Raw genomic sequence first — 44,382 nt, 5'->3', positions numbered from 1 at the left:
GACAAAGCTGCTTCAAGATCAATTTGACAAGCTTCGGGAATGAGGCTATCATAGAACATCATTTTTTATTTGTTAGAGGACAGAATACTGCATTCTGTCCCTTTTTTCCATCGCTTAACCTAACTTTCAACACTTCTGGTTTCCTACAAGGTATTGCGAGACGGTAATGGCAATGTCAAACTTGACTGCCCAATTCAGAAAAAACAATTCGCACCTGAGGCAATCTCCGCTGAAGTGCTGCGTAAACTGGTGAATGATGCCAGCAAGTATTTGGGTGAACCTGTCACCCAAGCGGTCATTACTGTTCCAGCGTACTTCAACGACTCGCAGCGACAAGCCACTAAAGATGCCGGACGAATTGCAGGTATTGAAGTTCTGCGAATTATCAATGAACCGACGGCGGCAGCACTGGCCTATGGGTTAGACAAGAAAAGCAATGAAACCATCCTAGTGTTTGACCTCGGTGGTGGTACCTTTGATGTCTCCATTTTGGAAGTCGGAGATGGGGTGTTCGAGGTCAAAGCCACGAGTGGGGATACCCACTTGGGAGGTGATGACTTTGATAAAAAGATTGTGGATTGGCTTGCGACTGAATTTCAGCGCAATGAAGGCATTGATTTACGCAAAGACAAGCAAGCCTTGCAACGGCTGACGGAGGCCGCAGAAAAAGCCAAGATTGAACTGTCGGCAGCGACGCAAACGCAGATTAATTTACCATTCATCACGGCTACGCAGGATGGCCCCAAGCACTTGGATGTGACCCTGACCAGAGGGCAGTTTGAGCAATTGTGTAGTGACCTGCTCGATCGCTGCCGTAAACCCGTTGAGCAAGCATTGCGTGATGCCAAACTCACGGCTAGCGATATTGATGAGGTGGTGCTGGTGGGGGGTTCGACTCGCATTCCAGCCGTGCAGCAATTAGTGCGGCAAATGACCGGGAAAGAACCCTGTCAGGGTGTGAACCCAGATGAAGTGGTTGCGATCGGTGCGGCCATCCAAGCAGGGGTATTGGCCGGGGATGTGAAAGACGTGTTGCTATTGGATGTCACGCCGCTGTCCCTGGGTGTGGAAACCTTAGGTGGCGTGATGACCAAAATTATTCCCCGCAACACCACGATCCCTGTGAAAAAATCGGAAGTCTTTTCCACCGCAGCGGATGGCCAAACCAACGTAGAAATCCATGTTCTACAAGGGGAGCGAGAAATGGCAGCGGACAACAAGAGTCTGGGCACCTTCCGACTCGATGGCATCCCTCCTGCCCCCCGTGGTATCCCTCAAATTGAAGTTACCTTTGATATTGATGCCAACGGCATTCTCTCTGTCTCTGCCCAAGACAAGGCCAGCGGCAAACAGCAATCCATTACGATCACCGGGGCTTCAACACTTGATAAATCCGAGGTCGATCGCATGGTGAAAGAAGCTGAGCGCAATGCTGAAGCCGATCGTCGCCGCCGCGAACAAATTGACACCAAAAACAATGCGGATTCGGTTGCGTATCAAGCCGAAAAGCAACTCAAAGACTTGGGCGATAAAGTCCCCACGGCAGACAAAACTCGCCTAGAAGGGATAATTCAAGACCTGCGCACCGCGATTCAACGAGAAAACTACGATCGTATGAAGTCCCTCACCAATGATATTCAGCAGGCGCTCATGCAAATTGGCAGTGCGGTCTACTCCCAAGCCAGTGGCAGCACCCCCAATGGCCGCACTACCACCAGCAGCACAAGCAGCGGTGGTGAAGATGTTATCGATGCTGATTTTGTCGAGCATTAATAACTCCAAGATCACAGAGGTATTAAAAAATTCTGTGTTCACTGTACCTCTGTGGTCTACTCTATTAATATCTAAATCAAGCAGGAGAGATAATCACATGACTTCAGCCTTTGCCAAAGCTCCAGAGAAGTGCGTTTCCGCTGCCTTTAAGGATGAAAAAAAATTACAGGATGCTGTTCAACGTTTGCTCGATCGCGGTGTCCCCAAAGAGCGTATCTCTATCGTTGGACGTAACTTCCAGTCAGAAGCTCGCATCACTGGTTTTTTGACTAAAAAGGATGTGATTTTAGATGGCTTTGCCAGCGGTGCGCTCTATGGCTCCCTATTTGGCTCCGTTTTAAGTCTACTGACGGGGGTTGGTGTGTTGTTTATTCCCTTTTTAGGTGCTGTTGTCGCAGCAGGGCCACTGGGTGCAGCGCTACTGGGAGCAACCAGCGGTGCCCTCTACGGCGCACTGGGGGCAGGGTTAGGATCTGCGCTCATCTCCTTGGGAATGCCCCAGGATAAGGCGGCAATTTATCAAACACGGGTACAAGCGGGTGAATTTTTGTTGGTCGTAGAAGTTCCCGAAGAGAAATCGGGTGAAACCTTCCTACTTTTGCAAAGTGCTGGCGGTGAGGAAGTTTCCATTACAGATATGCAATTGCCCCGTGAACCTGAAGGCGAATTGACAGGCAGCGATCAACTCTCACCTGAAATGAAGGCAGATTTGTCAGAAGAAGCACAGCAAACCTTTGTCGAAACCTACAATCAGTCCCTTAGCGAATCGCCAGAGACAACCAATGCACTGATGAAAGCCTGGGAGCGCATTAAACAATTGTTTGAGCGTGACGACAAGGGTATCTTCTCAAAACGCAAAGCCGATTGATTAATACCTGGTATTTTTAATACCTGTTATTTGCCCATACTGCTCGATATACCATTCGTTTTCCTTCCCTGGAGGTGCCGATGGCTGCCACTGATTTCAAAGACTATTACGAAATTCTGGGAGTGAGTAAAACCGCCACACCAGAAGAAATCAAAAAGGCTTACCGAAAACTGGCACGCAAATATCACCCTGATTTGAATCCCGGTGATCCAGCAGCAGAAGCTCGCTTCAAAGAGATCAATGAAGCCCACGAGGTACTGTCTGACCCAGAAAAGCGCCAGAAATATGACCAGTTTGGGCAATATTGGAAGCAAGCCGCTGCGGGGGCACCCCCGCCGGGTGGGGCTGGCTTTGAAGGGATGGACTTCGGGCAGTACAGTAGTTTTGATGACTTTATTAACGAACTGCTGGGACGCTTCGGGCGCAGCGGGGGGACTGGGCAACGGGTGTATACCTATCGAACCACCACGGGGCCAGAGGGATTCCGAGAATACGTGGACTTTGGGGATGATCCCTTCAGCCGTTTTGTGGACATGCCGGCCCAAGATACGGAAGCCGCGATCGCCCTCACCTTTTCGGAAGCCTTTCACGGCACCCAGAAACGGTTACAAATTGGGGATGAAACAGTTACCGTTCGGATTCCAGCCGGGGCAAAATCCGGCAGCCGCATTCGGGTCAAGGGCAAAGGGCAGATCAGTCCCTTTAGCCAGCAGCGGGGGGATTTATACCTCACCATCGAGTTACTGCCCCATTCTTTCTACAGGTTTGAAGGCAATAATTTAATTTGTGAAGTCCCCATTAGTCCGGCAGAAGCTGTACTCGGTGCCCAAATAAAAGTTCCGACACCTGACGGCAAGGTAACGATGAGCATTCCCCCTGGTGTCGATTCTGGACAAACCTTGAGATTACGTGGCAAAGGCTGGCGCGATCCTAAGGGCAATCGAACTGATTTATTGGTAAGGTTGAAAATTGTCACCCCGAAGGACCTAAGTATGCAGGAAAGAGAATGCTATGAGAAGTTGCAGCAGGTTAGCAGTTTTGATCCCCGTCAAGCGATCGCGGAGGTGCGTCTATGACCACTAGCATGGGACTTTCACGAGTGGTTTGGTCGAATGCAGGCGATCGCCTCTACAGCTTTGAACAAGCGGCTTATTTTACCCAAACTTCAGTACCCCTTATTGAGCAATTTGTGACGTTAGGTCTGGTGGAACCAACGGGCACGATGCTGCGCCGCCAGGATCTCGTCCGCGTGGTACAAATTCAACGCCTGCGCCGCGATTTAGGATTAAATTTAGTCGGTGCCGCGATGGTGCTCGACATGGCAGCCGAAATTGCTCAACTCAAGGCCCAACTGCGTGTTTACCAAACAGAGTTTAGAACCAGACATTAGTGGGCTGGTTGTTAACTATCAAAATCCTGACGCCAATCGATTCCTAGGTACAACTATGATTGCAGAAATTGGGAAAATACTCGTCGTTCTTGGTGCTGGCATCCTGTTGCTAGGAGGCTTGCTCTGGCTTAGTGGTGGAACCTTGAAGCACATCCCCCTTGGTCGTTTACCCGGCGATATTTTAGTGCAGAATGAGTATTTTACCTTCTACTTTCCCTTGACCACTGGTATTCTTCTCAGCCTTGGCTTAAGCGCTTGCCTCTGGTTAGGAAAATTGATGACCAGTCGTTAATTTTGCGTATTCTGCCATGACTATGAAGTATCTATCCTCGCCAAATCAACGCTGGAAATTATGGTTTGAAAGAGACACTATCGTGCAGCATCTGGAGTTTTTCCAGAATTTTATTGTGATATCTCTCTGTATTGGTTTGTTTTGCGTTATGTTGATTCGGTTAGGTGAAATGTTTTTATCCTTGTTGAAACCGATCAACTTTCAAGCCATTACGTCTGATATTTTGTTTGTTCTCATCCTGGTAGAAATCTTTCGCTTGTTAATTATCTACCTCCAAGAGCAGCAGATTTCGATTGGGGCAGCCGTAGAAGTTTCTCTAGTATCGGCATTGCGGGAAGTGATTTTACAAGGAGTCGTAGATATTCCCATCGATCGTCTATTGGGAGTTTGCGCTTTTTTAGTCGTTTTAGGTGGACTATTGTATTTACGAGTCTGGATATTTCAGCAATTTGAGGCAATTTCAAATACAAGAAATGAATTTCTCTCGCAAGTCAATCCTCAAGATCTATCAGACAATCAGCATTTTCGATTGCGCCGCCGTCCAGCCTCCATCGAGCAATATCCCTTTTAGTGAACCCAACTGCAATGATTTACCTTCCCGTTACCCTGTTACTGTTTTTACTTTTCTTACTTATTTTCCCCTTCATTTGGCTAGCGATCGCCATCGATGTCGTTGAAGTCGCTGTTGCCAAGCTGGGCTTTTCTCCTGGTTTTGCCCTACTTTTATTTGCTGCCGTGATTTTGGGCAGTACCATCAATATTCCTCTCTACGAGCGTGTCTCTCAGGTCTCAATCGTGCCAGATTTTACAGAGCTTTGGATCGCGCGGTTTTGGGGGATTCCCTTGCGGAAAATGGAACAAAAAACAATCGTTGCCCTCAACGTTGGCGGGGGACTCATTCCGACTTTACTGGCCCTTTACGAATTTACTCGTTCCAATCCTTTAATACTTCTAAGCGTAACTGCGATCGTCACCTTTGTGAGCTACTACTCAGCTCAAGTTGTCCCTGGTATTGGGATTCAGATGAACGCACTGGTTGCTCCCCTTACCGCAGCGATGGCATCCCTATTGCTAACGGGTGGCTATGGTGCAGCCCCGATCGCCTTTGCTGGAGGGGTCCTAGGCACTTTAATTGGCGCCGATCTCCTCCATCTCCGGGAAATCGAACGTATGACGCCGGGGGTGCTGAGTATTGGTGGTGCTGGAGTATTTGATGGCATTGCCCTGTGCGGATTATTTGCCCTATTGTTAACCTAATCATTAGCCTAATCATTAACCTAATCATGGATTTTAAGGAGGCATGAAAGATGTTTAACGTTATTCGTCGGAGTCAAATTGTTGGTTTAATGGCAATGGATAGTAGCACAGCTACCCGCTATGGCAGTGTCGAAGAAGTTTGGATCGATGATAGCGGTCGAGTTGTCTACTTTGCTAGCGATGCCGGTTATACGCCCTTAGAGCAAGTGTCCATAATCGGCCCTGATGCCTTACTGACTTACTCAGAATTAGCACTGACACCACCGCCATCTCTGCGCCGTCTCCATCAGATGGCGGTTCGCACGCCCTCGTTGAGTACTCCCCTGGGTTGGGTAGAAGATTTTCTCTTTGATTGGGAAACGGGCGATATTGCGGCTTACATTTTGGGCGGTGAGATCGCAGCCCCCTTTGGGGGTCGGGCCGTTTTATTTCCTGAAGATGTGGAAGCGATCGACGCCGAGGTTGTCATTATCAAGGGGGATGCTAAAGATCGGCTCAAGAGTGAATCCGAGGGGCTACAGGGGTTCCTGAGTGAAAAATCGCAACAGGTGAAGAATCTCGTGAAGCGCATGGGCGATCGCTTGGCAAAACTCCTGTCACCCCAGGATAAACCCGACGTTGTTCGTGTCAAAATCAAAGAAATACGGGATGAACTCGGCCAATCCGGACAACATGACAAAAATGCCTTAGAAGAAGCCAGTGAATTTTTGCAAGATAAGTGGGAAGACTTCCAACATAGCCTCAGCCATACTGGACAACGGATGAAACAAGCGATCGATTCAGCCTGGAAGCGATTAACCCATTCATCTTGAGGCAAGTATGATTCGCAGCAGGCTCACCTGAATGCAGAATCCAATCACTCAATCGCGCACCACTGCATTGCCCGCGAGTAATACGGGGACAGTGTTGTCCGTGCGGGGCAGTGTGGTGGATGCCCAGTTTTCACAACGCTTACCTGCTTACCTTAATCGACTGAATGCAGGTGAAGATGGCAACGTTATTGTGGAAGTCGTTGCCCATCTAAATGCGGAAGTCATTCGCGGCATTGCCCTGACCCCGACATCAGGTTTAGCGCGGGGAGTCCCTGTGGTTGATCTGGGACAGCCGCTGCAAGTCCCAGTAGGGCGATCGCTGCTGGGGCGCATGTTTAATGTATTTGGCACCCCCATCGATAAACGAGAACCTTTAACAGATGTGAGGTGGCGATCGATTCATCAACCTGCCATTCCATTGATGCAGCAGTCTACCCAATCGGAAATTCTGGAAACTGGGATCAAAGTCATTGATGTCTTAGCACCGATCGATCGGGGGGGCAAAGCCGGACTGTTTGGGGGGGCTGGTGTCGGTAAAACGGTGCTGATTACGGAAATGATCCACAACATGGTCAGTCAGCACCAGGGCATCAGCTTGTTTTGCGGTATTGGTGAACGCAATCGGGAAGCGGAAGAACTCTACCGCGAGATGCAGATGGCGGGTGTGTTAGACCAAACGATTATGGTGTTTGGACAGATGAATGAACCGCCCGGTGCTCGGTTTCGGGTTGGTCATGCGGCATTAACAATGGCGGAATATTTTCGAGACGATGCGCAGCAGGATGTCTTGCTGCTGATTGACAATATTTTTCGGTTTATCCAAGCGGGACAGGAAGTGTCAGGTTTGATGGGGGAATTACCGTCACGGGTGGGGTATCAGCCGACCTTGGCAACGGAATTGGCAGCCTTGCAAGAACGCATTACCAGCACCACCACTGGGGCGATTACCTCAGTGCAAGCGGTGTATGTCCCGGCGGATGACTTTACCGATCCAGCCGCAGTGCATACCTTTGGGCATCTGTCTGCCTCGATCGTCCTCTCCCGCAAACGGGCTAGCGAAGGCTTTTATCCCGCCGTCGATCCCCTGCGATCGAGTTCAAAAATGTTAATGCCCGCGATCGCCGGAACGCGCCATTATGAAATTGCCCTGGCGGTTCGACAAACCCTGGCCACCTACGAGGAGTTAAAGGACATGATTGCGATGCTAGGGATGGCAGAACTTTCAGCCAGCGATCGCCAGATTGTCTACCGCGCCCGTCGCTTGGAGCGATTCCTCACCCAACCGTTCTTTTCCACCGAGCAATTTACCAGCAAACCAGGACGATTGGTACGACTAGAGGACGCATTAGAAGGGTGCGATCGCATCCTCAACGATGAGTTTGCAGACTATCCCGAAAGCGCTCTGTACATGATTGGCGACATCAAGGAGGCAAAACCATGATGCACCTAAAAGTGATGCAGCCAACGGAAGTCCTGGTCAATCAGCGTGTTACCAAAGTCACTGCGGAAGGCGAAAATGGCTCCTTTTGTCTGTTACCTCAGCATGTGGATTGGATCGCGGCTTTGGTTCCTGGCATCCTCTCCTTTGAGTCAGAGACTGGGGAGGAGGTATTTTTAGCGATCGATGCAGGCATTTTGGTGAAACAGGGGGCAGTGGTGTGGATTTCAGTCAGAAATGCCTTGCGGGGAAACCGTCTTGAAACCTTGCAAGAAGCGGTGCAACAACAGTTTCGGGATCTGGATGAACGGGAACAACGCGCACGCAGTATGTTGGCGCGACTGGAAACCAGTTTTGTCCGTGAGTTTATGGAATTGGGAGGATCGCATGAAGCCCTCTAACCCGTCAAAATCAGAAAATCCTGACCCCGATCGGCTCACCTTTGAGCAGCAAGTTACAGAGAAATCCAGGCGTAAAGTGGAGGCACGCCAGGAGGGCGATCGCAGTATTTGGGTAGGCTTGGGCTTATTTGGTATGGTGGGCTGGTCGGTGATGGTGCCGACGTTGCTAGGGATCGCTCTGGGCATTTGGATCGACCAACGCTTTCCCAGTCCCTACTCTTGGACGCTAATGTTGCTGTTTGTCGGCATTGTTCTGGGCTGCTGGAATGCCTGGTATTGGATTCAGAAAGAGCAAAAACGATGATGCCCCTTGGAATGAGGCAGCGCTAGTCGGGTGAAATAAGATGACGCAATCTCTGGCGATCGCCGATTATATTGATAGCCTTGCAGAAGTAGAAGCTCGGTTCGGATTGTCTTTCCGTCCAGACCCAGATTTCTTCGTGGAATGGGCATCGGAGTTACCTCCCCTGACGACCGCAGAACAGCAACGCCTCGATTTGATTAAACAACACTATCTCTACCCTCGACAGTTAGGGCATTTACTCGAAGGCGCTGTGAATTTTATCGTGATTGCTCCCCTGCTGGAACTGGCAGGCTTTTATGATCCCCCCTTTCGCTTACGCTCAGAAGCCTCAGTCAAAGTTGAAATTGCCGACGACGAGGACAAAATCTATCAAGGGCGAATTGATAGTTTGATTGTGCAAGAACACCTTTGGATCGTTCTGGTAGAAGCAAAACGAACATCTTTTAGCATTGATGTAGCTCTGCCCCAAGCCCTAGCATATATGTCCGCTAATCCCAGGCCAGAACTGCCAACGTTTGGGCTGGTGAGCAATGGTGCATATTCTATGTTTATGAAACTGCACCATCAACAATATGGTTTCTCTGAAGATTTTTCTTTAAACCGACGACGCAATGAACTTTATGATGTTTTACAGATCTTGAATCGATTGAAAACCATGATCTAAATCCCATTTTCCTCTTTATGGAGCACCATGATGAACCTTTTTATCCATACCCTATTACCCGATTTAATGATTCTCCCACTTGGCTTTGTCTTGGGGATCTTTTATTTCAGTTGTTTATGGCTCACCGTACAAAACTTGACTCGTAGCCAACATCCTGTGTTGCTCATGGTTAGCAGTGGCGTGATACGGCTGAGTGTGGCAATTCTGGGATTTTATTTCATGATTGGGGGGCATTGGGAACGGTTACTCATTGCCCTAGTCGGTTTTTTACTCGCACGAACCCTGCTGATTGCCCGCTGGCGACCCCAAGCCTCCCTGACAAATCTAATGTTGGAGGAGTGAGATGGAAATTAGCCCTGACAACATCGTGATTTATGCCCAAGAATCTATCGTGATCAATGCCACCTTATTCTTTACCTGGCTCACGATGGGGCTATTGGTCGGAGGGGCTTGGTGGATAACACGACGGTTGTCGGTGCGCCCACAACTGCCACCTTGGCAAAACTTTTTGGAAATGGTAGTAGACGGTATTTACAACCAAATTCGAGAGATTACTCAACAAGACCCAGAACCGTATCTGTCGTTTGTGGGAACGCTGTTTCTATTTATTGTTACTTCCAATTTGCTCACCGTCGTTCCAGGCTATCATGCACCAACGGGTTCTCTTTCTACGACGGCTGCCTTGGCACTCTGTGTATTTTTTGCAGTGCCGATTTTTGGCATTCGGCAACAAGGGCTGGGGTACTACTTGAAAAGTTATCTCGAACCGACCCCCATCATGCTGCCTTTTCAGATTATTGGTGAAGTGTCTCGCACCTTGGCTTTAGCTGTACGGCTGTTTGGCAATATTATGAGCGGCAATTTATTAGGGGCCATTTTGCTCTCGCTGGTGCCGTTGTTTGTGCCGATCGCTATGCATGTGCTGGGGCTGGTCTTTGGTGTGATTCAAGCCTACGTTTTTTCGGTGTTGGCGCTGGTGTATATTGCTTCAGCAACCAGTGCGCAGCAGCACAATCATCCCGTTTCTAACCAGGAGAAGACTGATGAGTGATTTAGCCGTTATGGGAATGGTTGCCATGATTATGGCAGGGCTAACGATGGCCATTGGGTCGATTGGACCCGCTTTGGGGGAAGGGTGGGCGGTGGCACGGGCGTTGGGGGCGATCGCCCAACAACCGGATAAAGCCAATGTGATTACCCGCACCCTATTTGTTGGATTGGCAATGGTGGAATCGACGGCCATTTACTGTTTGGTGGTGTCGATGATTCTGTTATTTGTTAATCCCTTCTGGAATCACTTCAAGGGGGGCTAAGGTGCTGATTAACTGGTTTACCGTCTTTGCCCAGATGTTGAACTTTCTCATTCTGGTGGCATTGCTGCGGTGGGTGCTCTATAAACCCATTCTCGAGGTGATGCACAAACGTCAGACTCTACTTGAGGAGCAATGGCAAGAGGCAGAACGTTTACAAATGGAGGCGCAACAGGCTCTCGCAACCTATCAACAACAGCAACAGGAACTCCAACAGCGGCAAGCCACTGTGTTGGCAGAAGCGCAAGCGATCGCCGAACAAGAACGGCAACACCTGCTGACTCAGGTTCGACAAGAGATAACCGATCAGAGGGCCGCTTGGCAAGCAGATTTGCAGCAAGAACAGGAGGCGTTTCTACGCACCCTGCGCCAACAAGTGATCCACCAAACTGCTGCGATCGCCCGCCAAGCCTTACGGGATTTAGCCAATGCCGATCTAGAGGGACAGATGATTCGGGGGTTCTGCGATCGCCTGCGCCATTTAGATGAGCGGCAACGACAGGCGATCGCCCAAGCCCTCGCTCAAACTCATCAACCCATCCGGGTCCGGAGCAGTTTTGAGATCCCATCCGACCTGCGCCCAAGGGTCATCGATGAATTACGTTCCCAGTTCTCGGTATCTCATCCCGTTGAGTTTGTCACTGCTTCCAACTTGCTCTGTGGCATTGAAATCAAACTCGCCGGACAGGAAATCGTTTGGAGTTTAGACACCTACCTGCAAACGCTAGAACAACGATTATCCGCCGCCCTAACCCAGGAGGGAGCCTCCCACCATGAACCCCATATCTCAGCAGGTGCAGGCTGCCTGTTCTGATGCCTGTGCCACCATTGCCCAAGTGCTAACCAACTATCAGGCCACGCTCACGATCCGCGAGACAGGAATCGTTCAGTCCGTCAGACCGGGGATTGCCCGCATAACGGGTTTACCCGGAGTCCGAGCCGATGAACTGGTTTGCTTCGCCAGAGCGGGAGTTGGGTCGGGGGGGGAGCCGCTGCTGGGCATTGCCTTTAACCTCGATCCAGAAGAAGTCGGGGTAATTTTGCTGGGAGAGAGCCAATACCTGCAAGCTGGGGATGAAGTTTATCGAACCGGGCGCATCATGGATGTCCCCGTGGGGGAAGCCCTACTGGGGCGCGTCGTCACCGTGATGGGACAACCCCTGGATGGTCGCGGTGCCCTAGATATCGCTGAACGCCGTCCGGTGGAGCGGGAAGCCCCCGCCATTCTCGATCGCGCTCCCGTCACGGTACCCCTCCAAACGGGGCTAAAAGTTGTCGATGCGCTGATTCCCATTGGGCGGGGGCAGCGGGAATTGATAATTGGCGATCGCCAAACGGGGAAAACCGCGATCGCCATTGATACCATCCTCAACCAGAAAGACCAGGATGTCATTTGCATTTATTGTGCGATCGGGCAACGATCGGCGGCGATCGCTAAAGTGATTGCCACCCTGCGAGAACAAGGTGCAATGGATTACACCGTTGTGGTGGTTGCCGCCGGACAAGACCCCTTGGGCTTGCAGTACATTACCCCCTACGGTGCCACCACGATGGCCGAGTACTTCATGGAGCAGGGGCAGGATGTACTCATTGTTTACGACGACCTGACCCACCATGCCCGCACCTACCGCGAACTCTCCCTGCTGCTGCGCCGCCCCCCTGGTCGAGAAGCCTATCCCGGTGATATTTTCTATCTCCATTCGCGGTTATTAGAACGCGCCACCCATCTCAGTCCCGAACTGGGGGGCGGTTCCCTGACGGCGCTGCCCATTATCGAAACCCAGGCGCAGAATATTTCCGCCTACATCCCAACGAACTTGATCTCCATCACCGATGGGCAAATCTATCTCTCTCCCAACCTCTTTCAAAAAGGCATTTTCCCAGCGGTGGATGTGGGCAAATCCGTGTCACGGGTTGGGGGCAAAACCCAACTTCCCGCCTACCAGTCCCTTGCTGGAGAATTACGCCTCTCCTATGCCCAATTCCAAGAAGTGGAAGTCTTTGCCCGCTTTGGTACCCAACTCGATGAACCCACCCAACGGACGCTAGATCGGGGGCGGCGGATTCGGGAAGTGCTAAAACAGCCCCAGTCCTCTCCCCTCTCCGTTGCCGAGCAGATCGCGATCCTCCTTGCCGTCACCGATGGGCTACTCGATGCTGTCCCCCTCGATCGGATCATGGCTGTAGAACATCACCTCAGCCAGTCCATCACCCACCAATTGCCCGATTTGTGCGATCGCATCCATCGGGGTAAACCATTGACCGAAAGCGATCGAACGGTGCTACTGCGCACCCTCCAAACAGCGATCGACGCTCTCTAACGCCCCAACGATTGCCATGCAAACCCTGGAATCTCTCCGCGCCACCATCAATAGCATCGAAGATTTACGCGCTGTGGTCAGAACGATGAAAGCGCTGGCAATGGTCAACATCCGCCAGTACGAAAAAGCGAGAACATCCCTATCGGATTACAATCACACGGTCGAACTCGGACTTCAGGCGTTGCTGCATCACCGCCGTTTTTCTGAAACCTCGATGAGGCGGCTGCCGCTCACCTCACATCCCCCAAATCATGGATGGGTTGGGGTAATTCTATTTGGTTCCGATCGGGGTTTATGTGGGCAGTTTAATGAGCAAATTGTGACCTATGCCCTAGAAGAGTTAGACCAGCGCAAAATTCAACCGCATCAGCGCCTCGTTGCAGCCGTTGGAGCCCGTCTGGTTCCCTATCTAGAAAAGGCAAAACAGCCGATTCAGATGCCGTTTTCTCTACCCAGTTCCCTGGCTGGCACCACTCGGCTCATTCAAGATCTCGTGTCGGCGATCGAGCAGTGGCGGTTTCGCCAAAATCGTGACCAAAGGGCTGCAATGCTAGGTGAGATGCCAGAAGTACCGATGTCTCAAGTGGAACAAATTCTCCTGTTCTACAACAGATCTGTGTCAACCACGTCCTATCAACCCTCAACACTACAACTTCTCCCCCTCGATCGCACGTGGCTCCAGCAACTCGAACAGCGCCCCTGGCATTCCTCGGCCACGCCAATGTTCAGCCTGAACTGGGATGCCTTATTCTCCGCCTTGACTCGTCAGTACCTCTTTGTTTCACTGTATCGGGCTACGGTTGAATCTCTGGCCAGTGAAAACGCGGGTCGGCTGTTATCGATGCAGGCGGCTGAGAAAAACATCGAAGAACGCTTGGCAGATCTGAACGCTGATTATCGTCAGCAGCGCCAAAATTCAATTACAGGGGAACTACTCGATATTATCTCTGGATTTGAGGTTCTTAAACAACTCCGCCGCTAAAGGGCGTCTAACGGTGCTGTTCAGCGACAACAGATCACCTTTGTATCCTAACCAAGAGCTTGATAACGTCCGCTGCAACACGGTTGTTAGACCTCGCGCTGCTAAGGGATTTCAAACAAAGATCGAGGTAGTCCTGATTGCCGAATAATTGACCTCCAAACTTGTCACAAATACTTCACTGTGCAATCGACTCCTAACTTCAGACGGATCAGCAACTTCAAAGAATAGCTCTAGTGCTTCAACCAGATTATTTCTGGCTTCCTCAACCGTATTGCCTTACCGACTGTGCCAAATAGCCCGATGAGAGCCAGAATAACTTGGGTGCGAGAATCTGTCACAGGATTCATCTGGTAATCAACACTGTGGCAGATTTCATCAATTAATATTCGTCAGTTGGATGCGGGGATCGACGGCGCGGAGGAGGAGATCGGCCAACAGATTGCCCACAATCAGCATCACTGCCCCCATCATCAAACTGGCCATGACCAGGTAAACATCCTGATTAAAGACGGCTTGCAAAATCAGGCGACCGAGACCGGGCCAGTTGAAGAAGTATTCCGTAATAAATGCGCCACTGAGGAGGCTGGCAAACTCAAAGCCCAGGAGGGTAATCAGGGGGTTGATCGCATTGCGCAGGGCATGGCCGTAGATGACGCGGTGTTCCGGTAACCCTTTAGCCCGTGCGGTTTGAATATAGTCCTGGCGCAGGACATCCAGGAGTTCGCCACGGGTAATCCGCTGAAGACCGGCAAAGCTTGTGATACTTAAGGCGATCGTGGGCAGAATCAGGTGCCAGCCAATATCCAAGACTTTGCCAAGGGGCGACAGATCGTCATGAAATGTACTGGTCATATCCCCAACCGGAAAGAGAGGGGAGGTATTTTGGGCCAGGATGAGCAACAACAGGGCGGTCACAAAGCTAGGCAAACCTTGCCCCAGGTAACTCAGCACGCGGAGGCCGCGATCGAGCATCTGATCCTGCTTCACCGCCCCGATAATTCCCAGGGGAATTGCGATTGCCCAAGTCACCACTAGGGAAGACAGCGCCAGCAGTAGCGTCGCCCCCATCCGTTCCCAAAGTAACGAGGCCACCGATCGCTGGTAGACAAAGCTTTCCCCAAAGTTGCCATAGCGCACAATCTGCCAGAGCCAGCGGCCATACTGTTCCGGCCAGGGGCGATCGAGGCCAAATTGTCGTTGCAATTCCTCTAGCTGATCTTGGGAAATCTGGGGGTTTTGGCGCAGGGTATCGACATAATCGCCCGGCGCCAGTTGGATGATGAAAAAACTCAGGGCCGAAGCCAGCAGCAGCGTCAAGAGAGCCTGGAAGAAGCGTTTGCCAATATAGGCAACGGTGTCGCTGGTGAGAAAGGCGAGCGCGGCTTGGACGATCGTGGTCAGATTAGCGTTTGGTAGAGTCGGGTTCAACGGGATTCAACCTCTTCGGGATTGCAAATGAGTGATTGCCGCAGAAAGTGAAAAAGGTCTGACTCTGGGATGGCCGTGGACTCCTCCGTCAGGAGGTGTTCCTTCAGATCAATTAAGCACTGGGTCAGGGCATCGGCCTGGGCTTCGTACTGGGTGTTAGCCAGCAGCAAATCTTGGAAGACTTGGCGCTCGATCACAGGCCGGGGAGGGGGACCTGTGCCAGTTTCCGCCAGGTAGGTGGCGTAGGCGGTATCCATCATGTCAGGTTTTAGCAAAAAGATCAGGGCTTGACTGAGTTCCAGGAGGCGATCGCGCAGGCTACGCAAATCCCAATCTAAACGACTAAACCCAATTTGCCCCTCAATGCGCAACTCGACGATCGCCGCCTCGGTCTTACCCGCCTGGGCCAGCGGGGTCAGTTGCGCCACGATCGCCTGTTCCAGTTCGGCCTGGGATTGGCGTTTATCGGCCTTGTGCGTCAGACGGACGATCGGACGTTGCTGATAATCCTGCTGCAACGTGGCGTGAATCCCTGCTCCATCCAGTTCCACCCAGTAAACCCCTCGGTTAATCTGATCGCGACCTTCCGCTACACTATTAGCCTCAAGGGCACCAGGGTTAAAAATCCACCCGGCTTCTGTATAGTTCTTATGGATATGCCCTAGAGCTAAATAATCCACACCAGCTTCCCGCAGGGGCAGCAGCTCCTCATAGCGCAGGGCACCCGTATAGCGGCTGATTTGCCCCTCCAAACCATGATGGAACATCATCACCGTATGGGTAGGACCAGCGGGCAAGGTTGTCAGGGCCGCTGCCAGTTTCCGAATCATCTGCGGGGCGGCTGCGCCATACCAGCGGGACCCCACTACCCGCACCCCACAGGGTAGGTCAATATACCCCCCCCGGTGCGCTGCCGGGTCCCAATGCCTGAGCATACCGCCATCACCCGTGGCGTCTTCGTCCGGTTCCAGCAGGATCAAGTAGCCCCACTCCGAGAGATACCGCAGCCAACTGGTCTTAGTGCCATAGGGGCAATGGTCATGATTCCCCTCGATCGCCAGCACCGGAATATGGGCTTCCCGCAATAGGTCTAAACAAAGCTGGGCCTGGTTCAGGGTGGCGGGATGAATGTGGCGATGTTCAAATAAATCCCCTGCAATCAGCACAAAATCCACAGCGGCATCAATGGCATAACGTTGGAGCACATCTTGCAAAGCCCAATAAAAATCCTGGCTGCGCCGGGGATTGTCGTAGCGATCGTAGCCCAAGTGAACATCAGCAAGGTGGAGGAAGCGGGCCATAGATAGGGTCAATGTAGTGGCAACATAGGGGCAGGCAGGATGCCCCCACAGCGGGCAGGCAGGATGCCTACCCCACAACACCCCGCAATCTAAAATCTAAAATCCCAAAATCTAAAATCCTATCTGGCAGGTCAGGTGCCCCCCCAGACAGAGTACCTAGTTCAGAATTTTGAATGCCAGGGCAGCGTTAACTTTTGGCCTCCGGAAAGGTCCGTTGAAAGTCGTCGAGCAGATCATCAACTTCTTCGAGGGCTTGGTTGATATCCACCCGTAGGGTTCCCAAGTTGGGGTAGTCCAGCAGGCGGACGAGGGCTTCCCGTTTGCCCTGAATCAGGCTAATCCACTCACGAACGGTTTGGGTATCCATCGGCGATCGTACTATTCACTCACAAAACAACAAGCGGACAGGTGTCCGTTGCTGGTAATTGTACTCTGTTCCTTTCCGAAACGCGCAGCAATCAGCCCCACGCAATGGTTGGGGGGACAACCTCAAAATTCCCATGACTGCCCCCCTTCAAGCCCCCCCGTCACCTAACACGGTTAAGGCGATCTGCCAGAAAGTTGCTAAGGGTGGGGTGACTAAGTTGGGCACTTTGGCCTGATCATCCCAGCGTCGTAGTTGCAGGGCCTCCCAGGCATAGGGTTGGGCGCTAAAGGTTGCTGCGGCCTGGGGAGAAAAGGCTCCCCCTTGCAATTGCAAGCTGTGCTGGGAATTGGCAGATAACTGGTGCCAGTAGGTGCCATCCGTGGCGCAGAGGTAGCGTTTAGCAGCCACATGCAACCGGATAGGTTCCGTCACGGCGGCAGGAAAATAGGGACGGAGGTAGTGATCGGCAAGGCATTCGTGGCGATCGTCAATCCCTGCGACGGCAGCGGTCTCCCCCAGATCATGAACGAGGTGACCGATATCGTGGAGCAGGCAGGCGGTGATCAGGCTGGGGCTGGCTCCCTGTTTTTGGGCGAGGTCAGCACATTGGCAGGCGTGCTCCAACTGGGTAACGGCTTCACCACCGTATTGGGCATGGCCCTCGTGACGGAGTAAATCGACGATCGCGTGCAATGCTTGAGAGTCTCGCATATTACGCCCCACTGATTACGCCCGTTTCAGCCAGGCTTGGGTGCGCTTTTCCAGGGGGCGAGTCACGCACCAATACAACACCCGCACGGCCAGACTGGTGACCACGACTAGGGTAGACATGGCCGCTGCTGCGGCAATATCCCCGGCATCATCCATGTTAACGATCGCGACGGCAGCCAGGGGTAAATTAGCTGGATATAGGAAAATAATCGCTGAGACCGTGACCATCGCATTAACAAAGTAGTACATCCCAATCCCCAGAATAGTTGGTAAACAGAGGGGCACTGTCACGCGCCAAAAGGTTTTATAAAAGGGAACTGACATGGATGCGGATACGGCTTCAAATTCCTGATCGAGTTGTTTTAAGGCTGTATTGGCCGTGAGGAAGCACACTGTGTAAAAGTGGATGATATTGCAAATGACGAGAAGCGTCATGGTGCCATAGAGAAAATTAAAGGGATTCGGCACCGTGAGTAATAGAAAGTTCCAGGTGGGCTTATTAAAGAAGAAGACGTAGGCGAGACCTAAGACCAGTCCTGGTAGGGCTAGGGGCAGGGTTGACAGAAAATAGCTGAGCGATCGCAGCCATTTCAGTCCTTTACCTTTTTCCACCAAATAGGCGCTGATGAAGACTAAAATCGTGCCAAATATGGCCGTATATAGCGACAGACGCACACTATTCCAGTAGGCCCCGTAGCCACCACCCCCTGTAGTTTTGAAATTGAAGTGGCGTAGACTTGGCGTAAAGTTGTAGGGCCAGACCTTAATTAACGAAGCCGCAATGATCGTCAGGAAAATGATCATAAACGAGAGGGAAATAATTGTGCAAAAGCTAAACAGTAAGCTATCTAGCCAGGGTTTGGCAGTGGGTTGTAGGGGAACCGAGCGGGCGCTGACCAGGGCACTTTGTCGCCGCTGCACTATGCGATCGCAGATAAAAGCAATGACCGTTGGGATGAGCAGAAAGACACTGACCGTTGCTCCCATCGCGAAATTCTGTTGGCCGATGACCTGTTTATAAATATCCGTGGCCAGGACATTAAAATTACCCCCGACTACCTTGGGCACTCCGAAGTCGGTAAAGGCAAGGGTAAAGCACACAAAAATAGCGCTTAAGATCCCATATTTAATACTGGGGAGGGTAACGGTAAAAAAGGTCCGAACTGGCGATGTGCGCAGGGCTTGGGCTGCTTCATATAACCGGGCATCCGTGAGACTCAGGGCTGTGGTCAGAATCACCAATGCTTGGGGAAAGCAGTAGAGGGTTTCGCCCAAGATGATGCCATTGGCCCCGTATAGGTTAATATCCCATCCCGGTAACTGCCCAAAAAAACCCGTGGTGACAATCCCCTGGTTGCCAAAGAGATAAATCAGCCCGATCGCATGGGCCAAGGGAGGAATATATAACGGCAGCATAGCTAGAATTTGGAACACGGGCTTTCCCCGCATCGCCGTTCGCGTTAACCCATAGGCGTAAATAAAGGCTAGCAGGACCGAAATCAGGGTGGTCCCGATCGCGACATAAAAACTATTACCCAGGGAGGTAGTGAGGGCCGCGTTGCTCAGGTAGGTGCGATAGTTGGCTAATCCAACCCAATGGCCCTGGGAGTCCTGAAGGCTACGGACAATCATAGGCCAGAGGGGAAAAACAACCCCGACCAGCAGCCATAGCACACCCAGAATCAGTAAGCTACGCATGATCCAGTCTTCCGCCGTGAGACTTTGACGGATTGGGCGTGGGTTAGTCGCTAATCGTGGGGTAAGCCAGCGTGGCTGGGTTGTGGGCGGGATCATGTGTCTGGTTACGAGGGGTCAATGACTTTGGGGGGTGCTGGCCGCGAGGGAGTGGGTCGGCTGCCCACGCCAGCTAGTTGGGCGGGGAAGATTCGCAATAAATGGGGAGGCAGTTGGATCGTCAGCGATCGCCCAAGCCCAATCTCCCACTGACGGGCATCATTAGCAGACAGATCGGCAATGAGCATCTGTTCAGGATGGGCTTGCAATTGTAGCGATAGGCGATAGCCAGTGCCGAGGAATTCAACCCCGTATACCGTTGTTGCCAGCAAATTGTTCAACGCGGTTTCTGGCTGGGTGCCTAGGCCCCATACCTGGATATCTTCAGGCCGAATAGCCACGGAAACAAAGCTGTTGGCCGGGAGACCATCCAGATCGGCAGCAATCGTTTGGAGACCACACTTAATCAGCCCCAAGCTGCGATCGGTCCCGCCCCCCGACTCCGCCACCACCACGCCCGGTAGCGTATTCATCACCCCAATGAAGTCGGCCACAAAGGGGGTGAGGGGCTGTTGATAGATTTCACGGGGTGACCCGACTTGCACAATATGGCCCTGATCCATCACCACGATGCGATCGGCCATTGCCAACGCCTCCGTCTGATCATGGGTGACCATCACCGTAGTGACGCCCAAACGCTTTTGCAGTTGGGTAATTTCCCCACGCAGGCTGGCCCGCACCTTGGCATCCAGGGCCGAGAGGGGTTCATCCAACAAAAGCAAACCAGGGGATAGGGCGAGTGCCCGTGCCAAGGCCACCCGTTGTTGCTGCCCCCCAGACAGTTGGGCCGGATATTTGTGCCCCATGCCCGTAAGGCCAACCATCTGCAAGAGTTCTTCAACCCGGGTTTTAATCACCGCCTGGGGCGTGCGCGTGTTTTGCAACCCATAGGCGATATTTTGACTAGCCGTCAGGTTAGGGAAGAGGGCATAGGACTGGAAGACAATACCAAAGTCCCGCTTGGAGGGGGGCAACTGCGACACATCCCGCCCTGCCTGAATGACCCGGCCAGTTGTTTGTTTTTCTAAGCCTGCAATAATGCGCAATAGGGTCGTTTTGCCACAGCCGCTTGGCCCCAGCAGACACACAAATTCACCTGGGTAAACCTCTAAAAAAATGTCATAGAGGGCAACAAATTTGCCAAAAACCTTACTAATGTTCTCAATCTCTAAATAGGGTTTGTTCATATCATTAATCTCATTAAAACAGTAATAAATACACAGATTTAGAGTCCGGTAATCATAAAGTCAATAAGGGCTAACTGTCTGAGGACATTGGATAATCAGCTATATCGCAGACCTAAATCCTTCTTTAAGGATGAGAGTGCAGACTTCTAGCCTGCGCGGGCAGAATGCCTACCCCAAAGCTTATTTTGGCAATCGGTTCAGATTAAGTTCACGCACTTGAAGGTTACGCAAGTTGAATCAAACCCGATAAAGGGCACTTCGATTAACCTGGGATGGGGGTAGTTCAACTACCCCAACCAGCAGAATAACCTGGCTGGGGAGCGCCAGATTGGTATTTTTCGAGGTGCCCTAAAAACGATCGGCTAGAGCCAGGAGAAATGCTAACTCTTTGGTTCTGACTTCGAGTCGTAACGCCTGGTCCACTCCGCCAAAATACGATCGCGGTTTTGGGCTGCCCATTGGAAATCATTCGGAGCCAATTGGGCTATCGGATCGGCAGGGAAACCGGCTGGTATCGGTGTGTTAGTTTTCACGGCTGTGATCGCAAAATTTTTCGCATACAGCTTAGAGATATCCTCCGAAATAGCCCAATCGAGGAAGGTTTTGGTCGCCGCCTTCATCTGTGGCTTCTTAATCAGGGCATTGGCCTCAATATCCCAGCCAGAACCTTCTAGGGGAAAGACGGGCGCGATCGGTTCACCGTCATTTTTCTGCTTGACTGCCCGATAGCCAAAGGAAATCCCGATCGGGTACTCACCGGCCCCAGCCATTTTGCAAGGTTTAGAACCAGAGTGGGTGTATTGGGCAATATTTTCGTGCAGGGCATCTAGGTACTGCCAACCTTTCTCCTCGCCTTGCATTTGCAAAATTGCAGAGACGGACAAGAAGCCTGTCCCGGAGGACGCCGGGTTGGGCATCACAACCTTCCCCTTGTATTCCGGCTTAGTTAAATCTGCCCATGATGTCGGTATTGCGAGTCCTTGCTTTTCCGATTCCACCGTGTTGACGCAAAAAGCAGACATCCAGGCATCAATCCCCACCCAGTGCGGCGGGGTACGACTGTCGCGTAACTTCGGCTGGACACGATCGAGGCCCGCTGGTGCATAGGGTTCCAACAAATTCGCCTCATCAGCCAGCAAGAGGCTAGAAGCAGCTAACCCCCATACGGCATCTGCCTGGGGATTATCCTTCTCGGCAAGCAACTTGGCGGTGACGATCCCAGTCGAATCGCGCACAATATTAACTTTAATATCGGGATGTTTTCGCTCAAATAGCGGTAGATAGTCAGCTAATTGATCATCTTCTAAAGCCGTATACACAACAATTTCCGTTGGGGAACCTCCCGCTGCGGCTGTAGCGACGGGTGAAGCTTCTGAAGTCGGGGTATTGACCTGGGGTTGACTGGCAGTACAGGCAGCAAACAAAAAGGTGAGAGAGAATGCTGCCAGGAAGTGTTTTAAGAAGTCTAGGCGTTTCTGTTTGGTGGCCATTGTTTTCCTGGAAAAGCGCGATCGCGGCACCACCAGTGACGGTCACAAAAGATCCAGAACACTGTTAGATAAAGTGCCAGATCGTACAGTACGCCAGTAAGGTTAAGTCAAGTTAATCACCGCGATAAGATCAGACAATTAAACCTTTAACATAGGGGAATCTCGCTGCATTGAGGCAGCATAACCACATGCCTCAACTCCTTATAATTGCCTGGGTAAAGTTGTGTACGATTGGTAGTGTTCGAGGTGCCCACTGGAGCAAACAATGGGGACAACTGGGATCGACTGGGATCGACTGGGATCAAAAGATCAAAAACTGAGATCAACACACCGTGGCCAGGACCTCCTCCGCTAGACCAAAAGCTAGGGTCATCCCAGCCCCACTAAGGGCATTGACGATCGTAACCCCCGGTTCAGGCGCATGTATCCATTCTGTGTGACCGGGCAGCTTAGCATAGATTCCATGCCACCGTTCAGCGATGGTCCGATCGGGAAACCGGGCAAATCCCATGAGGTAATCCAGAATATAGCGATTAATCAGTTCCCGATCGAAGGGATCAGGGTTCAGACTAGCTTCATGGGAGTCACCAATAATCAATTCGCCCAGGGCATTTTGCGACACCATCACGTGAATCCCCCATTGCGGAAAGTGGGGGGTTTCGGCTTGGATACGTTGCTGCAAAGCCGGGAGCGATCGACAATGGGCAAAGGCAGCATAGTGGGTCAGGGTTAAGCCACCGCACAGGGCTGGTCCTAAACGCCATTGCTGGGGTTGCGGCGGGGTTCGCATCATCTGTAACTTCACCTTAGTGAGGCCACTACGGGCATAGAGAAGGGGATAAAGGATCTCAAAATCTGCCCCATTACAGACAAAAATGTGCTCTGCCTGCCAGCGATCGGCCCCAACCGTGAACTGGGGATAGGCCATCGCGGTTACTGCTTGGCCAAAATGAAAGGTCACCCCATAGGTATGGCTTAAAAAAGCTGGGAGTTGCGCGATCGCTACTCGTGGATCAACGATCACTTCTGTGGCACTCCAGAGGGCCGCTAGGAGGCCATCGGTTATCGCGGCTGGACTTTTGGCTGCCGTTTCCGTTGGATTCAATAACTGCACTGGCTGCGCCGTAGCCTGTCGGCTGGCCGCAAACTCTTCCAACACGGCCAACTCATCCTGGCGATACGCCAGGTGCAGAGACCCCGCTTGGTCCAGGGAAAATCCAGCCTGCTTGGCCACCTCTAACCAAATTTGCCGCGATCGCAGGGCGCGATCGTACAGCGGTCCCCAGGGCTGACCGATCGGCCAGATCATGCCAAAGTTGCGAATCGACGCCCCCACCGCCGCCGGATGCCGCTCAAAGACCGTCACTTGCCGTCCCGATCGGGCCGCCGCCAGGGCATGGGCTAACCCGACAATGCCAGCCCCCACGATCGCAATTTCTGTCCGCTGGTGACGCATGATCAGGGCTACCCCATATAGGCTGCGAGAAACGCAGGTAATTCGGCCAGGGAATCCACAAGGCCACTGTTGGGATAGGCCGCTAATTCTGCCCGTGTATGGCTACCGTTGGTGACCCCGAGCGAGAGCAAGCAATGGGCGTTGTAGCCCGTTGCCAGATCCGTTGGGGTATCGCCGATGTGAACCACGGTTTGCGGATCAGTGATCCCTAGGCGATACATGGCCTTTTGGATCATGAAGGGAGCAGGCCGACCTTCGTTCTGGTAGATTTCCGAGGGGGTAACGGATGCTTGGATCAGGCTGCGATCGCTACCCACATACTGGTCGTTTAATCCCTGCTGCCAACCCAAGCGATCGAGAATAATATTCGTGACTTCACGATAGAAACCCGTATTAAGGGCAATTTTAATCGATCGCGCCTTCAACCACTCAAAAACCGCTAGACAACCTTCAGTAGCTTGGGCACCTTGAGTTTGATAGTGATGTTCTAGAATCTGCTTAAATTTTTCATAACTGGTGGTGACTGCTGCTGGATAATCAGGATGATCTGCGCCTAGCTTCTGTTGCCATAGGGCCTCAAATACTTTTCGCTTAGGCCAACCCATCATACTGTTGATCGTGGGCGCGTCTACATTCAGGTCCGTATTCTGAATTGTGGCAAAGAAGCATTGCTTCACTTCACCCTCATCGCGTACAGTGGTACCAGCCATATCAAATACAACTAGTTCAATTTTAGGCATAAACCATCCTTAATAAGCCCTAGAAAGCATACTCATTAAATCCACATTTTGTTCAATAAAGAAAATTGCTTGAGTGAGTTCGTAGCAACGATTTCAGTCTTTATAAAATATAAAATAAAATATAAAATGCCAGCATTCCCTATACAATCCCCTCAGAGTAACGACCTACAATCGAATCATTCCAAAATTGCGCTACTAAATTTAGTTGTCCTACATAAGCCTAATTGAAATGGGGGAATAATGGCAATAAATGTCATCAGGAACACATTCTATGTCACCCCAATCACATGATCAAAATATAGCTATTGGCATTACAGCACTTCCATACTCAGTGAGGTGCAGGCAAGGGGCTTAAACCCCTTGTGCGTAAGGCTTGACAGTACTTCATTGGCGAGGGAACGGCTGTATTAATCTCTATGCTACCGGACGCAAGTTAACCCGAAGGCCAGACGCCGGGTGCAAGGTGGGGATGGGTCTCAGGGTCAGGTCTTGCTGTGGCAAAAGTGTCCAGGTATAACCTCGCAGTAGGAGTGCCGCTAGGATTTTCATCTCCATCTGGGCAAAGGCCATGCCCAGGCAAATACGCGGTCCTCCGCCAAACCCAACCAGGCTGTAGTTATAGCGTTTGTGCTCTGCCCGCTCAGGACTGAAGCGATCGGGATCGAAGGCTTGGGGTGAGGGATAACACCGTTCATCCCGGTGGGCGGCATCAATGCGATAGAGGGCCATCCAACCCTTGGGAACCGTGTAGCCAGCAAAGGTAAACGCTTTTTCCACCTGCCGAAACCCACCTCCAACCGGCGGATAGAGGCGTTCCACTTCCTTAAGGACCTGATCAAGGTAGGGCATTTGCCGCAGTTGGGCCATTGATAGTTCCCCCTGGGCCGCCAGGGCTTGCTGCTCTTGACGCGCCTGGGCGAGTACCTCAGGGTGTTGTGCCAAGGCCATCACCAGGGAGGTCAACATTGATGTTGTCGTTTCATGCCCTGCAAACAACATGAGCAGCGTTTGAACTTTAATTTCCTCTAAACTCAGGCGATTGCCAGCTTCATCCTCTGTATCCAGCAATAACCCCAGCACATCCTGACGGGGATTCGCTTGGTGATCGGCAATCATGGTTTCAATGTAGGCCAACAGCCGATCGCGGGCATGGAGGGCACGACCATAGGGCGTCCAATGCCAACGCAGGGGGAACATAAACAAGCCATTCGTAAGGGTTGCAAACCACTGGGCTAACTGCTGAACTTGTTCACCGGGCTGCGTCCCAACTAACAGGACACTGGCGACTTCAAAGGTAAACTGTTTCATTTCCCAGAACCAGGCAAATTCACCCAATTCAGCCCATTTTTGTAAATAACGTTGGGAGAGAGCCGTCATGGTGGCGAAGTAACTCTCTAGGGCTTTGCCATGAAAAGCAGGCATAAGGAGTTTGCGGTTGCGACGATGTTCTTCGCCCTCCTGAAGAAAGAGGGATTCCCCCAACAGTTCCTGAAAGGTATTGGGCCAGCCGCCGCGCCAGGAGAAATGATCCATGTGGCTTGACAGTAGGAATTCATTAGCCTCAGGTCCCATCAGAACAACTGTTGATCGCCCCAGAATGTGAGTTTTGAAGATGGAGCCATAGCGGCGTTGTCGCTTAATGGCAAACTGGGGATCAAATAAAAATTCAAGGGATTCCCCGACAATCGGTAGTCCCAAACGACCAGGGGGTAAGGGTTGATGGCTCAAGGTCAAAATTGGCAAGGAGGCGAACAAAGGTCTTCACAAAACATCATATAGCACACCTCAAAGCGTTACCTAGGCTCAGTCGATCACAAATCTAAATGGGGAATCGCCGTCGCGGCGGTTTCCAAGGCCGGCAGGATGCCATGCGTGGCCAGTTAAAGCAGGATGCCAAATGTCCAGGGGACGACTTGACTTTGTGGGCCATGCCGTTACTTGACACCAATGGCATCCTGCCTACCCCACCCGCAAGGGGGACCTGAGCGCGGCTTGCATCCTCACCATTCTCAACCAATCGTTAAACTTCGTTGCAAAACAACCGGGGGGACTGACGCGTATGGTAGCGTCTTGCTTAAGCGCGGTTTACAAAATACCCCCGTTGCTTGAGTGGTTAGGACCCTTGCGAACGCTTAAACCAAAGGAGGAGAACACCTTGATGGTGCAGGCTGATCGAACCCCGTTAACCCTAGAGCGTGAAGAGTTCAGCGACTATGTGGCCCATTTACAACTCCACATGGCGTTGCAGGCTCGCAATCTTGTCCCTTCCTTAACCCAGGCTAGCGATAGTCGAGCCACGTTGCTTCAGCAAACCCAGGCTGATTTTGAAAAGTGGGTCTCGCGTCAAATCCACCAATAGCCCTGCTGGCGATCGCCCGTAGGCGCTTTCCATAAAATTGGATCGATACAGCCAGACCCTTAAGACGCATTGCAGTGGTTTCAGTCTGCGCAAGATTCGCGTCAGGTCTGGCTATTTTTCAGATATGTCTAGTTATGAGGCGATTTACGCTGTTGTACGCCAGATCCCGCCGGGTCAAGTGGCTACCTATGGCCAAGTGGCTGCGCTAGCCCAGTTGCCGGGTCAAGCCCGCTTGGTGGGGTATGCGCTTTATCGAGTGCCGCCAGCGTCGGATATTCCCTGGCATCGGGTGATTAATGCCAAAGGGACAGTCTCTCACTCCGCGTTGCGCCAGGGGACGGATTACCTTCAACAAGCACTCCTAGAAGCGGAAGGGATTGGGTTTGATGGCAGCGGCAAGCTAAATCTCAAGCAGTATCAGTGGCAACCCCACCCATCCGGTACCTTGTTGGCCGATCGCGGCCCGGACCCCGATCGGGCGCAGGGGCAGTAGTGATCGGGCTTGGGAAGTCCAGGCAGGGTACCAGGGCTATGGATTGAGATTTCTCTGGGTGGCACAGCGCGTCAGCACATCAATCAGATCTTCAAACCGAATGGGCTTGCTCACGTAGTCATCCATTCCTGCCCGCAGACAGGCATCCCGATCACCATCCAAGGCACTGGCCGTCATGGCCACTACCCAAGGGCGACGGGTCGGCCATTCTTGACAAATGCGTTGGGCGGTTTCGATGCCGCCTAGGCGTGGCATTTGCACGTCGAGGAACACCAAGTCATAGTCACTACGATGCAGGGCGGCGATCGCTTCCTCACCATCTAGGACGGCATCTGCTTGGTAGCCCAAACGTGCCAGCATTCTCAGGGCGACCTTTTGATTCAAGATGACATCCTCAGCCAACAGAATCCGTAGGGGAAACCGTTGTGCCAGTTCACCATCGATCGCAACCGGGCTACTATACGTCATCATGGCATTGGTAGATAGAAGGGTGTCTATTCCCAGTATTCCTCTCGGCTGGCAATAGTCCCCTGTGTACACCCAGGATTCCTATGAAGTTAGCATGAATTTCCTTGTCATAATTGTAGCTTTGATAATTTCCTGGCTCGTTTTCACTGCCCTGCTCAAGATTGTGAAAACAACTTTAACGACGGCGATCACGATCGCCCTATTGGTATTGGCGCTACAACTCCTCTTTGGGATTACGCCCCAAACGGTTTGGCAACAGGTGCAGCAATTATGGCAAGCGATCGCTAGCGTCCTGCAACGGTAGCCCCCTGCCGGACCGCTGGGCATGCAAAACCTGCTCTAGGGCGGCAATACCGATGTCCGAAGGTGTAAACACCGATCCTGGTGATCGCGGTTTACTCTCTAAAATTAGGGATAATAAGAGGCGGGCATGACGCTCGTAGCCCTAGTTACTGAGACAATGAACTCTAGCCGCGTTCCCTGTTGTTCTTGGTGGCAGGAGGGTTACAACTCCCCCGTGGAGGGAGCGTCCGTTCGCCTTACCTAACGATCTATCCGTAACACAGCTATGCAACCAACTAACCCTAACCAATTTACTGAAAAAGCCTGGGAAGCCATTGTCCGCACGCCGGATATTGTCAAACAAACCCAGCAACAAAAAATTGAAACGGAGCATTTATTCAAGGCCCTATTAGAGCAAGAAGGACTGGCCACCAGTATTTTTAATAAGGCCGAGGTCAATGTTCAGCGTCTTCGGGACTATACGGAACAATTTATTAATAGCCAACCGAAGGTCTCTGGAACGAGTACCTCCGTCTACCTGGGCCAATCCCTGGATGTTCTGCTCGATCGCGCTGACCAATGGCGCAAATCCCTAGGAGATGAATACATCTCGATCGAACACCTGATTTTGGCCTATGCCAAGGACGATCGCTTTGGGCAAAAACTTTTCCAGGAATTTCGCCTGAGTGAGAATCAGTTAAAAAATACCATTACCGAGATACGAGGCAGCCAAACCGTGACCGACCAAAACCCCGAAGGCAAATATCAAGCCCTGGAAAAATATGGCCGGGATCTCACCGCAGCAGCCCGTCAGGGCAAGCTAGACCCCGTGATTGGCCGGGATGATGAGATCCGCCGCACGATTCAGATCCTCTCGCGCCGGACGAAGAATAACCCAGTCCTGATTGGGGAGCCGGGGGTGGGGAAAACGGCGATCGCAGAAGGGTTAGCCCAACGCATCGTCAGCGGCGATGTGCCGCAATCGCTCCAGGATCGCAAGCTGATTGCCCTAGATATGGGGGCGTTGATTGCCGGGGCCAAGTACCGGGGTGAATTTGAAGAACGCCTGAAAGCCGTCCTGAAGGAAGTCACCGCCTCCCAGGGCCAGTTAATCCTGTTTATCGACGAAATCCACACAGTGGTCGGGGCGGGCGCGACCCAGGGGGCAATGGATGCCGGGAACCTGCTCAAACCGATGCTGGCGCGGGGAGAATTGCGCTGTATCGGGGCGACGACCCTGGATGAGTACCGCAAATATATTGAAAAAGATGCCGCCCTCGAACGTCGATTCCAACAGGTCTACGTCGATCAGCCCAGCATTGAAGACACAATCTCGATCCTGCGCGGCTTGAAGGAACGCTATGAAGTCCACCACGGCGTGAAGATCGCCGACAATGCCCTCGTTGCCGCCGCCGTGCTTTCAACCCGCTATATCAGCGATCGCTTCTTGCCCGATAAGGCGATCGACCTGGTGGACGAAGCCGCCGCCAAGCTGAAGATGGAAATTACTTCCAAGCCGGAAGAATTGGATGAAATCGATCGCAAGATCCTGCAATTGCAAATGGAACGCCTGTCCTTACAAAAGGAAAGTGATCCGGCCTCGAAGGAACGCTTAGAACGGCTGGAAAAAGAACTGGCTGATCTGAGCGAGGAACAACGGACCCTTAGCGCCCAGTGGCAGGCAGAAAAAGAGGTAATTGCCCATATCCAGAGCCTGAAGGAGGAAATCGATCGGGTCAATATCGAGATTCAACAAGCGGAACGGGACTACGACCTCAACCGGGCCGCAGAACTCAAGTACGGTCGGCTCACGGATTTACAACGGCAACTCAGTGCAGCGGAAGAGCGCCTGCGCGAAACCCAGACCAGCGGTAAAAGCCTCCTACGCGAAGAAGTCACCGAGGCCGACATTGCCGAAATTATCTCCAAGTGGACCGGGATTCCCGTCAGCAAGCTCGTGGAGTCGGAAATGCAGAAGCTCCTGCACTTGGAGGATGAACTCCATCAACGGGTCGTTGGCCAAGATGAGGCAGTGACAGCCGTTGCCGATGCCATTCAGCGATCGCGGGCCGGGTTAGCCGATCCTAAACGCCCGATCGCCAGCTTTATCTTCCTCGGTCCCACGGGGGTGGGTAAGACGGAATTGGCGAAAGCCTTGGCCGCCTATCTGTTTGACACCGAAGAAGCCCTAGTGCGCATCGACATGTCCGAGTACATGGAAAAACATGCCGTTTCCCGGATGATTGGCGCACCCCCAGGCTACATCGGCTATGACGAAGGCGGTCAACTTACGGAAGCGATCCGCCGCCGTCCCTATGCCGTCATCCTGTTCGATGAAATCGAAAAGGCCCACCCGGATGTCTTCAATATCATGCTGCAAATCCTTGACGATGGCCGCGTGACAGATTCCCAAGGGCGGACCGTAGACTTCAAGAACACGATTATTATCATGACCAGTAACATCGGCTCGCAGTTTATTCTCGATGTGGCTGGCGATGATCGTCGGTATGAAGAAATGCGATCGCGGGTGATGGAAGCGATGCGGTCCAGTTTCCGACCGGAATTCCTCAATCGGATAGATGAATTTATCATCTTCCACAGCCTGCAACAGTCGCAATTACGCGATATTGTCAAGCTACAAGTGGGTGGGCTGGAACGACGGCTGAGCGATCGCAAAATGGTTTTGCGCTTGTCGGAAGCCGCCCTCGATTTCCTGGCGGCAGTGGGCTACGATCCGGTCTACGGTGCGCGTCCACTCAAACGGGCCATCCAGCGCGAATTGGAAACCCAAATTGCTAAGGGTATCCTGCGGGGTGACTTTAGCGATGGTGACACGATTTTTGTCGATGTCGAAAATGAGCGCCTTGCCTTCAAGCGCTTGCCAGCAGAAATGCTGGCAAGCTAGGGCAGCCCATCCTTCAGCCCCTAATCCATTCAGCAACGTTGGTCGTATTGGCTAAGTGCCCGCAGCGACTACAGTGGTGACTACTCTAGCCATCACCATTCAGGTTAGGACAAGGGGCTTAAGCCCCTTGTTGAAATTTTATGTTCACCGTACGAGGGCGCTTGCTAACGCTCCTGAATTACCGATGTCCCCTCCTGTTTATTCGCTGGCCGCCCTCCAGGCGACGATCGCGGCTGCACCTGACCGCTGGCGACCCCTGGTATTCACCAATGGCTGTTTTGACCTGCTTCACGTGGGGCATCTTCGTTATCTACAGGCGGCCCGCCGTCTGGGGCAAGCGTTAGTGGTGGGGGTGAATAGCGATCGCTCGGTTCGCGCCCTGAAACCGGCAGCACCGGGCTATCCGCCACGCCCGATCGTGCCAGAACAACAACGGGCGGAACTACTAGCGGCCCTCAAACCCGTGGATGGGGTTGTTCTGTTCGCGGAAACTACGGCTTGCCAACTCATTACAGCCCTCCAGCCAGAAATCTATGTCAAAGGCGGTGACTATACCCTGGCAACGCTGCCAGAAAGGGCAACGCTGCAAGCCTACGGGGGACAGATTGAACTCATCAGCATTGAAATCCCGACTTCCACCAGTGCCATTCTCGATCGCATTCTGGGCAAGTAATGTCATAAACTATCAAGTTTTTGGCAGCTACGGGACTTTTTCCTGATCCCTGTATACACTGTGGGTAACTTTTCCAGAAGCCACCTGGCCCCCCTCTGCACTGAACCGGAAGCAAGTCGCCATGTCTCAAGACGTAAGGACCCCTCGAAATGCATCCGATTTCCCGACCCCCCCGATGCCAACCGCCAACCCTTATGGGCGAGTAGGGGAGGCGGAAGTCACGACGGGGGCAACAACGTCGGCAGGGATTACCGTTGATGGCTATGCCAACCGTCTCATGGACGATTTATTTGGCGATCTGGAACGCGCCCTAGACGGTAGCCTGCAACTCCCCAACACCCCCCTATCCCAGGCTGAGGTTGTTTCCCTAAAACGGCTTTCCCTGGCAGAACTCTCCCTACCCCCCGTGGTTCCCCCAGCCCAGGACTGGCCCTTGGCGACGCCCACGTCCCCGGTAAAGCCTTCCCGATCCCCTGGGTCGGCTAACCCGCCGCGCCCCCAGCGGCGTGGACGGTGGCGCTATCGTTTACTGTTGGCGTTCGGGGTCATCTCGCTGGTCACAGCGGGGGTGGTTGGCAGCCGCCGACCCGAAATCTGGCAGCCCGGAACCTGGCAATTTGTGCGATCGTGGCTGCCGTCTGCGTCTTCTCCGGTCTCTGCCCCCGTTGTCGAACCCACGCCAATCGTCAATCCCGATGCTGAGTTTAGCCGCTATCTCCAGCGGGCCTTAGCCATGATTGAGGCGCAGCCCACGAATGGGATGGCTACCCCCCCCGTGCCGACCATCCCCAATAGCATCAATCTCCTGCCTTCCCTGACGCCACCGTTGGTCCCCCCGTCTACCCTTGAGGCGAACCCGCCTGCGCCCGATCGCCGCTATGTGCCGATCTACCCCACCTCCCAACTGCCCACGGCCCCTGTCCCGACGGGTGTCCCCTTACCGGCCCAAATTCCTGCTGCCCCCACCGTCCCCCAATCAGTTCCTCTGCCAGTCCAGCCTACGGCGTTGCCAACGCCGGTAACAGCCCCAACGGCTAGCCCATCAGCACCCGTGGCCAGTAGCACTAAATATACATTGGTCGGCGTGCTGGAGTTGGGCGATCGCTCGACGGCGCTCTTTGAATCCAATGGGGTGGCTCGGCGCATTAACATGGGAGAGAGCATTGGTACGAGTGGCTGGTCGTTGGTGGAAGTCAATAACCAGGAGGCCATTATTCGCCGTAACGGTGAGGTGCGATCGATTTATGTTGGGCAAGCGTTCTAATGGGCCATTATTCCCCACATCGGTCAACCTGAGCAGGGGCCAGGGGGAGCCACCGTTGTCGATCTCAGCAGTCGTCGTACCAATGGGGCGGTATTGTAGCGGGCAGGGCAGGCAATGGGTTTATTAGATGATTTCAGTCGCTTCCTCGAAACCCGTCTGGAAGAGTTTCTGCGGGCACATCCCCAGTTAGAACTACAGGCGCTCGAAGAACAACTGCGTGAACAGGAGGAAGATACCCTGCGGCTCGTCACCGAGCTACGGCAACAGGAGCAACGCTTGCAGGAGCAAATTCTGGAAACAGCCCAGGACATCCAACGCTGGCATATCCGGATTGAGAAGGCAAAACAGAGCCGTCCGGAGCTAGTGGAACCGGCTCAACAGCGAGAAGCTGCCCTCCTCCGTCACGGCAATCAACTCTGGGGCCAAATGCAAGGCGCTAAGCAACGCCAGCAACAGGCCCAAGCCCTGCTTCAGCAGATTCAACAGCGCCGCCAAGAAGTAAGAGCCAAAGCCGCCGAGCTAGAAACAGCCAGAGCAGCGGCTAAGGCCCAGACCGAGGTAAATTGGGCAACACGGGGGTGGAATGAAGCGTACCCTCAGCGTCAGGCCAAGCACAGTGACCCGCTAGAGGAACAATTCCGTCGCTTAGAGTTAGAAGATGAAATGGCGGCGATGAAGCAACAGATGCGCAATTAACTGACCGCTTCGATCGCTAAAACCTCTTCGAGTCCAGTAATGGATAAAACGACGCGCATGGCCGGATGAACGTTGCGAAGTGTCAGGGAAATGCCTTGCTGCCGCGCAACATTAATATTCATAACCAAGGCCGCTAAGCCGTGGCGATCTAAAAAGGAGGTTTGGCTACAATCCATTACAATTTGTTTGGACGAGTGTCCTTTTTGGAGGAGTTGCTGACAAACTTGAGTGAAGATCGGGACCTCATAATTACTTAATCGACTGGGTAACTGAAGCAGGGGCGTACCGTTCAAGTAGGTTACGGGAAGGGGGGTTGTCGTCTCGTCTTGAAGCAACATAAGTGATCTCCTGCCCAATCAGTATTCCAAAGTGACTAGCGATACAATGGATTACATGCACCAGATGGATGACGCCCTAGGGCCTAGCCGATCTGTTCCCTAGTCTGATTGATGGCATCATGGCAGGTGGCCAGGGAGGAAACCAGGGATAGTCATAACTTTATGAAAACGAAACAAATCGGTCATCCCTTCCCCCCATATTGCCGCGATCGGTGGGTATTGGCTTCATAAAAACTACACATTGACTGCCTACTGCTGTCACCGCTCGGCAAGGGGGCCAGACCTAGTTGCAGCAATGACAGGCGATGGCTCGGTGAAAATGTTACCTTGGCACAGGTGTTACCTTGGCGGCGGCGGATGCCCGGGGTTTGACCAGAGGGTAGCCAGTTGAAAAACTGCCACAGCGGCGAGTAAGCCCCACCCTTGTCAACATACAATAGCCAATGGTGTGAGTAGGTATAAGTAACCAAAGGGTCCTATGTTCAGTCCTGTTGTTGTGCTTTCGACTGCCTCAGCCGAGGCCCCTACTGGCTTGGAAGCCAATCCGAGCAACCCCCCCCTACCCGATGGGGCCTTCTCGCCGGAAAAGATGAAGTCACTCTACCGCGAGGATGTACGGGCTGAGTTTTTGCATTTGCAAGCGGAAGCAGACTGTTTACTTCAGCAATTACAGTCACTCCAACAAGCCAAACGGCAAGCCCAGGGTTCGCTGTCTGCGACGATCGCCCAAACGGTCTCGCTCTGCTAGGCCCAGGGATAAGGCGTTAATTTCGACGATCGCAAACGAGACCATTGGCCCAAGGGGTTAGCTCAGGATTGGGGGCCGGGATATCCCGGTTGTCCGGGCTGGCAACGGGTCATGGCCTGCTAGGTTCTGCTTGGTTTCCCCAACGGGGGCTGATGAGGGGCTTTATCAAGATTTTTAGTAAGTTTTTGGGGGACGGGGCATCCATTTTCGCGAAATCCGACTATCCTGGACAGATGATGTGAGGCGAGTTGATGCTATGAAGTGGATTTCCTATCTAGCCAGTTGTGGTAGTACCGCTCTGCTCTTAGTGAGTTGTGGAGGAACCCCACCCTCCGATGTTGTTGAACAACCCTCTGACACAACCCCGATCGCCAGCGCAACCACAACCCCACCCGTTGCGGCAGGAGCCTTGCCAGCCGTAGCCCAAATTCCAATGTCAGGTGCACCCTACGTTCCGGCCACCCATGCGCCAGCTAAGCCCGGCCAAGCGAAGGCAGAATCCCCTGGCTTGCTCCAGCCCGTGACGGCCACCGAGCGGTTACCCAAAGTACGTGTGGGTCGCCAAGATCCTTTTGCTCCCGTTGCCACGAAGGCGATCGTGGTGGCCACCCAGCAACCGACTGCGGTGGCGGTACCGAATTTGCCGCCCCCAACCCTCAGTCCCCCGGAATTGGGCTTACCCGCCTTACCCACCTTACCGACGACGACGGCAGCTTTACCGGATGGGATGATGCCTGCCCCTCCAGCCCGTCTAGCGGATGAAATTGCTATTTTGGGTGTGGTATCGGTATCGGGACGAGTGAGTGCGATCGTCCAAGTACCGAATGAAAGTACCAGTCGCTATGTACACGAGGGGGAATTTCTGGCCGGTGGACGCCTCTGGGTTAAGCGGATCGATCCGGGCGAAATGGGTGATCCGATCGTGGTTCTAGAAGAAGCTGGCGTGGAAGTTTTCCGGGGTATTGGTCCTGGCTTAAGCCAAACGGCGATCGGGCACACACCGGATAGTTCAGAATCCCTCCCGATCCTTTCGGTTTCCTAAGCCGCCGAAAGGGGTTCCCTGGAGCGGCAAGGTGTAGGTTGGGGCAAACTCCCATAACTCATCCTCTGCCGGTAAGGGGGGCAAAATACACAGCTATGTCGGGTGCACTACTGCTTGTCTAGTACAGTCAACATAAAGTTTCACAACGTTAGTAGTAACAACGTTACAGCCGTTCCCTCTCTAAATAAAATACTGTCCAGCCTTGTCAACAAGGGGCTTAAGCCCCTTGTCTGTACCTCACCCGGTATGGAAGTGCGGTAGTAGTAGGTTAGTCGTTGTCGGCTAAGATCGTGTTTGAAAAGTCCAGAAACCAGTTGTTTTGGCGACTAAAGTCGCCAAAACAAACGTAAAGCAACACTGAAGACAACCTAACATCAAGGTTCAACGTGAGACTGCCAACGCCCTACAGTCATTGGGGGACGAGCGCGGCTTCGCCGCACTTCAGACCTTAGCTCAAAGTAATTTGAGCCAAAACACTTAACCTAAAAGCCCGTGACGAGGATTGAACTCGTGACCTCACCCTTACCAAGGGTGTGCTCTACCACTGAGCTACACGGGCAATGAACGACTGGCCTGAATTCGACTCGTCTTCAATTGCTGGTCTTTAAGCCGCTTGTCTTCAACCGGTGGTGGGCCGGGCTAGATTCGAACTAGCGTAGGCATAGCCAGCGGATTTACAGTCCGCCCCTTTTAACCACTCAGGCACCGACCCATCTCGTTGCCACCGGAAAATAATCCTAACACAGAGAATGACGTTATTGCTACTAAAAAATGGGAAAAAGGAAAAACACGGTATTGCCACGATCGCTGCGGGCGGGCAAGCCTCCCTTGGCCCCTTCCACGCAGTGATGGCTCTAGTCGGCAACGATAAAGTCGTGGTGACTACCAACGTTGTGAAACTGGATGTCCACGGCACCTGCCCTGGTGGCGCACTCACCTAGGCCAGGGCAAAGAAGGTTTCAAAGATTTGTTCCCCCACGTCGTTCATTTGCTCTTGGAGGCTATCCAGAAATTCATGCAGCCCCACCTGGATCACCTCTTCCGCCACGAGGTAGTCCAGTTCCGATCGCAGGCGTCCCAGCGCCCGCTCGGCAGGGTTGCTCCAGGTGCCTGCGGGTGTGCCGGTAATTTGGTGGAGCGATCGCTCGGCTTGGAGTAAACAGAAGCGCATGGCGCGGGGAAACTCGCGATCGAGGATGAGAAATTCCACCACGCCGATCGGCGTGATGCGATGCTTGCGTCGTTTGCGGTACATTTCAAACGCACTGGCCGACTTCAGCAAGGCAATCCATTGCACCTCATCCATCATCGTCCCCACGTCCTGTACCGATGGGAGCAGGATGAAGTATTTGACATCCAGAATTCGGGCGGTTTTATCGGCCCGCTCCAGCAATCGACCAATCTGCCCAAAGTGCCACCCTTCGTTATGGCTTAAGGTGGCATCCATCACGCCGGCAAACAAATGGCTGGAGAGCTTTACCTCGGTAAAAAAGTCATGGAGGGCTGATAGGGGCTGGCCTGGCGCCGCTTCCCGCACCATTAGGTAAAACTGGTTCAGTTGCTCCCACATTTCCGAGGAAATGACTTCCCGGACCGATCGCGCATTTTCACGGGCGGCCCGGAGGCAAGAGACGATCGAGTTGGGGTAGTTCTCATCAAAGGTGAGGAATTGGATCACATTGTCGGCATTGGCCTCGCCGTAGTGTTCCTCAAAGAACTCCAAATCTCCCGTTGTTAGGACCAAGGGCCGCCATTGCTGGGCCATTCCGGCTGGGGATTCAAGCAGCAGATGCAGATTCACATCGACGAAGCGGGCAATATTCTCGGCCCGTTCAACATAGCGATTCATCCAATAAATTGAGTCAGCAACGCGACTGAGCATAGGACACTAAAATTCTGAAGTTGCAGCCTGACAATACACGCTTGACGCCTGTCACCCGCGCTTAAAGACCGGGATGGCTGTCCAATCCAGCCTTGACTGTACAAGTGCGATAGAAAAATTCTAGTATTCCCAGCGCATCTTGCCGAGGAAGGATGGTTAGCTATCCCTGATATACCAACCCTTTTGTAGGGACGGGTCGCGCCCAAAGCTGCGCCGCAAATCCACCTTCCCAACCAGACCCGCCCAGGTGGGGGAAAGGGCGATCGTTGGGTAACTGACTCCGGTGCCAGGGGGCAGGTTCATGCAGATGAGCGTTTTCCTGGCGGCGCTTGGTGCAACCTGCCCCTACGTTTGCGTCCCTAGGTTGCTGGTGTCTTTGGGGGCAACGCTTGCCTGAGAGGGTGTTTGCAAAGTCTAGAAACCAACCGTTTTGGCGACTGAAGTCGCCACTACAAACGCACAGCACTCCTTAGGACAGCCAAACGTCAAGGTTCGTTGTCGCGGTTTTAATCGCGCTCCCCCTTTGCAAACATCCTCTTAGTCCCTACACCTGGTTACGATCGGTCAAAATTTCATAACCAGTTTCGGTAACCAGAACCGTATGCTCAAATTGGGCGGATAGGGCGCGATCGACGGTTACGACTGTCCAGCGATCGGCGAGGGTGCGGGTGTACTTTGACCCGGCGTTAAGGATCGGTTCGATCGCCAGGGTCATTCCGGCCCGGAGTTTGACGTTAGGTAGATCATGGGTACGGAAGTTAAAGACGGCGGGTTCTTCGTGCAAATTGCGACCAACGCCATGCCCGGTATAATCTTCCACCACTTTGAAGCCTTGGGATTTGGCGTAATCTTCGATCGCGCCCGCAATATCAAGGAGATAATTCCCAGCTTTGACCTGTTCAATGCCTTTGTAGAGGGCGGTTTCGGCTGCCTGCATCAGTTTGGTGGCGGAGGCGGTGACGGCACCAACGGCGATCGTGATACAGGAGTCGCCATGAAAGCCCTGGAAGTAGGCCCCCGTATCGACCTTCAGGAGGTCACCGGCCCGGATCTGTTTGCGACGGCTGGGGATACCGTGGACGACTTCATTATTAATTGAGGTACAGAGGGAGGCGGGGAAACCGTGATAGCCCTTGAAGCTGGGGGTGGCTCCCAATTCCCGTAAGCGTTGCTCGGCGTAGGCGTCCAAATCAGCGGTGGTCATCCCCGGTTGGACGCGATCGGCAATTTCCTTGAGCACGGTGGCCGCAATCCGACCAGCCTGCCGCATAATTTCAATTTCACGGGCAGATTTAATTTCAATCCGTTGGCGTTGAGCGTTGAGCCGAGGGGGCGAGGGGGGGGGAACGAGCAGGTTACTCAAGAGGTTTTTCATCGATCTCATGCAAACGGATAGGGTTAACAGGCCGGGGATACTGCCAGTGCCTTGACATCGTCATTAGGCGTGGCTAGGGCACAAATTATTGCTATTTTAGCGGTCCCGGTGAATAGTTGGTCCGGCTTTGGGGGTGCAGTCTGGTGGTAAATCTTCACGGGTAGGGGCCGGTTTTGCCCAACAGCAGCAAGCTGCGGCTCTGGATCAACCTGCCCCCTAAAGTGCTCGCGTCTGACTTTGGACAATTTGGGCCTGCAACTGGGCTTCGGTTTGGGCCGGTTCTTTGCAGCTTAAGCCCTGACAGACTAGGGCGATCGCGTCCACGGGTAAGTGGGGTTCCCGTTTTAATACCGCTGTGGGCAGATATTGAGGGGCTAGGGCCGCTAGACGATCGGGGGTGGCGCGGATCAGGGTGTAGTGGTAATACCAATCCAGGGCGCTGATCAAGCTCGGACAACTGCGTGCCCCGTGGGCGATCGCGTTAGCAAAGGCGTGCAACCCCTGTTCCGCTCGTTCCAAGTATTGTAAATCCTCGGTCAACAGGGACAAGCGAATCAAATTGGCGATCGCGATTCCATTGGCAGCGGGGGTAGCGTTATCAGCATAGCTGCGCTCCCGCAAGAGCAAATCATCACTGGCATCGCGAGCCGTGTTATAGTAGCCCCCCAGTTCAACACTCCAGAGGAATTCATCAAATTCCTGTTGCAGCCCCACGGCAGCCGCCAACCAATCGATCGCCGGACTGAGTGTTTCGACCGTATCCCCTCGACTGGCTTGATGGAGATCGAGCAGGGCCTTGATCAGGAAGGCATAGTCTTCAGACTGGGCCAGCACCGAGGCTTGGCCATCGTAGTTAAGGCGATGCAGACGCCCCCCGACCTGCTGCCGATCGAGGATAAATTGGGCCGCTTGAGCAGCGAGTTGCCAATAGTTGGCGTCTCGAAAGACACTGTAGGCCCGCGCTAGTCCTGAAATCATCAGGCTATTCCAGGCCACGATCAGCTTGGTATCGGTGACGGGCGGGATGCGCCCCGGCCAAGGATGGGTTTTAGCAGCCCGGTTATCGCGGGCCGGCGGAAAGGTGGCCAAGTCAGGCGCCGCACGACCGTAGCGAACCGTAAATAGTTTGGCTAATGCCTGCTCCGTTTCTGGGGTCAAAAGGCCGGGATAGCCGCACTGAAGCACATTTTTACTTTCAAAGTTGCCAGACTCAGTAACGGTGAATTGCTTACTCAGGGCCGCCAGTTCCGGGGCAGTCAGTAAGTCTTGCAGATCTGCGTAGGACCAGACATAAAACGCCCCTTCTTCGGGTTCGGTATCGGTGGGCGTAACGAAGCTGTCGGCATCCTGGGCAGCGTAGAAGTAGCCGTCGGGGGCGGTCATTTCCCGTTGTAGCCAGCGGACGGTGAGGGCGATCGCCCGTGCAAAGGCCGGTTCTTTAATCCCCGCGCTCCAGAGGTTGGCCAGATACTCCATAATTTGACCATTGTCGTAGAGCATTTTTTCAAAGTGGGGGACGGTCCAGGTGGGATCAACGGTGTAGCGATGGAACCCCCCACCCACGTGATCAAAAATTCCCCCCAAGGCTAGGGCCAGCCCCCGCTCCCGACACACAGATTGTGGATCGTGCTTGCCGGTTAGCTCAAATCGGGTGGCCCGCAGGGCGGTTTCGGCGTAGGGAATCATGGGAAAGCTATTGCCAAAACTGCCGGCCCCGACAATGCTGACGCTGGTAATTAAGCCCTCCTGGAGATGCTGGGGCGTGAGGGGAGTGTCGTTGGGCAGTTGGTTGGCCTGTTGGAGGCTGCTGATAATTTGGGCTTTGATGGATTGCAGTGCCGTCGTTTCCGTATCAAAGTAACGGCGCACGGCCTGCAAAACTTGCAAAAACCCCGGTCGGCCATAGCGGGGTTCGAGGGGGAAGTAGGTCCCGGCATAGAACGGCACGCGATCGTCGGGGGATAAAAACGCATTCAGCGGCCAGCCCCCTTGCCCGGTCATCATTTGCAGCGTTTGCATATAGATGCTGTCCAGGTCGGGGCGTTCTTCGCGATCGACTTTAATGGGCAGAAAATGAGCGTTCATGTAGGCGGCGATGTCTGGGTCCGAAAAGGCTTCCCCTTCCATGACCGTACACCAGTGGCAACTGGAGTAACCGATCGAGAGAAAGATCGGTTTTTGCTCTTGCTGGGCCTTGGCTAGGGCTTCCTCACACCAGGGCCACCAGTCGATCGGGTTTTCGGCATGTTTACGGAGATAAAGGCTGGCAGACTGGGCAAGGCGATTGGTCATAGGTCCACGTAGGAATGACGAGTCAGTAAAATTACGGTTCTTAGCAGTCTACCGCCTTCCTGGCGATTCGTTGGTATGGGGGATAGCCTATTGCAAAGAGTAGCGGACTTGTACGGTAATGGGCGTTTGCCCCGCAACGAGGATCATAGCGTGGCCAAACCGAGGGGGACCGGTGCGGACGGGGGCGTTATTGGAAAAGCCAAAGCCTTCGCTGGGGATGCCAAATTCCCCCCGGTTCAGGACGCCATCCTGATTGTGATCGTGGAATAAGCTAATGGCGTAGTTACCTACCGGTAAGTCGGCAAAGGTGACGACGATCGGGGTATCCTCTGGCTGCTCGGCGAGGGTTAAGCATTGCCGTGCTTTGGCCTTCTCGCGATCGTGGGGGAAGCCATCGGCGCGATCGAAGAGGTTTAAGCAGATGTCCCCACTGCGATCGCGCAGGCCGACAATTTCCACTTGGAGGTTACCCATCAAGCCTTGGGCGATCGCCATTGGCACCAGCCCACCCCAAACAAAGGGCATAGACAAGAGCAGGCCACGACCCATCTGAAGCTTTCGGGATAAAAACATGGGGGATACTCAGCGAAATACTTGAAATACTTGCAATACGCGGGATGCCAAACTGGCGTGAATCAATCATAGCAACGGCGATCGGTCATCGTTTGCCCCTGGCATGGTACTGTTTGGATACTGAATCGTTATTTTAGACAAAGATTCAGGTCACATTCTTGCAAAAAATTCACATTTTTATACGATCTTTCACAATTTTTCCACAAAAGCAGGGTTAGATGATAGGGCAGGGGACGGGTTGAAACCAGCAAGGCGGGGTTCGGGATCTTAAAGTTGTCGAAAAACCTTTACTTTCGATCGCCTGACTCCGTATAATCGAGGAGTTTGCCAGTATCTCTGCCTTTCGCAGGATGCTTTCTTTCGCAGGATGCTTTGGGTGATAAAGTAGGGAACTTTACGTCCTAAACTTTCACCTGTTGGTTGATAGCCTTTGTCGATCAAGATACCTGCTTGCATACTTGCATATAAGCCAATCTGATTCAGATCTTGGCTGGTTTCTTTCATCGAAATTTATCGGTTACTAGGGTTTAGTGTAAGGGTTTAGCGATCGTGACTTCTTTATCAACTTCTACCTCACTGGTAATCGTCGATGCGTCGGTCTACGATTACGCCACTTTGTTGGCGGGTCTGCAACCGGGCACGGAGGTGGTCATTCTTGATCCGAACCAGGATGGGGTGGAGCAAATCACGGCAGCGCTCCAGGGCCGTACACAGATTGACAGCCTGCAAATCATTTCCCACGGGGCCGCCGGCATGGTCCAGTTGGGCAACACGATTCTCAATGCCCAAACCCTGGCCACCTATGCAGAGCAATTACAGCAATGGGGGCTTTCCCTCAGCGATCACGCCGATATTCTTTTCCTAGGGTGTGATGTCGCGGCGGGCACGATCGGCCTTCAGTTTGTAGAGCAGGTAGCCCACCTAACGGGAGCCGATATTGCTGCTTCCAATAACCCCACTGGGGCATCCCATCTGGGGGGGGATTGGGATCTGGAGGTTAATTGGGGAACGATCGACAGCCCGCTGGCTCTCAGTCAAGCCGCTGTTGCTAATTATGACGGCCTATTGGCACCTATTACTAATCTAATTGCTACCTATATTGACCTACCAGACAATCAAATCAACTATACAACGAATGGCGCAGGTTCAACCAACATTTCGAGTGCAACAAGTTGGACCATTAATGCGCCTGTGAGCATTAATAATGACTTACAGATATCAGGGTTTGTAAACGCATCATCTGAAACCTATACGGTCGCTGCGATCACAGATGAAATTCGGATTCGACGCAATACGGCAACTCCCGTCGGGCAAACCAGTAATCCTAATAACCAAATTCTTTGGTTTCAAATTAATCAAACCGTATCAATGACACTGGGTGGCACGCTGAATCTGAACCCCAGTTATGTCACCACAATGGAGCAGTCGCTCCTTGGCGTTACCATCAACCGGGGCAGTGATAACGTTTTTACCAATACAGGGAATACGAATAATAACAATAACATTGAGCGCCTTGACTTCCTGCGTACCACTGGAATTACCGTTCCTGCCAACCCAGCCGATGCCGGTTTTTTGGTTATTGAACGAGGTGGTAATCCTACTCCCATCGCGCATGATCCATTCAGAATCTCAGCCATTACTGCTATTGATGGAGCGGGTGATCCAAGCAATTATGGTATCGTTCAGGCTTATAATGCTAGTAGTTCGTGGGGAAATAGTACCTATAATATCCCCTCTGCTGTATTTCGCAATGAAATAGGCTCTGGCGATCCGCTTAGACCGTCTTTTATTGCTAACAATCAAGTACTGGGTGCCGTTTTTGTATCCTTTCAAGATCTCGGTTTAACCGCAGGACAAGTCTTCTACGGCTACTCCCTGTTTGGTAATGACGTTACCGCTACGGGTACTAATCTGGTTGATTGGACAAATCCTAGCTTCTTCCCAGTTGGTACAACTGACGCAAACGGGGGGATTGATCTCGTTGGGGGGGGAGCTATCTTCACCCGTAATGTCCCTATTCCCACGACTGCTGACTTACAGATTGATAAGGTTGTACAGCCTACAGTCCTAGCTCCTGGCGAAGTATTAACCTACACAATTGTTGCCAGCAACGCTGGCCCAAATGCCGTTCTCAATGCCACGATTACCGATAATTTCCCATCAGCCCTCCTGCCCAATGTTGCTTGGACGGCCACTAGCTCAACCAGCAGTGGCTACGACACCAGTGGAACGGACAATATTAATGACTCTGGCATCTTCATGCCGATTGGGGGCACCATCACCTACACCGTAGTGGGGACGGTCGCCGCCACGACACCACTCGCAACCCTTCTCACAAATACCGCTACAATCATCCCCCCACCCGGAGTCGTCGATCCAACTCCAGAAAACAACACTGATCCAGCCATCACTAGTGTTAACCAACCAGCCGACCTAATCATCACCAAAACCGATGAACCTGATCCAGCCAGTGCCGGTGGATTACTCACCTATACCATCATCGCCAGCAATGCGGGGGCCGGCACCGTCACCGATGCCACGGTTAGTGATAGCTTCCCCAGCGGCTTAACCAACATCAGTTGGAGTGCCGTCGGCAATGGCGGTGGCTTCGAGAGCAGCGGTACCAACAATATCGACGACGACGGCATTAGCCTTGCCGCTGGTCAAGCCATTACCTACACCGTCGTGGGTAGCCTTGACCCCAAC

General features: G+C 52.9%; 45 protein-coding genes, 2 tRNA genes and 1 pseudogene. 29 read left to right on the top strand and 19 right to left on the bottom strand.

Features of this window, described 5'->3' with window-relative positions; genetic code table 11:
- Positions 1–138: 138 nt before the first annotated feature.
- From dnaK to ACWIUF_RS07275, 18 genes and pseudogenes are all read left to right on the top strand, one after another.
- Positions 139–1,773: pseudogene (gene dnaK / locus ACWIUF_RS07360) on the top strand (molecular chaperone DnaK); the annotation flags it as partial.
- A gap of 97 nt (positions 1,774–1,870) precedes the next feature.
- On the top strand, positions 1,871–2,641 hold the full coding sequence (locus tag ACWIUF_RS07355; protein ID WP_448571637.1) for a ChaB family protein: 771 nt from the start codon (positions 1,871–1,873) through the stop codon (positions 2,639–2,641).
- A gap of 80 nt (positions 2,642–2,721) precedes the next feature.
- A complete protein-coding gene (locus ACWIUF_RS07350) occupies positions 2,722–3,717 on the top strand; it encodes a DnaJ C-terminal domain-containing protein (RefSeq protein ID WP_448571636.1) in 996 nt (331 codons plus the stop codon).
- Positions 3,714–4,031: a chaperone modulator CbpM gene (locus tag ACWIUF_RS07345; RefSeq protein WP_448571635.1), complete on the top strand. Its 318-nt coding sequence runs from the start codon at positions 3,714–3,716 to the stop codon at positions 4,029–4,031. Before ACWIUF_RS07350 ends, ACWIUF_RS07345 begins: the two co-directional genes overlap by 4 nt.
- Positions 4,032–4,086: 55 nt before the next feature.
- On the top strand, positions 4,087–4,323 hold the full coding sequence (locus tag ACWIUF_RS07340; protein ID WP_448571634.1) for a DUF2905 domain-containing protein: 237 nt from the start codon (positions 4,087–4,089) through the stop codon (positions 4,321–4,323).
- Between the two features lie 16 nt (positions 4,324–4,339).
- Entirely contained in the window at positions 4,340–4,894 is a 555-nt protein-coding gene (locus tag ACWIUF_RS07335) for a phosphate-starvation-inducible PsiE family protein (protein ID WP_448571633.1), read from the top strand.
- Between the two features lie 14 nt (positions 4,895–4,908).
- Complete coding sequence (locus tag ACWIUF_RS07330; RefSeq protein ID WP_448571632.1) at positions 4,909–5,580, top strand: DUF1614 domain-containing protein; 672 nt, start codon at positions 4,909–4,911, stop codon at positions 5,578–5,580.
- Between the two features lie 50 nt (positions 5,581–5,630).
- On the top strand, positions 5,631–6,392 hold the full coding sequence (locus ACWIUF_RS07325) for a PRC-barrel domain-containing protein (protein WP_448571631.1): 762 nt from the start codon (positions 5,631–5,633) through the stop codon (positions 6,390–6,392).
- A 31-nt stretch (positions 6,393–6,423) separates the two neighbouring features.
- The gene (atpD, locus tag ACWIUF_RS07320; RefSeq protein WP_448571630.1) at positions 6,424–7,833 is read left to right on the top strand and encodes a F0F1 ATP synthase subunit beta; all 1,410 of its coding nucleotides are present in this window, start codon (positions 6,424–6,426) and stop codon (positions 7,831–7,833) included.
- The gene (locus ACWIUF_RS07315; RefSeq protein WP_448571629.1) at positions 7,830–8,231 is read left to right on the top strand and encodes a F0F1 ATP synthase subunit epsilon; all 402 of its coding nucleotides are present in this window, start codon (positions 7,830–7,832) and stop codon (positions 8,229–8,231) included. Before atpD ends, ACWIUF_RS07315 begins: the two co-directional genes overlap by 4 nt.
- A complete protein-coding gene (locus ACWIUF_RS07310; RefSeq protein WP_448571628.1) occupies positions 8,218–8,535 on the top strand; it encodes an AtpZ/AtpI family protein in 318 nt (105 codons plus the stop codon). Before ACWIUF_RS07315 ends, ACWIUF_RS07310 begins: the two co-directional genes overlap by 14 nt.
- 40 nt (positions 8,536–8,575) lie before the next feature.
- Complete coding sequence (locus ACWIUF_RS07305) at positions 8,576–9,199, top strand: type I restriction endonuclease subunit R (RefSeq protein ID WP_448571627.1); 624 nt, start codon at positions 8,576–8,578, stop codon at positions 9,197–9,199.
- A gap of 27 nt (positions 9,200–9,226) precedes the next feature.
- Positions 9,227–9,541, top strand: a complete 315-nt coding sequence (locus ACWIUF_RS07300; RefSeq protein ID WP_448571626.1) for an N-ATPase subunit AtpR — start codon at positions 9,227–9,229, stop codon at positions 9,539–9,541.
- Position 9,542: 1 nt separating this feature from the next.
- Positions 9,543–10,250, top strand: coding sequence for a F0F1 ATP synthase subunit A (locus tag ACWIUF_RS07295; RefSeq protein ID WP_448571625.1), 708 nt, complete (start codon positions 9,543–9,545; stop codon positions 10,248–10,250).
- Positions 10,243–10,512 (top strand): F0F1 ATP synthase subunit C, encoded by a 270-nt coding sequence (locus tag ACWIUF_RS07290; protein WP_448571624.1) that lies wholly within the window; start codon positions 10,243–10,245, stop codon positions 10,510–10,512. Before ACWIUF_RS07295 ends, ACWIUF_RS07290 begins: the two co-directional genes overlap by 8 nt.
- A gap of 1 nt (position 10,513) precedes the next feature.
- Complete coding sequence (locus tag ACWIUF_RS07285) at positions 10,514–11,323, top strand: F0F1 ATP synthase subunit B family protein (RefSeq protein ID WP_448571623.1); 810 nt, start codon at positions 10,514–10,516, stop codon at positions 11,321–11,323.
- Complete coding sequence (locus ACWIUF_RS07280; protein ID WP_448571622.1) at positions 11,283–12,830, top strand: alternate F1F0 ATPase, F1 subunit alpha; 1,548 nt, start codon at positions 11,283–11,285, stop codon at positions 12,828–12,830. The genes ACWIUF_RS07285 and ACWIUF_RS07280 overlap by 41 nt, the downstream gene beginning before the upstream one ends.
- A gap of 16 nt (positions 12,831–12,846) precedes the next feature.
- Positions 12,847–13,812, top strand: coding sequence for a F0F1 ATP synthase subunit gamma (locus tag ACWIUF_RS07275; protein ID WP_448571621.1), 966 nt, complete (start codon positions 12,847–12,849; stop codon positions 13,810–13,812).
- Positions 13,813–14,187: 375 nt separating this feature from the next.
- Here the strand turns inward: ACWIUF_RS07275 and ACWIUF_RS07270 are convergent, their stop codons facing one another.
- The 10 genes from ACWIUF_RS07270 to ACWIUF_RS07225 form a co-directional block, all read right to left on the bottom strand.
- Complete coding sequence (locus ACWIUF_RS07270) at positions 14,188–15,240, bottom strand: ABC transporter permease (protein WP_448571620.1); 1,053 nt, start codon at positions 15,238–15,240, stop codon at positions 14,188–14,190.
- Positions 15,237–16,541: a metallophosphoesterase family protein gene (locus ACWIUF_RS07265; protein ID WP_448571619.1), complete on the bottom strand. Its 1,305-nt coding sequence runs from the start codon at positions 16,539–16,541 to the stop codon at positions 15,237–15,239. The genes ACWIUF_RS07270 and ACWIUF_RS07265 overlap by 4 nt, the downstream gene beginning before the upstream one ends.
- A gap of 187 nt (positions 16,542–16,728) precedes the next feature.
- Positions 16,729–16,908: a hypothetical protein gene (locus ACWIUF_RS07260; RefSeq protein WP_448571618.1), complete on the bottom strand. Its 180-nt coding sequence runs from the start codon at positions 16,906–16,908 to the stop codon at positions 16,729–16,731.
- Positions 16,909–17,055: 147 nt separating this feature from the next.
- The gene (locus ACWIUF_RS07255; RefSeq protein ID WP_448571617.1) at positions 17,056–17,619 is read right to left on the bottom strand and encodes a phosphonate degradation HD-domain oxygenase; all 564 of its coding nucleotides are present in this window, start codon (positions 17,617–17,619) and stop codon (positions 17,056–17,058) included.
- A 15-nt stretch (positions 17,620–17,634) separates the two neighbouring features.
- Positions 17,635–19,317, bottom strand: coding sequence for a putative 2-aminoethylphosphonate ABC transporter permease subunit (locus ACWIUF_RS07250; protein ID WP_448571616.1), 1,683 nt, complete (start codon positions 19,315–19,317; stop codon positions 17,635–17,637).
- A gap of 104 nt (positions 19,318–19,421) precedes the next feature.
- Positions 19,422–20,600, bottom strand: a complete 1,179-nt coding sequence (locus ACWIUF_RS07245) for a putative 2-aminoethylphosphonate ABC transporter ATP-binding protein (protein ID WP_448571615.1) — start codon at positions 20,598–20,600, stop codon at positions 19,422–19,424.
- A 380-nt stretch (positions 20,601–20,980) separates the two neighbouring features.
- Complete coding sequence (locus tag ACWIUF_RS07240; RefSeq protein WP_448571614.1) at positions 20,981–22,090, bottom strand: putative 2-aminoethylphosphonate ABC transporter substrate-binding protein; 1,110 nt, start codon at positions 22,088–22,090, stop codon at positions 20,981–20,983.
- Positions 22,091–22,412: 322 nt separating this feature from the next.
- Positions 22,413–23,546 carry a TIGR03364 family FAD-dependent oxidoreductase gene (locus ACWIUF_RS07235; RefSeq protein WP_448571613.1) on the bottom strand — a complete coding sequence of 378 codons (1,134 nt, stop codon included), beginning with the start codon at positions 23,544–23,546 and terminating at the stop codon, positions 22,413–22,415.
- Positions 23,547–23,554: 8 nt separating this feature from the next.
- Positions 23,555–24,286 carry an HAD family hydrolase gene (locus ACWIUF_RS07230; RefSeq protein WP_448571612.1) on the bottom strand — a complete coding sequence of 244 codons (732 nt, stop codon included), beginning with the start codon at positions 24,284–24,286 and terminating at the stop codon, positions 23,555–23,557.
- A gap of 414 nt (positions 24,287–24,700) precedes the next feature.
- Positions 24,701–26,014 (bottom strand): cytochrome P450, encoded by a 1,314-nt coding sequence (locus tag ACWIUF_RS07225; protein ID WP_448571611.1) that lies wholly within the window; start codon positions 26,012–26,014, stop codon positions 24,701–24,703.
- Positions 26,015–26,444: 430 nt separating this feature from the next.
- On the opposite strand from ACWIUF_RS07225, the gene ACWIUF_RS07220 reads away from it, so the two are divergent.
- Both ACWIUF_RS07220 and ACWIUF_RS07215 read left to right on the top strand, forming a co-directional pair.
- A complete protein-coding gene (locus tag ACWIUF_RS07220; RefSeq protein WP_448571638.1) occupies positions 26,445–26,645 on the top strand; it encodes a hypothetical protein in 201 nt (66 codons plus the stop codon).
- A gap of 124 nt (positions 26,646–26,769) precedes the next feature.
- Positions 26,770–27,138 carry an MGMT family protein gene (locus tag ACWIUF_RS07215; protein WP_448571610.1) on the top strand — a complete coding sequence of 123 codons (369 nt, stop codon included), beginning with the start codon at positions 26,770–26,772 and terminating at the stop codon, positions 27,136–27,138.
- Between the two features lie 36 nt (positions 27,139–27,174).
- Here ACWIUF_RS07215 and ACWIUF_RS07210 read toward each other — a convergent pair whose 3' ends face one another.
- Positions 27,175–27,609, bottom strand: coding sequence for a response regulator (locus ACWIUF_RS07210; RefSeq protein WP_448571609.1), 435 nt, complete (start codon positions 27,607–27,609; stop codon positions 27,175–27,177).
- A gap of 160 nt (positions 27,610–27,769) precedes the next feature.
- Between ACWIUF_RS07210 and ACWIUF_RS07205 the strand changes: the two genes are divergently transcribed.
- The 5 genes from ACWIUF_RS07205 to ACWIUF_RS07185 all read left to right on the top strand — a co-directional run bounded on the left by ACWIUF_RS07205 (position 27,770) and on the right by ACWIUF_RS07185 (position 33,426).
- The gene (locus tag ACWIUF_RS07205; RefSeq protein WP_448571608.1) at positions 27,770–27,910 is read left to right on the top strand and encodes a hypothetical protein; all 141 of its coding nucleotides are present in this window, start codon (positions 27,770–27,772) and stop codon (positions 27,908–27,910) included.
- Between the two features lie 264 nt (positions 27,911–28,174).
- The gene (gene clpB, locus ACWIUF_RS07200) at positions 28,175–30,793 is read left to right on the top strand and encodes an ATP-dependent chaperone ClpB (RefSeq protein ID WP_448571607.1); all 2,619 of its coding nucleotides are present in this window, start codon (positions 28,175–28,177) and stop codon (positions 30,791–30,793) included.
- A 184-nt stretch (positions 30,794–30,977) separates the two neighbouring features.
- Complete coding sequence (locus ACWIUF_RS07195; protein WP_448571606.1) at positions 30,978–31,466, top strand: adenylyltransferase/cytidyltransferase family protein; 489 nt, start codon at positions 30,978–30,980, stop codon at positions 31,464–31,466.
- A 175-nt stretch (positions 31,467–31,641) separates the two neighbouring features.
- Positions 31,642–32,730 (top strand): hypothetical protein, encoded by a 1,089-nt coding sequence (locus tag ACWIUF_RS07190; protein WP_448571605.1) that lies wholly within the window; start codon positions 31,642–31,644, stop codon positions 32,728–32,730.
- Between the two features lie 114 nt (positions 32,731–32,844).
- The gene (locus ACWIUF_RS07185) at positions 32,845–33,426 is read left to right on the top strand and encodes a TIGR04376 family protein (RefSeq protein WP_448571604.1); all 582 of its coding nucleotides are present in this window, start codon (positions 32,845–32,847) and stop codon (positions 33,424–33,426) included.
- Here the strand turns inward: ACWIUF_RS07185 and ACWIUF_RS07180 are convergent.
- Positions 33,423–33,764 carry an STAS domain-containing protein gene (locus tag ACWIUF_RS07180; RefSeq protein ID WP_448571603.1) on the bottom strand — a complete coding sequence of 114 codons (342 nt, stop codon included), beginning with the start codon at positions 33,762–33,764 and terminating at the stop codon, positions 33,423–33,425. The genes ACWIUF_RS07185 and ACWIUF_RS07180 overlap by 4 nt on opposite strands.
- 478 nt (positions 33,765–34,242) lie before the next feature.
- On the opposite strand from ACWIUF_RS07180, the gene ACWIUF_RS07175 reads away from it, so the two are divergent.
- A complete protein-coding gene (locus tag ACWIUF_RS07175; RefSeq protein WP_448571602.1) occupies positions 34,243–34,512 on the top strand; it encodes a hypothetical protein in 270 nt (89 codons plus the stop codon).
- A 256-nt stretch (positions 34,513–34,768) separates the two neighbouring features.
- On the top strand, positions 34,769–35,554 hold the full coding sequence (locus tag ACWIUF_RS07170) for a hypothetical protein (protein WP_448571601.1): 786 nt from the start codon (positions 34,769–34,771) through the stop codon (positions 35,552–35,554).
- A gap of 487 nt (positions 35,555–36,041) precedes the next feature.
- Here the strand turns inward: ACWIUF_RS07170 and ACWIUF_RS07165 are convergent.
- Positions 36,042–36,113: transfer RNA gene (locus tag ACWIUF_RS07165), tRNA-Thr, on the bottom strand.
- 68 nt (positions 36,114–36,181) lie between these two features.
- Positions 36,182–36,266 (bottom strand) — tRNA-Tyr (locus tag ACWIUF_RS07160).
- Positions 36,267–36,303: 37 nt separating this feature from the next.
- Here ACWIUF_RS07160 and ACWIUF_RS07155 point away from each other — a divergent pair.
- Positions 36,304–36,495, top strand: coding sequence for a hypothetical protein (locus tag ACWIUF_RS07155; protein ID WP_448571600.1), 192 nt, complete (start codon positions 36,304–36,306; stop codon positions 36,493–36,495).
- Here ACWIUF_RS07155 and ACWIUF_RS07150 read toward each other — a convergent pair.
- From ACWIUF_RS07150 to ACWIUF_RS07130, 5 genes are all read right to left on the bottom strand, one after another.
- Positions 36,492–37,436 carry an alpha-E domain-containing protein gene (locus tag ACWIUF_RS07150; protein WP_448571599.1) on the bottom strand — a complete coding sequence of 315 codons (945 nt, stop codon included), beginning with the start codon at positions 37,434–37,436 and terminating at the stop codon, positions 36,492–36,494. The genes ACWIUF_RS07155 and ACWIUF_RS07150 overlap by 4 nt on opposite strands.
- Positions 37,437–37,592: 156 nt before the next feature.
- The gene (locus tag ACWIUF_RS07145; protein ID WP_448571598.1) at positions 37,593–37,739 is read right to left on the bottom strand and encodes a hypothetical protein; all 147 of its coding nucleotides are present in this window, start codon (positions 37,737–37,739) and stop codon (positions 37,593–37,595) included.
- 241 nt (positions 37,740–37,980) lie between these two features.
- On the bottom strand, positions 37,981–38,820 hold the full coding sequence (gene map, locus ACWIUF_RS07140) for a type I methionyl aminopeptidase (protein WP_448571597.1): 840 nt from the start codon (positions 38,818–38,820) through the stop codon (positions 37,981–37,983).
- A gap of 207 nt (positions 38,821–39,027) precedes the next feature.
- Positions 39,028–41,103 (bottom strand): thioredoxin domain-containing protein, encoded by a 2,076-nt coding sequence (locus ACWIUF_RS07135; RefSeq protein ID WP_448571596.1) that lies wholly within the window; start codon positions 41,101–41,103, stop codon positions 39,028–39,030.
- 87 nt (positions 41,104–41,190) lie between these two features.
- Complete coding sequence (locus tag ACWIUF_RS07130) at positions 41,191–41,676, bottom strand: DUF2141 domain-containing protein (RefSeq protein ID WP_448571595.1); 486 nt, start codon at positions 41,674–41,676, stop codon at positions 41,191–41,193.
- Between the two features lie 549 nt (positions 41,677–42,225).
- Between ACWIUF_RS07130 and ACWIUF_RS07125 the strand changes: the two genes are divergently transcribed.
- Positions 42,226–44,382, top strand: a 2,157-nt coding sequence (locus ACWIUF_RS07125; protein ID WP_448571594.1) for a DUF4347 domain-containing protein, incomplete at its 3' end; no start/stop codon positions are given.

Source organism: Trichothermofontia sp., from assembly GCF_053493415.1.
This window is presented reverse-complemented; position numbering and strand designations above follow the sequence as displayed.

Excerpts from the sequence above, each read along its gene's own strand:
- ACWIUF_RS07355 (WP_448571637.1), top strand. The coding sequence starts at position 1,871 with ATGACTTCAGCCTTTGCCAAAGCTCCAGAGAAGTGCGTTTCCGCTGCC.
- ACWIUF_RS07350 (WP_448571636.1), top strand. The coding sequence starts at position 2,722 with ATGGCTGCCACTGATTTCAAAGACTATTACGAAATTCTGGGAGTGAGT.
- ACWIUF_RS07345 (WP_448571635.1), top strand. The coding sequence starts at position 3,714 with ATGACCACTAGCATGGGACTTTCACGAGTGGTTTGGTCGAATGCAGGC.
- ACWIUF_RS07340 (WP_448571634.1), top strand. The coding sequence starts at position 4,087 with ATGATTGCAGAAATTGGGAAAATACTCGTCGTTCTTGGTGCTGGCATC.
- ACWIUF_RS07335 (WP_448571633.1), top strand. The coding sequence starts at position 4,340 with ATGACTATGAAGTATCTATCCTCGCCAAATCAACGCTGGAAATTATGG.
- ACWIUF_RS07330 (WP_448571632.1), top strand. The coding sequence starts at position 4,909 with ATGATTTACCTTCCCGTTACCCTGTTACTGTTTTTACTTTTCTTACTT.
- ACWIUF_RS07325 (WP_448571631.1), top strand. The coding sequence starts at position 5,631 with ATGTTTAACGTTATTCGTCGGAGTCAAATTGTTGGTTTAATGGCAATG.
- atpD (WP_448571630.1), top strand. The coding sequence starts at position 6,424 with ATGCAGAATCCAATCACTCAATCGCGCACCACTGCATTGCCCGCGAGT.
- ACWIUF_RS07315 (WP_448571629.1), top strand. The coding sequence starts at position 7,830 with ATGATGCACCTAAAAGTGATGCAGCCAACGGAAGTCCTGGTCAATCAG.
- ACWIUF_RS07310 (WP_448571628.1), top strand. The coding sequence starts at position 8,218 with ATGAAGCCCTCTAACCCGTCAAAATCAGAAAATCCTGACCCCGATCGG.
- ACWIUF_RS07305 (WP_448571627.1), top strand. The coding sequence starts at position 8,576 with ATGACGCAATCTCTGGCGATCGCCGATTATATTGATAGCCTTGCAGAA.
- ACWIUF_RS07300 (WP_448571626.1), top strand. The coding sequence starts at position 9,227 with ATGATGAACCTTTTTATCCATACCCTATTACCCGATTTAATGATTCTC.
- ACWIUF_RS07295 (WP_448571625.1), top strand. The coding sequence starts at position 9,543 with ATGGAAATTAGCCCTGACAACATCGTGATTTATGCCCAAGAATCTATC.
- ACWIUF_RS07290 (WP_448571624.1), top strand. The coding sequence starts at position 10,243 with ATGAGTGATTTAGCCGTTATGGGAATGGTTGCCATGATTATGGCAGGG.
- ACWIUF_RS07280 (WP_448571622.1), top strand. The coding sequence starts at position 11,283 with ATGAACCCCATATCTCAGCAGGTGCAGGCTGCCTGTTCTGATGCCTGT.
- ACWIUF_RS07275 (WP_448571621.1), top strand. The coding sequence starts at position 12,847 with ATGCAAACCCTGGAATCTCTCCGCGCCACCATCAATAGCATCGAAGAT.
- ACWIUF_RS07265 (WP_448571619.1), bottom strand. The coding sequence starts at position 16,541 with ATGGCCCGCTTCCTCCACCTTGCTGATGTTCACTTGGGCTACGATCGC.
- ACWIUF_RS07260 (WP_448571618.1), bottom strand. The coding sequence starts at position 16,908 with ATGGATACCCAAACCGTTCGTGAGTGGATTAGCCTGATTCAGGGCAAA.
- ACWIUF_RS07255 (WP_448571617.1), bottom strand. The coding sequence starts at position 17,619 with ATGCGAGACTCTCAAGCATTGCACGCGATCGTCGATTTACTCCGTCAC.
- ACWIUF_RS07250 (WP_448571616.1), bottom strand. The coding sequence starts at position 19,317 with ATGCGTAGCTTACTGATTCTGGGTGTGCTATGGCTGCTGGTCGGGGTT.
- ACWIUF_RS07245 (WP_448571615.1), bottom strand. The coding sequence starts at position 20,600 with ATGAACAAACCCTATTTAGAGATTGAGAACATTAGTAAGGTTTTTGGC.
- ACWIUF_RS07240 (WP_448571614.1), bottom strand. The coding sequence starts at position 22,090 with ATGGCCACCAAACAGAAACGCCTAGACTTCTTAAAACACTTCCTGGCA.
- ACWIUF_RS07235 (WP_448571613.1), bottom strand. The coding sequence starts at position 23,546 with ATGCGTCACCAGCGGACAGAAATTGCGATCGTGGGGGCTGGCATTGTC.
- ACWIUF_RS07230 (WP_448571612.1), bottom strand. The coding sequence starts at position 24,286 with ATGCCTAAAATTGAACTAGTTGTATTTGATATGGCTGGTACCACTGTA.
- ACWIUF_RS07220 (WP_448571638.1), top strand. The coding sequence starts at position 26,445 with ATGGTGCAGGCTGATCGAACCCCGTTAACCCTAGAGCGTGAAGAGTTC.
- ACWIUF_RS07215 (WP_448571610.1), top strand. The coding sequence starts at position 26,770 with ATGTCTAGTTATGAGGCGATTTACGCTGTTGTACGCCAGATCCCGCCG.
- ACWIUF_RS07210 (WP_448571609.1), bottom strand. The coding sequence starts at position 27,609 with ATGATGACGTATAGTAGCCCGGTTGCGATCGATGGTGAACTGGCACAA.
- clpB (WP_448571607.1), top strand. The coding sequence starts at position 28,175 with ATGCAACCAACTAACCCTAACCAATTTACTGAAAAAGCCTGGGAAGCC.
- ACWIUF_RS07195 (WP_448571606.1), top strand. The coding sequence starts at position 30,978 with ATGTCCCCTCCTGTTTATTCGCTGGCCGCCCTCCAGGCGACGATCGCG.
- ACWIUF_RS07190 (WP_448571605.1), top strand. The coding sequence starts at position 31,642 with ATGCCAACCGCCAACCCTTATGGGCGAGTAGGGGAGGCGGAAGTCACG.
- ACWIUF_RS07185 (WP_448571604.1), top strand. The coding sequence starts at position 32,845 with ATGGGTTTATTAGATGATTTCAGTCGCTTCCTCGAAACCCGTCTGGAA.
- ACWIUF_RS07180 (WP_448571603.1), bottom strand. The coding sequence starts at position 33,764 with ATGTTGCTTCAAGACGAGACGACAACCCCCCTTCCCGTAACCTACTTG.
- ACWIUF_RS07175 (WP_448571602.1), top strand. The coding sequence starts at position 34,243 with ATGTTCAGTCCTGTTGTTGTGCTTTCGACTGCCTCAGCCGAGGCCCCT.
- ACWIUF_RS07170 (WP_448571601.1), top strand. The coding sequence starts at position 34,769 with ATGAAGTGGATTTCCTATCTAGCCAGTTGTGGTAGTACCGCTCTGCTC.
- ACWIUF_RS07155 (WP_448571600.1), top strand. The coding sequence starts at position 36,304 with ATGACGTTATTGCTACTAAAAAATGGGAAAAAGGAAAAACACGGTATT.
- ACWIUF_RS07150 (WP_448571599.1), bottom strand. The coding sequence starts at position 37,436 with ATGCTCAGTCGCGTTGCTGACTCAATTTATTGGATGAATCGCTATGTT.
- ACWIUF_RS07145 (WP_448571598.1), bottom strand. The coding sequence starts at position 37,739 with ATGAACCTGCCCCCTGGCACCGGAGTCAGTTACCCAACGATCGCCCTT.
- map (WP_448571597.1), bottom strand. The coding sequence starts at position 38,820 with ATGAGATCGATGAAAAACCTCTTGAGTAACCTGCTCGTTCCCCCCCCC.
- ACWIUF_RS07135 (WP_448571596.1), bottom strand. The coding sequence starts at position 41,103 with ATGACCAATCGCCTTGCCCAGTCTGCCAGCCTTTATCTCCGTAAACAT.
- ACWIUF_RS07130 (WP_448571595.1), bottom strand. The coding sequence starts at position 41,676 with ATGTTTTTATCCCGAAAGCTTCAGATGGGTCGTGGCCTGCTCTTGTCT.